The sequence below is a fragment of the Bacteroides stercorirosoris genome (genome assembly GCF_900142015.1).
In the GTDB taxonomy this organism is placed as follows: Bacteria; Bacteroidota; Bacteroidia; order Bacteroidales; family Bacteroidaceae; genus Bacteroides; species Bacteroides stercorirosoris.
Window position 1 is genome coordinate 1 of record NZ_FQZN01000031.1, and the last position, 57,671, is coordinate 57,671.

Below are 57,671 nucleotides of genomic sequence, written 5' to 3' on the forward strand. Positions count from 1 at the left end.
GTCAGTCCTGTATTGATATCAAAATACACCTGTGCCTCAGATTGATTCTTTGTATCATGAGCTTTACCGGCCAGATGAATGATGGCATCAAACTGAGGTAATTGCTGCATGGGAAAAGAAGTTGTTTCAATATCCTTCCAAGAAAAGGTCTTCACCACTCCCTCCTTTTCCGGAGCAACAATATCAAGCCCATAAAGAACATGATGATTATTTAAGGCAACAACAAAATTGGAACCCACAAAACCGTGGATTCCCGTAATTAGAATATTCATGAAAATAATCTATAAAATATACTGATTGGAAATATAACTATTTATAAGGAGATAAACAGGAGAAGACTCGGTCATTCTACTGATAATAACTCTAAATTACATCATTACAAAGTTTTTATATACAACTTTTCTATTTCTTTCCAAATAATATGTTGTTCATAATTTTCCTCCACTAATTTTCTACCGTTTTTCCCGTACTGTAAGCGCAAATCTTTATTGCCATAAAGTGTTTCTATTGCAGTAGCAAAACATCCAGCATCATGTGGTACAAAAATACCAGTCTCCTCCTCTATTATGGAATCAATACATCCTGTAGCCTTGGTAGTAATGACAGGTATTCCCATAGAAGAAGCTTCTAATACAGAAGTAGGGAAGCCTTCTCTATAAGACGGAAGTACAAAAACATCCATCAAAGCATAATAATTTTCGATGATGGAATTTTGAACATATCCGGTAGTAATGATAGCCGGATTTTTCCGTATATCCTCCACGATCGTTTCTGGTAAAGCATCTCTTTCTTCCAACATCCCCACTAACAACAACCTCATATCACTAAATTTCTGTCGCAATAAGGCAAAAGCTTGTACCAATTCTATGATACCCTTATCTCTAACTAATCTCCCAATAAAACCTATTACAAAACATTTCTCCGGTAAACCCAGTTTATCTTTCAAATCTTGCACTGCCTCATTCTGGACATTCTGCCGATCAAACCGACTTATATCTATACCGTTACATGTTCCCTTAGACAACAACACCTGCTTAGAAGCCGGATTTAATTTATCCTCTATGCTCCGCTTACAGACAGACGGGCTTACGCAAACTATCTTTGTTGCCAATTTTGCAGCCAGTCTATCCATTGACATCAAAAGAAAACGTTTGACCCCTTTCGATGTCTCATATACCAAACCGTGACGGAAATAGATACGAATAGGAACTTGCATGATATAGGCAGAAACCATGGCCAATAATGCCCCTTTAGGAGTATGACCGGTAACAATATCAATATGATTTTGATTGATATATTTCATAATTGATACTATAGCCCTTATATCTTTCCCTACTGATATTTTCCGTAAGATATCAACTTCTTTATATTTGAATTGATATTTTTGAGCAAACCCTAATAATTCATCAGAAGGACTGCAAATAACATACTCATTATAACCATTCTGATGAAAATAAAGAAATTGCTTACCTATAAAATAAGGAAGAACAAACGAAATATTTACAACATGCAGTAGATTATTCATCAAATATCAGATATAAATGAAGTTTTCAAACCATATACTTTTTTCAAATGATCAAAATGACAACAGATTTCCTCTAATTGAGAAAGATTTTCACTCATGTTTATACCAAAATTATGAGGATGCCACCACAAATGATAAATATGTCCTTTTTTTGCAGCATCAGTCATAGAGTTTTTGATACGCCTCATTTTCAATTTCTCCAGAAAAAAAAATTTAGAAGAATAAGGGCGTAAGAATCGGCTTCCTGGTACATCTATCAAATCCTTACCTACAGTATTCTCTATAGAGTAAGTATTACTTCCTGATATATTTAAATATGTATCTAAAAAGCGTAACGCACCCATAGGTGAATATCGAAAAACAGTTTTAGTTGGTTTATAGAGAGCAGTATTAATCATACCTCTAAAATGAGTGAATCCATACTTGTGACAAACTTTCAGGTAATCATCATTCACTTGATTACGAGGAAAAATAATAGAAACAAGATTAACACCTTGTTTTTTTGCATTTGTTATTGCCATTCTTACATCATTTTCAAAATCATCAATCGTCTGTCCTTCTTCTAAACAGTAGTAATGCGAATAAGTATGACTTGCAACCTCTACATTAGCCTTCTTTTGCAACATTTCTATTTCTTGATGGGCCAAAAATAGGCGCTCATCCAATTCTCTATTCATATAAGGCAATAATGAACCAAATGAAGCGTAAAGATGGTTCGAATAAGCTGGTATAAGTATATTATTAGTATTATATAACTCCTGCTGAGAAACATGATTCATTGCACCCACATAACCCACTGTACATTTCATATTATATTTTTCTAACAAACAAACAATCTTGTACAAAGCATCCTTTGCAGAAAATAAATTTTGCTTATAATGTTCTATCTGAGACAAGTCCCATCCAGCTAATCCCCATACCAATTCAAAGTCAAGGGATATTAAAAAATGTCCGTTCATTACTATAATTCTTTTATCACTTTGGCAGGAGCACCCACAGCAACAGCCCATGCCGGAACATTGTGAGTAACAACAGAACGAGCACCAATAATTGCCCCCTCACCTATTTCTACACCAGGCATAATAATGCTTCCCATACCTATTTGACAACCACGTCTTAACGTAATAGGCTTATGTATATAGGGTAAATCATAAGAAACATCACCTTTTTTATAGCCAGCCATATCCCTCCGATGACATAATAAGATACAACAATTAGTGATAATCACCTTATCTTCAATTGTTATAAGTTCCGTGTTGCCATAATCTAAAGACACAGAATGACCTATCAAAACGTCTTTTCCTACTTTACATCCCATCCAGCGCCAAAAAGTAGCTCTCAATACTTTTAAATTCAATGGTTCCAACAAAAATGAAGAATAGCAATATTTATAAAGTAGAAGTTTTCTAATCGTCGAAAAAGTATGGCAAATTACCGCTAAAAGCGATATTTTCCCATAACGTTCCTCATCTGCAATAACATGTATTCGTTTTAAAATCTTAAAAGTTAAAGTACTCATATCATACAATATATCATGGTTCATTAATCAAAGCTTTCCATACTTCCAAATTTTTTTCATAAGAAAAATTTAACCTCCAATATTGAAAAGCATTTTCACTATATGATTTCCAACTCAAAATATTAGACAATTTTATAATTGCAGTAATCCACTCACTTTCTGTTCGAGGTAAAAATCCACATTCAAGCGAAATAATTGAATGATTGTAACCCACATCTGAACCAATACATGGCAATCCAATAGAAAGATACTGAATCAATTTAAAACCTCCTTTACCACGAGTAAATTCACTATCTAATAATGGCATTATTCCAATATGAGCTTTTAACATACCCTCGATAGCCCCCTGTCTACTCCAGCAAATATTTTCTATAATTAAATTATCACAATCACATTCAAGTCTTTCATTACAAATAACCTTTAATACTAATTTCCTCTTATCCAAGTCATACAACAAACGAGCAGTCTTATCCAAAACAGGTATAATAGGCTTTAAAAAGCGCATATTCCTTTTTGTTGCCACCCAAATCATAATAACCTGCTCTTGTAAAAGGGAAAGCCTCTTTAGATTTACTTTATCAGTAAACAATCTATACATATCCCCATCAGTAGTAGGGAGAATAATCACTTTATCCTGATAAGATACTGGTAATAGAGATTTCAAATAATCATGAGTAACTAATACACATGAAGCAAGCTCAGCAAAAGCATCAAATGTTCTTTTGGATACCTCCTTATTTGCAACTATATGATCATCAAAATCCCAAACCAATTTTGTATCACGATAAATAATCCCTCTTAGTAAAAGGCGGAAGCTGTATGGCATATATCTTCCTATAAAACTACGATGTAATACCAATACATCAGGAACAACAAGAAAATCAAAAAATAATCCCCAAAGTCTTCGAAAATAAATATAGAGATATGCTAATATCTTTATATAGATAGGCTTATCAGAAACAGGCATCCACTTTCGATACAATTTCTCTCCCATTTGCATCCTATACTTACAATGAAAATTTTTCTCGTCTAATTTATCTAGGTATTGATATATACGATAATAATCAGTAGAATTTCTATCACCCTTTACATATATGGAAACTTTTTTCATTTTGATATATAAAAAATCTATAAAACATCAATATATATGACAAGCATTACACTAGTGCTTTTTTACACATAAGATTATCTGTCTACGAAAGAGGCAATCAACAAAAAACAGAATAACTCAACTATTTTTAGGGCTCACTTTATTATAGAATGGCATTATCACCATAGCAACTATTACAAAATCATATTTGTCAAAGAAAAAAATTGTATCAACAAATCCTCTTATTAATAAAACAAGAAATAACAACGAAATAAAAATATCAAATTTCCAAAACAAACGACACAGGGTCTTACTAAAACAATATAATATCGGCAAAATTAGAAGACCTATATAATAATGTAATCTCAAAAATGAATTATGAGGGTTAAAAGAGTAAGATTTAAACAATAAATTCTGACTATAATCATAACCAATCAAAAATGTTTTAAGATTTAAATGAGAAAAATATGTATTAATCAACTCTTCTCTTTCTGAAGATTCTAAGCCTTCAGCAGCAAATCTTGTCTTAGCAAATAAATTATCATATAAAATAAGTATATCATCAACAAATACTAAAACAAAAGTCAACAATAAAAGCAATATAACGAATAAGAGATATTTACTATTAGCTATTCTATAAATAAGATAAGCGAACAAAAGCAATAACGAACATAATATCCCAGCTCTTCCAACAGCACTTACACTTACTAAAAGCAAACAGATAGAAGGGACTAACGAATATGATTTATTTTGTTTACATTCTAACAAATATATAACAACAACATATACAATTAAATTAATAGATACAAGATTGCGGCTACTATCATTCATATATGCATCTAATGGATAACCTAATATCAATAATAAAAAATAAAATGAAGACAATAAATAAAATCCCAATTTCACATATTTAATTGAAAATGGCTGAGTCAATAAAGTATATGCCAAAACAAATGAAGAGATGATATAAAACACACTAAAAGACACTCTCGCATTTAATAATTGAATAAAGAAAAAAAGGAAAAAAATGCAGATAAAGAAACAAACTTTACCTGCTAATTTATGTGCAATTTCCTTATTCAGGACTATAAATGTAAATGGCAATAAAAAGAGTATAGCTGTAAGTAGAGATTTCACAATATGAGGAACATAGCAAATAGAGACTGCAAGAAATAAGTATAAAACTAAAAAAAAAGAATTACACGTTACTTTCCTAATTTTCATATTTGAATTACTGTATTAAATACTTATTTCGTCAAGAGTGTTAACAAATTTAATATTTGGTAAAAATTGAGAGATACAATCATTAAATACTTTAACCTCCCGATACCTGTTTAGTAAAATATTTTTATCTTTATATAATTCCCACAAATTAAAAACAGGTATATTAAATATTCCAGCCGAAGTATATCCTGCTGTGGAAAAACCAGAAATAACACATGTAGGGCGTAAATATACAACTTGTTCTCCAGACAAATAGTTAGGAACAATATGACAACCATATTTATTTGCTAGTTCCAAAAAATCCAATGATTTCTCACAAGGATGTAATTTAACACATACATTCAAATTAAACGAAGTTAACTTAAACAATAATTGATCATAAAACTCATTATCTTGAACAACGTAATCCTTAAAAAATAAAATCGAGTTAGGAACATATTGACACCCTTCGGAAGATAACAAACCTGATAATTCTGAAATATTCTTGTAATGCTTATTTAATGCATTTGACAACCCTACATTCAATCCCAATTTACATTTATTATCATAGAACAGCACTTGATATTTAATATTTATATCAACGAATACTATCATTAGTTTCTTCAAAAATTGTTTCATGCCCTCCTTTAGCGTTTTACGTTTCAGAGGAAACGTATAAGTTCCCAAGCCCTCATCAATAATAACATAATCTACTGTCAAATTGCCTAGTGGAACTTTCGAAAAAGTCCTAATATTGACAGCCATAGGATTAAAGATAATTATCCTTTTCCTGCTTTTTTTCAAGAAAATGCGCTTAAAAATCGATAAACCATAATCAGAAGCATCTGTAGTAAGTTTATAAACGGTACAATCCTTAATTCTTAAATCAGAGAAATAGTAATCAGGGAACCTATTTACCCCTGTTGGCATTAAAATAATTACACCTTTACTAACATTGTATAAATCCATACAAGAAATCAGATTATCAAAATGCCAAGAGGAATAGATGAATGCTATAAATTGAAAATTACATAATTCCAAAAACTCTTCACTCAAAAAATCTAATGAATACTTTTCTATAATTTGTACCATAATCACATAAAAAAAATATGAATACCTATGTAAGGATATACCTTATTTTATTATAAATCACTTATCAATTGCTTCTAAGGCAACATTATTATTTAATATTTTTTGGGAATATAAATACACGGTTAAAGCAATTAAAGCGTTTACGAATAACGCTATATAAGCAGCATAAACCGCTCCATATTTAGTGAATATTACAGATAGCACAGCATGTATAATAGCTAAAGGAAAAGTGATATACATGAGCTGCTTCGTTTTCTTATAATAAAACAAAATATTAACATAAACTAAATACAAACATTGAAACATAGAAGCTATACATAATGGAAATAAATAAATCCGCGAATCTATATATTGAGGAAAAACAACTGGCAATAAAAAAAGAGCAGCAACATATATCACAATAGTGATAACAAGGTAACACATAGATAAATATACACAATTTCTTTTTATACAAAAGATCTTAGTTTTTTCTTGTGAGGATAACATCTTATAGATATACACAGAATAAGAAGCATTAAAAGCCATTCCTATTATTTGAATAATATTCGAGATATTTACCGCAAAACTAAATAATCCAACAACTGACTGTAACATAAAAGCATTAATCACATAACGATCAAGACCTTGCCTAAGCCAAAAAGATGTGCCATGAGGTAATAATGGGATGCCAAATTTATATGATTCTTTAAAATCTTTTTTTAATGGTAGAATATTGATCAAATAACCTTTTTTTTTCAATACAAATATTGATATTGAAAAGAACACAATACATGTCAACAACTGAGCGTACACCCTTCCATGCCAATCCAAATGATTAACACCTACAAATATCAATGTAAATACTAAATTTGATAAAACATACGAAATAGACAAAATACCATATTTACCTACTTTTTCTTCCAACCTCCATATATCTAATAATAAAGATATCACAACATGTAATAAGCAATATAAAATAGCAAGAAAAAGAAATAAAAAAGATAATCCCATCAACCTTTCACAAGCACCCCTAAAAACAATAAACGTAAATAACAAGAAAAAGAAAATAAAAATTGACGTAATTAAAACAACATTTACCAATCTTCTAATTTTATCTTTTTCCGAGACAAAAAAGTTAACTCCTATAAATCCATTAGTACCTAAACAAATAAAAATAGTCAAGAATGAGATCAATGTAGTAAAAAGGCTCAATGATCCATAAGAATTTGGATTTATATATTTAGCCATTAACATCATTACAATGAAATTTATTCCTGTATTAAGCATGGAATACATGGCGAATAAAACCCCATTCCTCGCATTCCTATTTCTAAATAAAGCAGATAACATAACACAACAATATGTAAAATACTCAATTAAGAGCACACCCTATAACAAGGAAATATCACAGTACTCAATCCGAATTTCATCAAAAATTATTCCAAATTCAACATTAGCTTGCAAACGTTTAAAACATGACATATATCCATATAGATGCTTACATCTTTTAAAAGTCAACATCCCAAAATTCTTTAGTACTATCCTCTTTCATATTATTCAAAATACTTTTTGTAAACAGATAATATTGTTCAGCAGTATCTACTTTATAGTAAGGAGAGTCATTTTCTTTTAATGGAGTACTAACCACCTGATTTATAGCTTTAACAATAGCTTCTATCTTACAAGGAACATCTATCACGCTCTTTCCTCTTACTCGCCCTTTTTGCCGATCACCAATATTGATTGTATAAGTACCCAAACTAGGTGCCTCAATGATACCAGAACTAGAGTTACCTAATAAAGCATAAGAATTCTTCACCAAATAATGATAAGCATCAGGATGCAAATTATCCACATAAGCAGTATTATCATGACTCTTACAATATGCCTTTATTGCATCACGTATGTCATCTGATTTAGTATCTGCATTTGTTCCTATGAAATAGAAATGATACTTTTGAATGAACTGACTAATTGCCGCAAGAAGTATATTTACTTGTTCGAGTGTAGATGTAGAGGTCATTGTTTCCGGATGGAAAAGAACAGTAAATCCCCTTGGAGCAACTTTAATATCATCCATCACATTTGATTCATTTATCTTCAAGCAATTTTCAGCACCTAGCGCCCCAAGGTATGCTACATTATCCGGATTCTCACCTAACTGTATCACTCGCTTACGATACTCTTCGGTACTCGTAATATGATAATGACTCATTTTTGTAATAGAATGACGTATAAATTCATCATAATTACCTAATGTTATTTCGCCTCCATGCAAGTGTAATATTTTCATCTGATGCATAGCGGCTGCAAGTGCTACCGATAACATTTCATATCTATCTCCAAGAATTATGACAATATCATACTTATGATTTTCAAAATAATATCCAAAAGCAGAAAGTGCTTCTGACATAGCTTCTGTCGTTTCGGAAACCCGATTCACCCCTAAGGTTAAAGGAATCTCCACATCAATAGCAAATCCGTCAGCATGAATTATTTCCAGCTCATTTCCATATTTTAAATCTAGAAGAGCTCCTGTCAATAACAATGAAAAACGAATATCTTCATCTCTATCAAGCAAAGAAATATAACTACGTACTATACCATAATCAGCTCGTGAGCCTGTAGCAAATGCAACTTTATAATTTCCCATTTTCTCGTTCCATTAGTAAGATTTTAGCCAACTCATAATCTATTTTATCGTCTATATCAACAGATTCCACTTTATTCATAATATAGGCTATTGCATTGGAACCAAAAAAATGTTTTCTTTTAAGATAGGCATGCGGTTTAGCAATAAATATTGCTCCATTGGGCGAATATTCTTTATAACCTTGACGCCGATAACGAGAGAAATCTGTATCAAAGTATTTTAAACTCATATCTTCATCAATAGGCTTTACCAATACACTTGCAAAATGGCTCTCTGTCATCGATACAAGAAAATCATACCTATCCATGTTATCTTCAAATAACTCAATAGCTTCCGTTATATGTTTGGAGGTCCGCATTGGAGAAGTCGGCTGAAGCAAAACAAAATAATCGATCGATATATTACATCTTTCCATAAAATCAGCTATGACATCATAAGTAGTTGCTTTGTCATTAGACAGTGCCTCTCCCCTCATCATTACTTCTGCTCCGCACTGTTTTGATATATTTGCATAGTGTACAGAATCTGTAGATACAACAACTTTCTCAAAAACTTCTGTTTGGAGTGCAGCTTCTATCGAGTAAGTCAAAAGCGGCTTACCATTAATAGGAATAATATTTTTGTCTTTTAAGCCTTTTGAACCGGAACGTGCAGGAATAATTGCTATTTTCTTCATTGTTTCAAACTTTGTTCTACTATTTTTAAAAGGGTTTCATATCCTTCTTGAGAAAAATGAAGACCATCAATTGTATATCTCATTTTCAAATCTCCAAACTCATCGGAAAATTCTTTAGTATCAATAAGCGAAACCCTTCTTGAAAAAACTTGATCTATTTTATTATTTAAGCCATCTATCCGTTTATTAGGTCTTTCTAAACGGCCATTAGTGTTAACAATCTTGATAAAGTAGATTTTTGCTTTAGGATTTTTCCACTCAATGAAATCGAATATATGCGAAATGCTTTCTATAATAAATTCATCCGAATAAGGACATACAATATCATTGATACCATGCATTACGATAAATATATCTGAATTGCAATTCAGCAAGTCAGGTTTCAAAATATACTTTTCATATTCAACGGAAGATATTCCTCTAATCCCACAATTCCGTATGTTATATCCACCTATTTTATCGCATCCCCATAAATCAATTTGTGAATGACCAACCAAGCAGATTGTATCACTATCATCACATTGCAAAAAGATATTTTCTTTTTCTTTTATTCGCTCAAGTATAGATTTAGTGAGTAACCTCCGACCAATCTTTTTCTTTTTTAAGACTAAAGCTAACTCAAATTTATCTATTGAATCAATAGTAAGCGCTTCTTCATCAGACAGTACATAATATGAAGTCTGCGCATAAGGGGAAGTTCCTATTAGTACAAACGCATTCGAAACAAACGGAAATTTATTTCGAACAAACACACCAAGGCCAATATCAAACGAATTTATATATTGTTGATTTACAGAAAGAAGTACTCCATCTTGAAAATCACAGATAGCATTTATAATTGATTTTTCAGTAAGAAAAATGGCCGTTCCTGAAACCCAAATTGTATTGGTAGTCAAAAACGGTCTTTCACTTACAACCTTTACAGGATATTTTTTTGCAAGCTTTGCTATTTTTGAAGATTTTGTTAAAAGATATATTTCAGAAAAGAGGGTTATAGCACATACTACATCACAAACATATTCAAAACATAATTTACCCCAAAGACCAAGGGTATAGAAATCATAGGATTGTTGATTGTCTGACTGGCAATTTATTATAGCTATAAATTCTTTATCATACTGATTAATTGGCATATACAAATCATTCAATTTCAATCAACTCATCTCCACCAAAATCTCGCACAGCAACAGTACCAACCACATTGTACCACTCCATTGGGCTAATTCCATTTCCCGGCCGTTTACATGTAAGATTATCTTCTGTTAGAATTTCACCTTTTTTGATTGGCTTACGTGCAACGATTGATTTACGAGCAATATTAATATTCCGACGTTCAGATTCTGTCACTTTTTTACCACCTTCACCGGCAATTATTTCAATACGGCGTACATTATGACAAAGTTCCTTAAGCTCCTCAGGAGTTGCAGAAGCCTTATGATCAGGACCGGGAAGATTTTTATCAAGAGTAAAGTGCTTTTCAATCATAACAATGTCTTTCATGCAAGCACCAATAGCCGCCACGTAACCGACAGAGTGGTCAGAAAAGCCTATTTTTATATGAGGAAATTCTTTATGCAATGTATCTATCGCACTAAGATTCACATCTTCATCCGGTGTAGGATATTCTGTATTACAATGTAATATTACAAGATTTTTAGGATCTTCGTATTTACAAATGATATTGACCGCTTTGTGTACTTCTTCCATAGTACACATACCGGTAGAAAGAATAATTTTTTTATCAGCAGCCTTAATCTTCGCTATACGCTCAAGAAATGGCAAATTAGTAACCTCACCTGAAGGTATTTTCCAAACAGCCTGTCCACTTCGTTGTAAAAAGTCAATCGAATCCATATCAAAAGGAGTGGAAAAGACGTCAAGTCCCAGACTTATGGCATAATTACGAAGTACGATAAAATCATTATAGGACAATTCAAGCCTACGGGTCATCTCCAACTGATTTTCATTATTGCCAGTGGTTACTTTTTGATATTCCGCTTTAGGAGCAAATTTTGATATAAGTTCAACAGCTTTGAATGTTTGGAATTTTACAGCATCAACCCCACAGAATTTTGCCTCTTCCACCATCTTCTTTGCCATTTGAGGAGCACCACAATGATTACAACCTATTTCTGCTATTATATATACATGTTCCATATCTTTCTTACGAATTATATTTATGACTTTTCGACTCGATAACTTTTGCCGGGACACCAACAACAGTAGAATGAGGAGAAACATCTTTTACAACAACTGCACCGGAACCCACAAGAGCCCATTCTCCAATAGTTATCTGACCATTGACAACTGTACCAGAACCAATAAAACTACCATCCATACATATCACATCACCATTGAGCGTTGCATTTGTTGATACATTTACATGACTCTGAATATGGCAACCGTGCTCAACAAGTGCACGTGTGTTTATCACACAATTATCACCTACTGCGCTTCCATGGTTTAGAATAGCTAACTTCCCAATAAAGCAACCTTCACCTATGGTAGCATGATGCGAAACTAAAGCTGTTTTATCAATTACATTAATCAAAGAAAGTCCCATTCCCTTTAGTTTATCAAACCATATTTTTCGTTTCGCATTATTACCTATTGCTACAAAATATACATACGTTTCTGGAATTTCCAGACATTCAATAGAATTTCCCAAAACTGGAAACCCCAAATGCTCAACACCTTTCGTTTTAATATCATCAATGTATCCCACCATGCGAAAATTCATGTGATCCACTGAATCTAAAACAGATTTAGCAAAACCACCTGCTCCTATAATTACAAGATTTTTCATTTTTGAATACAATTACTTATAATCACGCCTCATATCTCTCAATTATTTAAAAATTCTCTGATTGACCTTATCAATTGAGGCAACCTATTCAAAAAAGAAACACATATAATTTCAAATTGACTGATCAATATCAAATTCATATACTATTTTGTTTAACCTCGGATGTCGTTTGTCTTTTTCACTCAATAATATTTTATCCATCGGTATCCTCCAATTAATTTCCAAGTCTGGATCATCCCAAGTAATCGCCCCTTCATATTGAGGGGCATAAAAGTTATCGCATTTATATTGAAAGATAACTTCCTCGCTCAATACACTAAAACCATGAGCAAAACCACGAGGAATAAATAATTGACGATGATTTTCCTCTGTTAGTTCTACTGCCACATGATGTCCAAAAGTAGAAGAACCTTTACGAATATCTACAGCAACATCAAGTACAGCGCCTTTCACAACACGCACTAATTTACTTTGGGCAAAAGGCGGTTTCTGAAAATGTAACCCACGGATTACTCCATAGCAAGATTTACTTTCATTATCTTGCACAAACTGTGTATGACATACTTTTTCTTCAAATTCCTTTCGATTAAAAGACTCAAAAAAGTAACCACGGGTATCTTTAAAAACACGAGGTTCAATAATGACTACGCCCTCTATTGAAGTTTCAATTATATTCATTTTATTCCACTGTTACTTCTTCCCACGGATACTGATTCTCCTCAAACCTCTTCAACTCCTCCACAATCTCCGCCTGTTCCAAAGTCAGCTCATTCTTGTTCCAGATATTGATAATCGTATGCGCCTCACGAGCCAAACTCTCATCATAAAACTCACTATAACAATACGTCAGGAGACGAACCTTTAGCAATGAAGGAGAAAGTTTGGGAAGCACTTCCCAGCTACGATCCAAAACATTCTGGATATATTGCTGCTTACAACCATTATCATAAATCGTTGCAGCGAAAGCTACTAACAAGCCAAGGCAGAGTTCAGCCTCCTCCTCAGCTGTAGTTCCGTGAGAGTTGCAAAGTTCGATAGCTCGTTCGTAAACGTCACGGTTCAAACGCGTAAATTGGTCCGCATAAATGGGACTTCCATCAAGCCCGTAGGTTAGAAGATGATGGGCTGAAGAAAATAATGATGAAGAATTAAAATCCATATTATTAATTGTTATATTTCAAAAAGAGAAGAGCTATTTCACTTATGAAAGAAAAATCAGGCTGATTTGTAAAAGAGAAGAGCCGTTTCAAAAGAGAAGACCTTTCGACAAGCTCAGGATGACGGACTCTAACGACAATTAACGGGATATCAATAATTAATACAAATCAATAACTAATATCAATGACTATCAGCAATTAATACTGATTACCAATCAGCGACTATTATCAATCAATAACTATTACAAATCAATAACCATTACCAGCCAATGACTTTTATCAATCAACGGCTATCGGCTCCACAAGAGTAGGTGGAATAAAAGTAGTAGCAACAGCCATGACACCTTCGATATTAACCACCACACGGCGATCATGACGAATACGGACAAACTCACCGATCACACCTTTGAAAACACCATCGGTGATACGAACTTTCTGACCTTTCACCAGGTTCAGCTCGGCTGATTCTATATAAAGAATGGCTTCATCGTGACTGCCTGCCACGAGAATAAAACTGCGCATCTGTGCATCAGGAATAACAACCGGACGACAATACTCACGGTTCATTATGAAACGTATAGGCATCGTGCCCTCAAGCTCATCCTTCAAAACGTCTATGCGCTTGCGCGTAGAATGAACGAAAACAAGATTATGGATGGCAGGAACTAACCTGCGCACACGCTTACCACCTTTCATCACCATTCCATAACACATTGGAATAAAGCTTTCTATGCCCTCCTTATCAAGAATAGACTTCAAAGTCAATTCACGACTATAGGAAACACGGACAGCAAACCAATGGGGAGTTTGAGAGTTGGAAGTTGAAAGTTGAGAGTCAGTACTTTCAGTCATCATATTTTCGCAAAGTCACTTTGCGTCAGGATATTTTCCAGGGACACCGGAGTAGTGAAATACCTACCGGTCAAGTTATGTAATGCGATTATTTTCAATAACTTATTCTGCATTCATCTTATCTCAGAACTTCCTACCATCACGGAAAAAGAAGCAGTGAAACAATTATGTGAAGCTCTTAGAGGCAAAAGCTATAAACGAAGGAATTAAGGAAGATAAATCGTCTTTTAATCGTTCGTTTAATGGACGCCAAGATTTGTAAAAAAAACGCCTCTTCCCGTAGCGTTCATTCGAATAGATATTAATATTATTTTTTAGGATTTAAAAACCTGTACATTAGATATTTACATAAACAAAAAAGAACTTAGAAAAATATTTTTATCGAACATTTTGGTCATTCCAAAAATACCCTTTACCTTTGCACCATTAAACGAACGTTTTTTAAACACCTCCCATTTCCCATCCCCAACAAACTATATATCAAATAATTACATACCCAAAAACAGTCTATCAAGCCAACCTCATCAAAAGCTATAAACGAGTGATTAAGGAAGATAAGGTTCATCCGACAAATACGTAGTTAACGATAAAAGATAAGCTGGTATGCTATTCCTTCGATTACCCCTAACCATTTTTTAATGACTCAACTTTTGCAAGCTCAACTTTCACAATTGACGAGGCAACAAGTCCTTTATCTCACATCTAATTCTCCTATATTTACAACTATAGTCATGCCAAAACAGCTATTTGCATCCCTCAACCCCTATCGACAAGTACCTGTAGGGGCACTTCCAAAAGGGCTACACCATTTGCCCCGGATGGCTACACCCTTTAGTATGTAGGGCTACACCCTTTGTGGCAAAAGGTGTAGCCCTACACAAGCAATGCTTATCATATAGAATAACCAATAATTTTTTTCCAACAGTTATTAATCTATCAACAGTAGAAAAAAAACACTGTAAAGCCACACTGACTATTAGCCGTTTACAAGAAGTTAGGAGTTTGCCGACAGATAGTTAACTTCTTGTCGGCAAACTCCTAACTTCTTGTAAACAGAGTCTTAATACCTTGTAAGCAGAACAAGATTAGTAATACAACAAGACCTCTAAAATCTATTCAAATTCAACAACAAATAACAAAAGAGATATCCAATGCCGAAAAACACGTTCGAAATACTCAAGATTCAGAGCGCTAAAAAAGCGATTAAAGGTATCGCAGTTAGAGAATAGCTTGAAGACTGAGCTTCGGCTATTAAAAAGACCTTTCAAGATTGTTTTTAATTAATAAAAAGACTTTCAATAATTTATTCTTTATAATTCTTTTGTACCTTTGACGCTCATTACTCAAAAACAACTCAACATGATACAATTATTCCATCGAATGATTTCCTCCGCCCTCGGCATTTCCGAGAAGCAAATCGGCCATACGCTCGACCTGCTGGCGGACGGAGCTACTATCCCTTTCATCAGCCGCTACCGTAAAGAAGCCACCGGCGGACTAGATGAAGTGCAAATTGAAGCCATCAAGACACAATACGAGAAGCTGAACGAAACAGCCAAGCGAAAAGAAACCATCATCAACACCATCAACGAACAGGGAAAGATGACCCCCGAACTGCAAAAACGCATTGATGAGATGTGGGACAGCACCGTGCTCGAAGATATCTACCTACCCTATAAGCCCAAACGCCGGACACGTGCCGAAGTAGCCCGGCAGAAAGGGCTGGAACCGCTGGCAACACTGCTGATGCTGCAACGCGAACCCAACCCCGAAAAGCGCGCGGAAGCATACGTGAAAGGAGAAGTGAAAGATGCGGAAGATGCACTGAAAGGCGCCCGCGACATCATTGCCGAACAGGTCAGCGAAGACGAACAGGCACGCAACACCGTGCGTTTCGCTTTCTCCCGGCAAGCCGTCATCACCGCCAAAGTGATGAAAGGCAAAGAGAGTGAAGCCGATAAATACCGGGATTATTTTGAATTCAGCAAACCACTGAATAAATGTACCTCACACCAGCTGCTCGCCATCCGCCGTGCCGAAGCCGAAGGACTATTGAAAGTCAGCATAAGCCCCGACGATGAAGAATGCGTGGAACGGCTGGAACGCCGGTTTGTCCGCAGCAACAATGCTTGTGGCGAACAGGTGGCGGAAGCCGTGCAAGATGCCTACAAACGCTTGCTGAAGTCTTCCATCGAAACCGAATTTGCAGCGCAAAGCAAAGAGCGGGCCGACGAGGAAGCCATCCGCGTATTCGTCCAGAACCTGCGCCAGTTGCTGCTGGCATCTCCCTTAGGGCAGAAACGGGTGATGGGCATCGATCCCGGATTCCGCACAGGTTGCAAGGTAGTGTGCCTGGATGCACAAGGAAATCTGCTCCACAACGAAAATATCTATCCGCACGCTCCGGTATACAAGACAGCGGACGCCATAGCAAAAATTCAGAAAATGGTGGAAGCCTACCAGATAGACGCCATCGCGGTGGGAAACGGAACGGCAAGCCGCGAGACGGAAGAGTTTCTGAAACACCAGACTTTCAGAAAAGAAATTCAGGTATTCGTGGTGAGCGAACAGGGAGCCTCCATCTACTCCGCATCCAAGATAGCCCGTGATGAGTTTCCCGAGTACGACGTCACCGTGCGTGGGGCGGTATCCATTGCCCGCCGGCTGATGGACCCGTTGGCGGAACTGGTGAAGATTGATCCGAAATCCATCGGCGTAGGTCAATACCAGCACGATGTGGATCAGACGAAACTGAAGAAGTCACTGGATCTGACCGTAGAGAGTTGCGTGAACCTGGTCGGCGTGAACCTGAATACGGCAAGCAACCACCTGCTGACCTACATTTCGGGACTGGGTCCGCAACTGGCACAGAATATCGTGAACTACCGTGCCGAAAACGGTGCGTTCACTTCACGCAAGCAACTGATGAAAGTGCCGCGCATGGGAGCCAAAGCTTTTGAGCAATGTGCCGGCTTCCTCCGCATCCCGCAGGCGGAAAATCCCCTGGATAACTCCGCCGTCCACCCCGAAAGCTACTGCATCGTCGAGCAAATGGCAAAAGACCTGGGATGCAGTGTGGCAGAGCTTATCGCCAACAAAGAACTCCGCCTGAAAATCCGGCCGGAGAAGTACATCACTCCCACCGTGGGAATGCCGACGCTGAAAGATATCTTGCAGGAACTGGACAAACCGGGACGTGACCCGCGAGGCCCGATAAAGATTTTCGAGTTCGACAAGAATGTGCGCACCATCAACGACTTGCACGAGGGCATGGAACTGCCCGGCATCGTAGGCAACATCACCAATTTCGGTGCTTTCGTGGATATAGGTATCAAAGAAAACGGGCTGGTGCACCTCTCCCAACTGGCAGACCGGTTCGTTTCAGACCCAAACGAAATTGTTTCTATCCACCAGCACGTCCGTGTCAAAGTACTGAGTGTGGACATAGCCCGGAAGCGGATTGCTTTGAAGCTGATTTCAGAGTAAGCACAATAGCAATACTTATCAATGCGGTGCACAGGATGGAACCTTCGAACCCGAATGCACCGCCATTGATGAGGTTTTCTTCGGGCAGATTCAGGTTCAACAAGGTATTGCCATATTGTTCACCGCTTACTTCCAACCCAAGAATCGGTCCCTGAAACCAATTCCAGAAAAGATGAAGAGCGATAGGAAACCATAAATTACGCGTATAGATGTAGGTAGACCCCATCAGTACTCCGGCCAGTAATATATTCAGAAAAGCCATAAGAGAAAAGTCAGGATTCAGAAAGTGCATCAACGAGAATAAGGCAGACGAAAGGAACAAAGCCACGAAACGATTGACACCCGCACTCAGCAGACGTCCCAAGACGAAGCCCCGAAAAGCGACTTCTTCGCTGACGGCAACCATCAGCATCAGCACCCAGGACATAAGCAAATCATTCAGGTTGAAGTGCACGGACACAATTTTGACTTCACCAAGCCCATATAATATTCCAAACCCGACGGCATAGATGATCAGGGCTACCCATAGTCCCCAAAGAATATCTTTAGCCCGCCCTTTCAGAGACAACCCCAACTCGGCGAACGGACGATGATCCCACCCTTTCAATAAAATAAAAGCCGCCAGCAGGGCACCTCCCGCCAGGCAAGTCCGCGCCAGAACATCATACAAGATTCCACTCTCTTTCAGAGCTGGAAAAATATACAGAAATATCCCCAATATTTCGGTCAACGTAAACATCAAAAGTATATAGACAACAATCTTCGCTATCATAGCCATGCAAGCAACCACCTTCGGCACTTTCAATTCCCCCTCTTCATTCCCATCCATTGATTTCATATCCTTCGCTTTTAATATGTTAATACCCCGGCAAAAATACCTATAAAATTAAAAATAGGAAGCAAATTCCTGTAAAATCCGTATATTTGTCAAAACATATCCGTAACAACCATGAAAATAAGAAAAATACTCGCTACTATAATGCTTGTCACATGCACCTGCACAGTAGTCGCCCAAAATCCAGATACAACGGCAGGCAAGAAAACGTATTTCGTCTCCAAACCCGGAACCTTAGTGTCCATGCTCACCGAAGACGAAGCCAACAGCATCACCCACCTTACACTGACCGGAAAACTCAATGCCATCGACTTCAAGCACTTGCGGGATGAATTCAAGAACTTGCAGGTACTGGACATCTCCAATGCCTCCATCAGCACGTATGCCGGCAAAAGCGGCACTTACCCCGACCGGTTCTATATCTATCCACCCAACTGCGTGCCTGCTTATGCATTCTGCCAGCAGACGAATGACAGCACTTTCACCGGGAAAACCACTCTCCGGAAAGTCATTCTTTCGGAAAAGATCAAGAATATAGAAGATGCAGCGTTCAAGGGTTGTGCCAATCTGAAGATATGCCAGCTGAGAAAGAAAACAGCCCCTAATCTGCTGACAGAGGCTTTGGCGGACAGTATTACAGCCATTTTCGTACCGTTGGGCAGCAGCGATTCTTATCGCGCCAAAAAGCACTGGGATACCTTTGCTGTGATAGAAGGTGAGCCGATGGAAGCCTTTGTGCAGGTAGGTTTAATGGGAAGCCTCGCCAGCGAATTGGTAGAAGCTGGCCTGCAACCCAAAGACGTGAATTTCCTCACTGTGGAAGGGAAACTGGACGCAGCGGATTTCACACTGATACGTGACTATATGCCCAATCTTGTAGCCGTTAACCTGAGCAAATGCAATGCCGTAGCCATTCCCGAATATACGTTTACACAGAAGAAGTACTTGCTTCGCATCCAGCTTCCCCAAGGTCTGAAAAGCATCGGACAACGGGCATTCAGCGGTTGCGGACGGTTGTGCGGCACACTGGAATTGCCTGCCGGGGTGACCGCCATTGAGTATGGCGCATTCATGGGATGTGACAACCTGCGCTATGTGGTGGCCACAGGGAATAAAATTACGACGCTGGGGGATAACCTGTTCGGAGAGGACGGGAGGAATAAGTTGATCTATAAACGAGATTGACATCTATCATATAATCACCTAAAAAACATCGCCTTGCAACAACTGAATATTGCAAGGCGATGTGTCTTTATTGTAAGAACGATATTTAATTTCCGTACATCTTCGCTCTCAGTTCCTTGATATGATCCGAAGTGATATATTCATCATATTCCATCATCTTATCAATGATACCATTCGGCGTCAGTTCAATAATACGATTGGCTACGGTCTGAATAAACTCGTGGTCATGGGAAGAGAACAGGATGTTTCCTCTATAACTCTTGAGGTTATTGTTGAACGCCTGGATGGATTCCAAGTCCAAGTGATTGGTCGGAGTATCCAATATCAGACAGTTGGCATTGCGCAACTGCATACGGGCAATCATACAACGCATCTTCTCACCTCCCGACAGCACACTCGCCTTTTTCAGAACCTCTTCACCGGAGAACAACATACGGCCGAGGAAACTCTTCATGTAAACTTCATTCCCTTCACCGAACTGGCTCAGCCAATCCACCAGGTTCAGGTCGGTATTGAAATATCGGGTGTTGTCCAGCGGCAGGTAAGCAGTAGTGATAGTGACACCCCAGTTGAAAGTTCCTGCATCCGGTTTCATTTCTTCATTGATAATCTCGAACAATGAAGTCATGGCACGCGGATCACGTGAAAGGAATACTACCTTATCCCCTTTTTCCACATTGAAATTGACGCCACGGAAAAGTACCGTACCGTCTTCCAGAGTCTTGGTCAGGCCGGAAACTTCCAGAATCTGATTGCCCGGTTCGCGTTCGGGAGTAAAGATGATGCCCGGATATTTGCGTGAAGAAGGTTTGATTTCCTCTACATTCAGCTTCTCCAACATTTTCTTACGGCTAGTAGTCTGCTTGCTCTTTGCCACATTGGCACTGAAACGGCGGATAAACTCTTCCAACTCTTTTTTCTTCTCTTCGGCCTTTGCCTTCTGGTTCTGCTGCTGACGCAAAGCCAACTGGCTTGACTCATACCAGAAACTATAGTTACCGGCAAAGAGATTGATCTTGCCATAGTCGATATCAACCGTATGCGTACAAACAGAGTCAAGGAAGTGACGGTCGTGGCTCACCACCAGCACCGTATGCTCAAAGTTTGCCAGATAGTCTTCCAACCACATCACGGTTTCCATATCCAGGTCATTGGTAGGCTCATCCAGCAACAGGTTATCCGGATTACCGAAAAGCGCCTGCGCCAACATGACACGTACTTTCTCCTTACCGCTGAGGTCGCCCATCAACAGATAATGCTTATCTTCTTTAATGCCCAGTCCGCTCAACAAAGCGGCAGCGTCACTTTCGGCATTCCAGCCGTCCAGTTCTGCAAATCTTTCTTCCAGCTCGGAAACCTTCAGACCGTCTTCATCCGTGAAATCTTCTTTGGCATAAAGCACTTCGCGCTGCTTCATGATATCCCACAGAACCGTATGCCCCATCATTACGGTATCCATAACCGTGAAAGCATCCCACTTAAAGTGGTCCTGGCTCAATACGGAAAGACGCTCGCCCGGACCTAACATGATAGAACCGGTGGTAGGATCCAGTTCGCCGGATATGGCACGCAGGAAAGTTGATTTCCCGGCACCGTTGGCACCAATAATACCATAACAGTTACCACTTGTAAACTTCAGGTTTACATCATTAAATAATACTCTTTTTCCAAACTGTACGGAAACGTTCGAGACTGTAATCATTGATTTATGAGAAGATTTATGATTTTTAATTTATGATTTATCCATGCTATCCGATAAAATCGGGCACAAAGGTAGTCATAAATCTCCAATTTCCCATCATAAATCAGAAATCATAAATCATAAATCCATAAGTGCGCTGTCAATCTGACATAAAAGTATTACCTTTGCGGCGTTTTCGGCAAAAGCCGCCTGTTTGGCAAAGTTTTTGTTGATACAGCGGTATATTAACTTAAACCCTTGACAGCAATGAAGACAAATCCTTTTTTCAAGAATAACAAGAATAATAAGAATAGAAATATGAACCCGAAAGAAAAAGAAAACATCAACGAAGAAGAGTTAAAATCCGAAGCTACTCAAGAAGAAGCTGCGGAGAATGAAGAAGTTCGCGAAGAAGAAACGCAGGAGGAAGCTACTCTGACAGAGGAAGAAAAGCTTGCCAAGGAACTGGAAGAGGCCAACAAAACGATAGAAGACCAGAAAGACAAGTATCTGCGTCTCTCGGCCGAGTTTGACAACTACCGCAAACGTACGATGAAGGAGAAAGCCGAGCTGATCCTGAACGGCGGTGAAAAAACAATCGGCAGCATTCTGCCTGTGGTAGACGACTTCGAACGCGCCCTGAAAAATATGGAAACTGCCACTGACGTAGCAGCCGTGAAGGAAGGGGTGGAACTGATTTATAACAAGTTCATGTCTGTACTAGCACAGGATGGCGTGAAAGTGATCGAGACCAAAGACAAACCGCTCGACACGGACTATCACGAAGCCATCGCCGTGGTTCCGGCACCCGATAAAGCCTTGAAAGGCAAAATTCTGGATTGCGTACAGACGGGCTACATGCTAAACGACAAAGTAATCCGCCATGCCAAAGTGGTGGTAGGAGAATAACATAATATATATGGAAAAAAGAGATTACTACGAAGTACTGGAAGTCGAAAAGACAGCATCGGTAGAGGAAATAAAGAAAGCTTATCGAAAAAAAGCCATCCAATATCACCCGGACAAAAACCCGGGTGACAAAGTGGCTGAAGAGAAATTCAAGGAAGCGGCAGAAGCATACGACGTACTAAGCAATCCGGACAAGCGTGCCCGTTATGACCAGTTCGGCCATGCCGGAATGAGTGGTGCCGCCGGCAACGGAGGTCCGTTCGGCGGTTTCAGCGGCGGTATGTCCATGGACGATATTTTCTCCATGTTCGGAGATATCTTCGGCGGACGTGGCGGCGGCTTCGGAGGAGGATTCAGCGGTTTCGGAGGAGGCTTTGGCGGAGGAGGCTCGCAACAACAGCGCGCACGCTTCCGCGGCTCGGACCTGCGCGTAAAGGTGAAGCTGAACCTGAAAGAGATTTCTACCGGTGTAGAGAAAAAATTCAAACTGAAAAAATACGTTCCCTGTAATCATTGTCACGGAACAGGCGCTGAGGGTGACGGCGGCGCGGAAACTTGTACGACCTGTAAAGGAAGCGGTACGGTGATCCGCAACCAACAGACCATTCTCGGCACGATGCAGACACGTACCACCTGTCCCACTTGCGGCGGTGAAGGCAAAATCATCAAGAATAAGTGTAAGGAGTGTGCCGGAGAAGGTATCGTTTACGGTGAAGAAGTGGTAAGCGTGAATATCCCTAAAGGCGTAATGGAGGGCATGCAGCTTTCTATGAGTGGTAAGGGAAATGCCGGAAAGCACAATGGTGTGCCGGGCGACCTGCTGATTCTTGTTGAAGAAGAACAGGACAAGGATCTGATACGCGACGAGAACGACTTGATTTACAACCTGCTTCTCAGCTTCCCGACAGCCGCCCTGGGCGGTGCGGTAGAGATACCGACCATCGACGGAAAGGTGAAAGTGAAGATTGAATCGGGAACACAACCGGGTAAAGTGCTCCGCCTGCGCGGAAAAGGCTTGCCGAGTGTGAACGGATACGGTACGGGTGACTTGTTGGTAAACGTCAGCGTATACGTGCCGGAAACCCTGAATAAAGACGAGAAGAAAGCACTCGAAGAAATGGAAACGTCAGACAACTTCAAACCGAATACTTCTATTAAAGAGAAGATATTCAAAAAATTCAAGAGCTTGTTTGATTGAAAAGATTTCGAATTCTAAAAAGCATAGTATAAACAGTGTCAGTTAAAGTTTGTATTCATACTTTAACTGATACGTTTTTTTTATAAATCAAGGAACATTTGGTTTATTAAACAAAAAACGTCAAAACGAACCTCAATCATCTATTCGTACAGATAGTTTTATTATCTTTGCGACCCCTTATTCTATGAGTAGAATAGGTAACCTGATGATAATTGATTAATAGCTGATGAAACTTAAAACAATTCTACTGACTACAGTCGCCACAGGCGCTTTCATGTGCGAGCCCGTCGTGTTGCACGCTGTAAATTCTACGCCCGATTCCATGGGATGGTTCCGAAAGAAAAAGAAAAGCGAACCTAATGACAGTGTTAAATCCAAAAACGAGTACGAAAAACTGACCGGAGACGGTAGCATCATGCACCGAGGTATGTTCAACGTGTACCAGAAAAAGAATGATTATTACTTTGAGGTACCCGCGAACCTGCTGGGCAGAGACATGCTGGTAGTGAACAAACTGCAACGTGTTCCGTCCGAGCTGAATGAGGCCGGAGTGAACCGTGGCACGAACTACGAAAACCAGATGGTGCGTTTTGAGCTGGACAAGGCAACGAACAAGTTGCTGATTCGCCAAAGCCGCCCTCTCCCACTCGCTCCCGCCGGAGATGCCATCAGTCAGTCCGTGCGCGACAATTACATCTCACCGTTGATAGCCGGTTTCAAGATCGAGGCATTCAATAATGACTCCACCAGCATGGTTATCAAAGTGAATGACATCTATGACGGTACGGAGACAAGCATCAACAACGTCTTCACCAATATCAACCTGGGGACTTCCGCCATCAAGAACCTCTCGCGCATTCTCTCAGTCAAGGCATTCGAGAACAACGTGGTGGCCACGTCCGAACTGACCACGAAAGTGACCGAAGGAACCACCACGGTTTATGTGACGGTGGAAGTAAGCTCCTCGCTGATGCTGCTGCCAGAAACGCCCATGACGGGGCGTCTCGATAATGCCCGTGTAGGTTACTTCACCAATCCGCTGCTGAGTTACAGCGACGGACAGCAACGGGTAAGCAAACAGCAATTCATCACCCGTTGGCGTCTGGAACCGAAACCGGAAGACCGCGAACGCTATCTGCGGGGCGAACTAGTGGAACCGGCAAAGCCGATTGTATTCTATATAGAGAACTCCACTCCTTACCGCTGGCGCAAATACATCAAGCAGGGTATCGAAGACTGGCAGGTGGCTTTTGAGCATGCCGGCTTCAAAAATGCGATTATCGCCAAAGACGTCACCGACAGCATGGCGATAGACATGGACGACGTGAATTACTCCGTCCTGACTTATGCTGCCTCAACCAAAGCCAACGCCATGGGACCGTCCATCCTTGACCCGCGCTCCGGAGAAATTCTGGAAGCGGACATCATGTGGTGGCACAATGTGCTGAATATGCTGCAGGAATGGATCACCGTACAGACAGGAACCGTACGCCCGGAAGCCCGGGGAATCAAGCTGTCCGACGAACTGATGGGCGATGCCATGCGGTTTGTGGCTTGTCATGAGGTGGGACACTCATTAGGCCTGCGCCACAACATGATGGGTTCGTGGGCATTCCCCACCGACTCGCTCCGTTCCAAGTCGTTTACCGACCGGATGAACTCTACTTCTTCATCTATCATGGACTATGCCCGCTTCAACTACGTGGCACAGCCGGGTGACGATGTCACCGCACTTTCTCCGCATATCGGACCTTACGACATCTTTGCCATTGAGTACGGCTACCGCTGGTATGGCAAGGAGACTCCGGAAGAAGAGAAGGATTTGCTTTATGACTTCCTGAACCGACATACGGACCGGCTCTACAAATACAGCGAGGCACAGGACGTGCGTGACGCTGTAGACCCTCGCGCACAGAATGAAGATTTGGGAGACGATGCCGTGCGCTCTTCACAGTATGGTATTGCCAACCTGAAACGTATCGTTCCCGAAATCATCAAATGGACGACGACCGGAGAAAAAGGACAGACGTATGAAGAAGCCTCACGACTGTACTACGCCGTTATCAACCAGTGGAACAATTATCTGTATCATGTGCTTGCCAATATAGGCGGCATCTATATAGAAAATACAGTGGTAGGCGACGGACAGAAGACGTATACTTTTGTAGAGAAAGAAAAACAACAGGCTGCGCTGAAATTCCTGCTGGATGAAGTGCTGACTTATCCGAAATGGTTGTTCGACACGGAAGTGGGAGAATATACTTACCTGCTCCGTAATACTCCGCTGGGTGTGGTAGAGAATGCACCGACGCAAGTGCTGAAAAACGCACAGTCTTATATTCTTTGGGATCTCCTGGGCAACAACCGTCTGGTGCGTATGCTCGAAAACGAAGCGGTGAACGGCAAGAAGGCTTTCACGACCGTAGAGCTGATGGACGGCTTGCATCGCAGCATCTTCGCAAGTACTGAACGTGGTGCGTTGCCCGATGTCATGACGCGCGCCTTACAGAAGAACTTTGTGGACGCGCTGATTACGGCTGCCGCCGAAAGTGAAGGTGTGAAGATTAATAAGAAGTTAATGGACAATCATTTTCTGCTGGATAACCAGTTGCCACTGTGTAGCTGCGACGAGCATGCCCACCGTTCATTGGATGCCGACCGCATGGGTGCACGCCGCGAACTGAACTTCTACGGTTCGCAACTGAACCGTATCTCGGATGCCATTTCTGTGAAACGAGGCGAGTTGCTTCGCATCAAAGATTTGCTTCAGAGCCGCCTGGGAACATCGGACGTTGCAACCAAATATCATTATAAAGACATGATTCTCCGTATCAACACGGCATTAGGACTTTAAATTTTGCACCATAGCGCAAAATTTAGCGACAGACGACCTGATTATCAGTGCTATCTGTCATGCTGAGCACAGTCGAAGCATCTCTTACCAGCCTATAGTAAGAAAGAGTAGATCCTTCGGCAAGCTCAGGATGACAGATACTCTTTCAATAACAGGCGGTTAGGATACCTAAGCTGTTAGCAGTTTTCAATATAAGTATTAATTTTATTATTTTAACAGATGAAAAAACGCTTATCTGTCACATTCCTATTACTGATAGGAACCCTTAGTTACGCCCTTGCCGCAAATCGGCAGATAGGGGGTGTAGTAATTTCTTCTGAGGATAAATTGCCTCTCATAGGTGCTTCTGTCTATGTGACGGCTGAGGATCTGAAGAAAAACGGGAACAATCAATCGACTATTGGTGTCATTACGGATATCGACGGTAAATTCTCTATTTCAATTCCGGATGGCATTACCCGGTTTTATTGTAGCTACGTTGGCTATGATGTAGTGGAAATAAAACTCATTCCGGGCAAAAAACAATATGATATCACTCTTCAACCTTCTGCTCATATGCTTGATGCGGTAGTTGTAACGGGATACCAGACTGTGGAACGCCGTAAACTGACGGCTGCCGTGTCAAAAATCGATATCTCGGACCAGATGGTAGGTGCAGCCAAGAGCATAGACCAGGCATTGACCGGACAAATTGCCGGACTTTCCGTAAGCAATATATCCGGTGCCCCGGGCGCTCCTGCTAAAATCCGTATCCGCGGTACCTCTTCGCTGAACGGTACCCAAGACCCTTTGTGGGTATTGGACGGTATTCCATTGGAAGGAACGAACATCCCCAGTATGGAAGTACTGAAAGATATCGATAACGTAGGACAAACCGCCATTGCCGGTCTGAATCCTGCCGATATCGATAATATCACCGTTTTGAAAGATGCTGCCGCAACTGCCATCTATGGTGCCCGCGCAGCTAACGGTGTGATTGTGATTACCACAAAGAAAGGTAAAGTCGGAAAACCGGTTATTAACTTCTCTTCGAAGCTGACATATTCTCCAAAGTTGAATATAGACCGCTTGAATCTATTGAATTCAGAAGAGAAAGTAGGTCTGGAACTTGACTTACTGGAATCCGGCTATCCTTACAGAGAAACCAAAGGTGAGGTATATCGCATTATCTCCGGATTGGGAGAACTACAGAACTTCAAAGACGGAGGTTGGAACGCTTTGTCCTCCAATGCTCAAGGTGCAATCAATAGACTAAAGGCAACTAACACAGACTGGAGTGATATCCTCTTCCGTGATGCATTTACACAGGAGTATAACTTGTCTCTTTCCGGTGGTAGCGAAAAGGCAACTTATTACACTTCTTTCGGATATATGAAGGAAAACGGTAATATTCCCAATGTCTCTGCCGAACGTTTGAATTTAGTGATGAAGACCAGCTATAAGGTGAACAGCATATTGAAAGTCGGTGCTTCCATGTTTGCCAACCGCCGTAAGAACTCTACTTATTTGCCGGATGACCGGGGACTGACGAACCCGATCTATTATTCACGTCTGGCAAATCCTTATTTCACTCCTTATGACGCCAATGGCAACTATAATTACGATGTGGATGTAGAAGATGATACGGATATGGATTTTGGTCTTAACCTCTTCGAAGAACGGAAAAATACGAGTAACGAAACTAGCATTAACGGCCTTTCATCCATCTTCGACGCTGAACTGCGATTTGACGACCGTTTTAAGATTACCACTCAACTCGGTTTGCAACTGGATAAAACTTCTATCGAAAAAATCGCTGAAGAAGAAAGTTATGTGATGCGTACAGAGAAGAAGAATCATCGTAATAATGGCGTAACTTACCTGCCGGAAGGAGGATTCCATAAGGCTAACGAAAACTCACTGTCCCAGCTCACCTGGAAAGCGATGGGAGAATATCGCGATACCTACAATGACATCCATGAATTTGAAGTAATGGTGGGAACAGAAATCCGCAAGACATGGGAGGAAAAGCTGTATAGCGCCGGTTATGGATTTGACCGGAAGACACTGACTACAAAGCCAATTATCTTCCCGGAAGAAAGCCAGGCTTTCAAGTTACACGAGAAAGCTCATGTGGAGAATGCATACGTATCCGCTTTCTCAACCCTGTCTTATTCTTTGCTAAACCGCTATACATTGGGCGGAAGTATCCGTTTTGACGGTTCCGACCTGTTCGGTGTAGACAAGAAATACCGTTATCTGCCATTATATTCAGTCAGTGGTTTGTGGCGTATCTCTCAAGAACCTTTTATGGCAAATGCCAAATGGATAGACAATCTGGTAGTCCGTGCATCCTACGGTTTGCAGGGAAACATTGACAAAAACACCTCTCCTTTCCTGCTGGGTAACTACAGAATTGAAAATATCCTGCCGGGAGGGTCGGAAGATATGATTGACGTTTCCGGTGCACCAAACAAGAAACTGCGTTGGGAGAAAACCCACTCAGTAAACGCCGGATTCGACTTTGCAGTATTGAATCAGGCTATCAATCTGAGCGTAGACTATTACTATCGTAAGGGCGTAGACTTAATTGGAACCCAAATGCTCCCACTGGAAACAGGTTTTGAAATGTTGACCGTCAACTGGGCCAGTATGCAGAACCAGGGTGTTGAGGTTGCCCTTAGCACACGCAATATCCACACCAAGAATTTCATGTGGACCACCAACTTCAACTTCGCATACAACAACAATAAAATACTGAAAGAAGCACTGCGCGAAGATGCCTTGGAACCGGGACGCGAAGGATATCCTGTAGGAGCCTTGTTTGCCCTGAAAACAGCCGGATTGGATGAAGAAGGTTATCCGATGTTTGAGGGTAAAGACGGAAAAGCCGTATCGGCTATGGAATTCTTCAAATTGCAGGAATGGGGATTCGGAGCAACTGACCTGACAGCCCGCGAACGCCGTGAACTTTACACTTATGTAGGTACAGCCGACTGCCCTTATACCGGTGGTTTCAATAATACCTTCACATACAAGGCATTTGAACTGGGTGTCAACTTCAGTTTCGACTTCGGTGGAAAGGTGCGCAGCCAACCCACCTACTCTATCGTTGACTTTGATAAAGGACGTAATACGAACCGCGATATCCTGAACCGATGGACTCCGGAAAACACGGAAACAATCTTTCCTGTTCTGCTGAGCCAGAATGAACGTCTGGACGAATACATGTGGTATTCAAACCAGAATGAAATATACCGTAACCTGGATATCTGGATCAGAGACCTAAACTACGTGCGACTGCAAAACATCCGTTTAGGGTATACATTGCCCGCTAATTTTAGCCGCAAATTGGGTATGACTTCCGCTACAATTGCCATCGAAGGACGTAACTTATTAGTATTCGGTTCAAGTTACAAGAATTATCTTGATCCGGAAACGATGTCCAACGCGTATGCAACCCCGGCTCCGAAGTCTGTTACCCTAAGCCTGAACCTGAATTTTTAATTTTATAGAGAGTTAAAACAATGAGAAAGATATATATAATGTTATTGATGAGCAGCGTAGTATTACTGACTGCTTGTGATATGCTTGACATTCAACCTACGGGAAAGGTGATCCCCCAGACTTTAGCTGAGTACAGAGCGCTGATTGCCACAGCTTATAAGACCGTTCCCGATGCCAGAGGACTCGCCTGTTTTCGTTCGGATGAACTGTATGTGAAAGACGATAGTTGGGAACAGGATCGTTACGGAAAAATCGAGTGTTGGGATGACTTCAGCGCACCGGGACAAACCACTGCTTTTGAGTGGAAGAACTTCTATAGCATCATGTTCACTGTCAACTATACCATAGAAGAGCGGGAATCCATCAACGAAGGGAGCGAAGAGGACATCGACCAATTGATTGGTGAATGTTATCTGCTCCGTGCTTACATGCATTTTCTGTTGGTAAATCTTTACGGTCAGCCCTATACCCGTCCGGGAGCATTAGAGACGACAGCCGTGCCGCTTAAGCTGAATAGCGATATCAATGAAATCCTGAAGAAGAATACTGTTGCACAAATTTATGAAGCGGTTATTGCAGATATCAACGAGGCTGAAAAACTGATTAATAAAGAATCTTGGGAACAGAAATTTTCTTATCGTTTCACAACCTTATCTGTAAAAGCCCTCCGTGCCCGTGTATATTTATATATGGGACAATGGGACAATGCATATCAGGCAGCCGAAGCGATACTTGCTGAAAAGAATACATTGGAAGATTTCAATGCAGAAACTTATACCCTGCCCAACAACTATCAGTCTGTAGAAAATATTACTGCCTTAGAACGCGGTATGTCTTCTAACTACACACAGGCTGCTGTTCTATCAGAAGCTTTAGCTTCTTTATACAAAGAAGGCGATTTACGTCTGGACGCTTATTTTAAAGCTGCCGACAAGAATGGTTATCGCTTCAGCCAAAAGAGCGGAAAAGATGATTTCCGTTGTTCTTTCCGGGTGGGAGAAATGTACCTGAATTCGGCAGAAGCAGCCGCACAATCGGATAAATTGCCCCAAGCACGCACCCGATTGCTGGAGTTAATGCAGAAGCGCTATACGCCGGAAGCATATACAGTAAAAGCAACTGCCGTGAACGCAATGACCCAAGAAGCCCTGATACAGGAGATTCTGGATGAACGTGCGCGTGAATTAGCTTTTGAAGGACATCGCTGGTTCGACTTACGCCGTACCACCCGCCCTCATATTGAAAAAGTGCTCAAGGGAGGAACCTATGTATTGGAACAGGATGATTCGCGTTATACAATTCAAATTCCAAGAGAAGCGATAGCTGCTAATCCGGAGTTGTCAAACTGATAAAAAATTGGCGGAATATTTATTCCATCAATTACCATCACACCATTATTTCTATTTAAACAGCTAATAATAAACAATTTTAGTAGTGTAAGTGAATGAGAGTAATCTCTTCACTTACACTACTAAAAAGTTAACATCATCTACTTGCCGCTCATAGTTTATAAAATACTAATATTTTATCCCCTAATGATGGTATGGCAGTAAATCAGGCATAATCATCTACTGAAAAAGAAGCCGGACAACTATTATCCGGAACTACCCTATATTATAAGAAACAACTCTTCGCTTTCATCCAATCGTCCTGCACAAACATAAGGTTATCTTGCATTTTAGTATTCAATAATACTTCTTCTTAGTTAATTAAGAAATTTACCGCACTATTTTAAGGTATAATTCAACAGACCGCCATTAATCAAGTAATTCTAATTAAAATCTAATGATTTAATTAACCTATATAGGTATAGAAAAAGGAAAAGATGAGTTATATTCCCAGAATAGAACCCTATTTATTATAACATACTCGATAATAGAGTGTATTTATTCAAATATAGCAAATAAAATATCGACATTTAATAAAAATATTAATTATATAGTTGCTAATTTAATAAATATACATATATTTGTGCCATAGAATAAAATAATACTAAGAAAACCCAAAAAGAAAAATATGAAAAAGAACAATCGAAGAGATTTTCTGAAGAAGTCAATTTTAGCAAGTACCTCCTTGCTTTTAGCTCCATCTCTACTGAATGCTTCTTCCGGCAAGTCAGAAGAAAACCTTGCATGGCCGAACGTCTCACAAGATAAGTTGATTACTCCCGGAAATAACGGCTTGAAGATTACCGGAACTTTCTTAGATGAAATCTCACATGACATCCCCCACCAGAACTGGGGATGGAAAGAATGGGAGAAGGATTTCCAGCATATGAAACGTATCGGCATCGATACGGTTATCATGATTCGTTCCGGCTACCGAAAGTTCATCACTTATCCTTCTGAATACCTGTTGAAGAAAGGATGCTATATGCCATCCGTCGACCTACTGGAGATGTTTCTCACTCTAGCGGGCAAATATGGCATGAAGTTCTATTTCGGTCTCTACGATTCCGGCCGTTATTGGGATACCGGCGATTTGAGCTGGGAGATTGAGGATAACAAGTACGTCATCGACGAAGTATGGCGTCGGTATGGCGAACGTTATCCGAGCTTCGGTGGATGGTATATCAGCGGTGAGATTAGCAGAGCCACAAAAGGCGCCATTGACGCTTTTCATGCTATGGGCAAACAGTGCAAGGACGTTTCCAACGGATTGCCCACTTTTATCTCCCCTTGGATTGACGGGAAAAAGGCAGTCATGGCAAGCGGAGACAAGCTGACCAAGGCTGATGCAGTATCCGTAGAAGAACATGAAAAGGAATGGAACGAAATCTTCGATGGTATTCATGATGTGGTAGACGCCTGCGCCTTTCAGGACGGGCACATCGACTATGATGAACTGGATGCTTTCTTCTCGGTGAACAAAAAGTTGGCCGACAAATACGGTATGCAGTGTTGGACCAATGCGGAGAGTTTCGACCGTGATATGCCGATAAAATTCCTGCCTATCAAGTTCGACAAACTTCGCATGAAACTGGAAGCCGCCAAACGCGCCGGATATGACAAAGCCATTACGTTTGAGTTTTCTCACTTCATGAGCCCCCAGTCAGCCTATCTGCAAGCTGGCCATTTGTACGACAGATACAGGGAATATTTCGACATTCAATGATTTAATCGACCTAAAATTATAAGTTATGAACTTTAAACAGTTAGCTGAACAGTACAAAGAAGAATTGCTGGACAGTGTTCTTCCATTTTGGTTAGAGCACTCACAAGACCTTGAGTATGGCGGTTACTATACTTGTCTGAAACGTGATGGAGAAGTGTTCGACACAGACAAATTCATTTGGCTGCAAGGACGCGAAGTCTGGATGTTCTCCATGCTCTACAACCAAGTAGAGAAACGCAAAGAATGGTTAGACTGCGCCGTGCAAGGAGGTGAGTTTCTGAAGAAGTACGGACACGACGGGAATTATAACTGGTACTTTTCTCTGGACCGCCAGGGAAATCCTTTAGTGGAGCCTTACAACATTTTCTCCTACACGTTTGCCACGATGGCCTTCGGACAGCTGAGCATTGCTACCGGAAATCAGGAATATGCCGATATCGCCAAGAAAACTTTCGACCTGGTATTGTCAAAGGTGAATAACCCCAAAGGAAAATGGAACAAACTTCATCCCGGTACGCGCAACCTCAAGGGATTTGCACTGCCGATGATTCTCTGCAATCTGGCCGTTGAAATCGAATCTCTGTTAGATAAAGAGTATTTGAAGAAGACTATGGATATCTGTATCCATGAAGTGATGGAGGTATTTCTCCGCCCGGAATTGGGAGGCATCATTGTGGAGAATGTGAACGATGATAATAGTCTGGTAGACTGCTTCGAAGGTAGGCAGGTGACACCCGGTCATGCCATTGAGGCCATGTGGTTTATCATGGATCTGGGCAAGCGGATCAACCGTCCCGAACTGATAGAGCAAGCCAAGGACACCGCCCTGAAGATGCTGGAATACGGATGGGACCATGAATTCGGCGGCATCTACTACTTCATGGACCGCAACGGTAATCCTCCCCAGCAATTAGAGTGGGATCAGAAACTCTGGTGGGTGCATATCGAAACATTAATATCTATGATAAAAGGCTATCAGCTGACGGGCGACAAGAAATGCCTGGAGTGGTTTGAGAAGGTTCACGACTATACATGGACGCATTTCAAAGATACTGAAAATCCTGAATGGTACGGCTACCTGAACCGCCGCGGCGAAGTATTGCTTTCGCTGAAAGGGGGCAAATGGAAAGGCTGTTTCCACGTGCCCAGAGGCTTATACCAATGCTGGAAAGTATTGGAACAACTACAATGAAAAACTTTGTTTACCAACTTTAATTACAAACTAAAAACTAAGAGTATGAAAAAAGAGAGTTATGCAACAAAAAACACTCTACGAATGAAAGTCTTTGCACTTGCATTCTTTACACTGTTGCTATGCTCCATGAACAGTTATGCGCAAAGCATAACCGTCACCGGAGTTGTTTCGGACGCTACAGGCGAGTCCTTACCGGGCGTTAGTGTAGCCGTAAAAGGTACAACCAATGGCACTATTACAGACCTTGACGGAAAATATTCGCTGGATGTAAAAAAGAATGCCACACTCGTGTTTTCTTACATCGGTATGAAGACACAGGAGCTGAACGTTGCCGGTCGGAAAACAGTAAACGTAGTTCTGAAAGATGATACAGAACTTTTGGACGAGGTTATAGTGGTAGGTTATGGTACGCAGAAAAAATCATCACTGACCAGTGCTGTTTCGGCAATAAAGGGTGATGAACTCTTAAAAGCACCTTCCACCAATGTTTCTCAGTTATTAGGTGGCCGCCTGCCGGGCATTTCTTCTTTGCAGGAATCGGGTGAGCCGGGGTTGGACCAGGCATCATTGAAAATTCGCGGTTCGGTGTATAGTGTGGCCTACATTGTAGACGGTTTCCCGGTCAGCAATATCAACGACCTGGACCCGAATGACATTGAAAGCGTGTCTGTACTGAAAGACGGAGCCTCAGCCGCCGTATATGGTTTGCAAGGTGCAGGCGGTGTTATCATCATTACCACTAAGAAGGGTACGGTCGGAAAAACACAGGTGACTTACGACGCTTCTTTCGGTGTATCGATGAATGCCAACTTTCCGCAGTTCATGAACGGTCCGCAATATGCTTATTACTACAACATGGCGCAAATGATGGACCAACTTGCCAGTGGCGCTATTTCGGACCGCAACGAATATGTACCTTACTTCACTCAAGATAACATAAAAGCCATGCAAAATGGTGACCCCACAGACGGTTGGGATAATGTGGACTATATCGACAAGGTATTCGGCAACGGTTTCAATCAGAAGCATAGTGTAACGGTACAAGGCGGCAACGAGAAGATGCGTTACTTTACTTCCATAGGTTATTTGAATCAGGAAGGTAACATCGATAATTTCAATTATCGCCGCTACAACTTACGCACAAATATCGAAAGCGACTTCGCCAAAAACTTCCACTTCAAGTTAGGAGTATCGGGAGTGGTAGGTCGGCGTCACACACCCGGATTTGCTTCCGGCGGCGGTGATAATGGCTATTCGGAAGTAGGATTCTTGTCCATCGCCCGCCAAACCATCCAAATGCATCCTTATTTGCCGGAGAAGTACAACGATTTATATAGTGCCGCCATTCAAAAGAATACAGGCCTGCCCAACAGTCCGCTCGCTGCCATTTACGAGTCCGGCTATAAGAATACCCGCAGTTTCGACGCTACAACCAACTTCGAATTGAGTTATGACGTACCCTGGGTGAAAGGTTTGAAACTGAAAGCGGATGGTTCCTATACCTATTCAACTTCACACAATAAGAACCTGAATACGCTTTACTCAACAATGGGTTACAGTAGCGGCAGTTGGAAGAAGTATGCCGATCCCCGCGGTACATCAAACGGTACTGAACTGGGTGAAGGACAGACTACCTATGAGCAATTGGTAGGTCAAGGGAGCATCAATTATGCCAACAAATTCGGTTTGCACAACATCGAAGCAATGGCTTTGGTCGAAGCTCGCGATAATAAGAGCAATGCACTCTCCGCTTACGGCAAAGATTTGCCTTTCGAATCATTGCCCGAATTGGACTATGCACAACCCTCTCAAAGTCCGATTGCCGGCAAGAGTGGCGCTTCGCGCAGCGCAGGCTATGTATTCCGTTTAAAATATGATTATGACAGCAAGTATATGGCTGAATTTACCGGCCGTTACGACGGTTCTTACAAGTTTTTCGGCATGAGCGGAAAACGTTGGGGCTTCTTCCCATCCGCATCTCTGGGCTGGAGAATGTCAAAGGAAAAATTCATGGAAAACCTGAGTTTCATTGACGATTTGAAGATTCGTGGTTCCGTAGGATTATTGGGCAACGACGGTGTATCGGAATATATGTTTCTCAGTACCTACTCGCAATGGGGCAATAAAGTCATTTATCCCAGCGCCAATGGCAACACTATAGGTACGGGTATTTATACTTCGGCCGTAGCCAATCCTTATTTGCATTGGGAAAAGACGCTGTCGTGGAACGCAGGTTTCGACGCCACTTTGTGGAAGGGATTATTGGGCATTGAGTTGGATGCTTTCTACAATTACACGTATGACGTACTTGGCACACAAGGAGGCGGCAAGCCTTCTTCTATGGGTGGATATTATTCCACTTGGGCCAACAATAATTCACTCGACAGCAAAGGTGTAGATATTCTGATATCCCACCGCAACAGATTCCAGGTAGCCGGCAAGGCGTTCAACTATTCAGTCAGTGCCAACATGACCTACTCCAAGACGCGTTGGCTGGTTTATCAGGATGACCCCAACACAATGGAGTGGCAGAAAGTAGTAGGAACTACTTATGGTACTATTTCGGGGTGGTTGGCCGACGGTCTGTTCCGTTCAGAAGAAGAAATTGACAACTCTGCCTGGTATGGCACCCGGCCGTGCGTAGGCGACATCAAATATGTGGACTTAAATGGTGACGGCAAGATTGACAGCCAAGACCGTGGCGCTTTCGGCCGCTCCAATCGTCCGGAACTTACATACGGATTGAACCTGAGCTGCTCGTGGAATGGCTTCGACTTCAATGCACAGTTCACGGGAGGCGCATTGTTCGATGTATCACTGACCGGTACCTATTACAACGGCTACGACGACAACACCATCTGGACACAGACTTTCAAGGAAAACGCCAACTCACCGCTCTTCCTCGTACAGAACGCTTATAGCATCGACAATCCGAACGGCACATTCCCACGCATCACTTTGGGAGCTACCGGACATGGCGGAGACAATGGAATGAGTTCTTCTTTTTGGTGGAAAGACGGTAAGTACATCCGGCTGAAATCTGCCCAGATTGGCTACACCCTTCCCAAAAGTTGGATGCACAAGATTAATATCGAAAACTTGAGAATCTTTGTTGAAGGCTCCAATCTGTTTACTATTGACGGACTTCCCGAAGGTATCGACCCGGAATCTCCGGGCGTGAATAATGGTTACTATCCACAGCAGCGCACAATCATGGGCGGACTTACATTAACATTCTAAAAAACGATTATTATGAAGAAAATTATAGCAGGATTATTCCTTATGGGAGCAAGTCTCGGCTTTACCTCCTGTAACGACTTTCTGGACATGACTCCAACGAACAGCGTGTCGGATAAAGGCGTATGGACTTCTGTGACAACAGCTGAATATGCCGTGAACTATATATATAGTTATGTATATGACGTAGCGGTGGCTCAATGTGTCGCAGGCATGACAGAGTCATTGACCGACCAGATGAAATACGGTTCGTACAATTACAACTCACTTTGCTTCATTCCCAGTGAAATAGCTTACGGCGGAAGCACACTGACCGCCAATTATGTAGACGTATATCTGGGTTACTGGGGCAGCTGGTACACGGCTATCCGCCGCACCAACGAAGGCATATACTCATTGCATAAATACGGAACATTGAGTCAGGAAGACGCTACCCGCCTGGAAGCGGAAATGCGTTTTGTGCGCGGTTATCTCTATTTCGATTTGATGAAGCGCTACAAAGAAGTGATTATTTATGATGAAGACATAACCGCCATCACTGAAAACAAAGCACTCAGCACCGAAGAGGAAGGCTGGAACTTTATTGAAGCCGACCTGAAGTATGCAGCCTCCAACTTACCCAAAAAGGAGAACGCCAACGGACGTGCCAATTGCGGTATGGCCTATGCTTTCCTAACTCGAGCCATGCTTTATGCCGAACGTTGGGATGTAGTGAAAAGTGCCGCTGAGGAGGTTGAAAAGCTGGGCTATGCGCTGGAAGGCAATTATGCCGATGCCTGCATGAAAGACATCAAAGACGGCAACAAAGAAGCTATTTTGCAGTATGCATTCGATATAGCCGCAGACGTCACTCATTCATTTGATTATTATTATACTCCAGGTGGTGACTACACCATGAACGGACAGTCGGGCGGTGGTTATGGAACGCCTACTCAGGAAATGGTTGAGGCCTACGAATATGCAGATGGCAGCGGATTTCCCGACTGGTCGGCATGGCATGCGGAAGGGGTTACCCAGACGCCTCCTTATGAAGATTTGGAACCTCGTTTCCAAGCAACCATCCTTTATAACGGCGCCGCATGGAAAGGGCGTACCATCGAACCCTATATAGGCGGCAACGATGGCTTCTGTATATGGAATAAGGAACAAGAACATAAAGGACGCACCACTACCGGCTATTACCTGCGCAAGTTAGTAGACGAAACTCACGATGTAATTGCGGTGACGGACAGCAAACAACCCAACACGATTATCCGGTATGGAGAAGTGCTGTTGAACAAGGCGGAAGCGTGCTATCGCCTGAACGACGCCGCAGGAGCCAATGCCGCCATCAAGGCCATTCGCGACCGTGTCCATCTGCCTTATTCCAATAAAAGCGGTGACAAACTGTGGGCGGCTATCCGTCAGGAACGCAAGGTGGAACTTGCCTATGAAGGCTTGTGGTATTGGGATTTACGCCGCTGGAAAGATGCAGCCAAGCAATATCCCGAAGGATTGAACGGCTATCAGGTGCACGGCTTGAAAATAGAGAAACAGGCCAACGGAGATTTCACCTACACGTATGTTTCGGTAGATGACAAGGACCGTACATTCCCCGAAAAGATGTATCGCTTCCCACTACCCAGCAATGAATTGAGCAGTAATGCACTGGTGACTCAATATCCCGAATGGAAATAACACTTTAAAAGAGTATCGATTATGAAAAAGATATATTCAATATTATTAGGAGCGGTAGCAGTACTATCTGCATGCCATGAGCCCGAATATGTGTCTCCCACAGCTGAGCGACAAGGGCTGACCAGCCTGACGGCAATCTTCACTTCCGGACCATTCATCAATCAGCCAATGGCAAAGCTGTCGGTAACGGACGAAGCAACAGACCGTTATGTCATTCAAGTACCCTGGTTTTATCCCACAACCTCAGATGATGAAACCACACCTTATATGAACAAGGTGCGTATGCAGGCTGAACTACAGGAGAATTGTTTCATCGAACCGGCTTTGACAATTCTCGACTTGACCCAAGAAAATTATTTCACTTACACCAATGCGCAAGGCGCAAAGCGGAAAATCTGCATCACGGGAGAAAGAGTGAAATCCAATGCGTGTGAATTACTGGCTTTTTCACTGCAAGAACCTGCCATTGCCGGCATCGTTGACAAAGCGAACAAAAAGATTTCCTTGATTTCCGCCGATGATTTGTCCGCATGCCTTGGAGAAGCAGAGATATCGGCTCACGCCACCATCTCACCCGATCCGAGTATCACTCCACTGAATTACAACGAGCCGATTGAATTTACGGTAACGGCTCACAACGGTGTGGACAAGGCTGTCTATACAGTCAAGAAGGAAGTGCCCGCCAAGATTCCTTCCGGATTCAACAAGGAGAGTGTGGAACAGTTGTTCAATTTCGATCCTGTGGCTACACTGGGGATGCCGAACTATACTACTTCCATAGCTCCGTCCATGGCTGCCATTAACAGTCATCTGATTGTTTGCTTGGGAGACGGATCAGCACCGGTTTACCTGAATCGCATTACAGGAGTGAAGATGGGTAACATCAATCTGGGCAGCGCTACCGCAGGAAGCATCACCAGTGATGAAGCCAACCACATGCTCATTGTGAATCATGCAGAACCGGGCACTGCGGTCAACATCTATAAGACCTCCTCGGTAACTGAAGCTCCGGTATTGTTCCATTCGTTCACGAATGATGCAGGATTGCCTATGGGCACCAAGATGAAAGTGATCGGTAATATTGATGAAGACGCTATCATCACAATCTCCAATGAGGGAATAGACGGCGTTACGGCAAGTAGTAAGTTTACAAGCATATTGGTCAGAAGTGGAGCTGTCGCTTCAGTACAAGTGATGGATATTTCGGCCACAGGTATAGCTTGGGGAAGTGCCCCGGTCAATGTAGCCACAGTGGTAGCCGCTTCCACCGATCCGACGGATGGCTGTTTCGAATCGAAGTATGACCCCAGCGATTTCTGCTGGATTAAGGCAGACGGAACCATCGGCGCCCAGTTGCCTTCCGACTTGACAGGCTGGGGACTGAACCCGAACTGTCTGGATTCCAAGCGGTTCAACAACGTGAATTATGTAGCCCTATTTGTTGTCAGCCACTTCCCGCATTGGGGTATGGGACCGCAACTCTATTTGTACAATGTAAATGACAAGACGCAATTGACCGGTAGCGATGTAGCTTCCGCCCCTTGCCTGGTATTGGCCAACCAAAACATTGGATGGTACCAGCAAGCTGATGCCGGCGTTGCATCAGGCGATGTTCTGATTGCTCCTACAGCAGACGGCTTTAAATTCTACTTGTACTATTATGACCATAACAGTGGCGTGATTGGCGCTTATGCTGCCGACTGTATCGCCCAATAATCATTCATAATAAGTGGGTGTGTCGAAAGTACCACGCTGACTTTTGATACACCCCCTTTTCAAAAAAAGGAATCATGAATAAGAACACATTATTAATATCCGTCTTCTCTTTTTGCCTCTTCTGCGGATGTGGCGATGACAATGACGGAATCCCGGAGTGGCCGTGGACAGACCCGACAGAAGAACCTACTCCTCCACCGGAAGAACCGGTTGAAGCGAATCCCACTATTGTTGCAGCCGGATGGACCAATGTAAACGCCGCCTTTGGCAGTCTCCCGGAATATATCAATGTTTATAAGTCTCCGGAGCAGTTACAAGGGAAAAAGGCGGTTGCCTACATCGCCGTTGCCGATATGGCAAAGGGTGGAAAGTTTGAGGTTTTGGGCGACATCGCTTATTGCGATGATAAAAGTATCGCCAACTACGGTGCAGAAACGGTGAATACTCCGGATCAGTTCTATACTACAAGTAAAGCGCCTATCATTATCAATGGCGGACTATTCTTCTATGCCGCAAAATCAGACGATTCGGCTTTCTACGTTTCCCAAAATCTGGTAGCGCGTAGTGGTGAAATTCTGGCTGTCAATCAAACCTATTGGGTAGAAGACTGGAGCAGCGACCCATTGGTGATGTGGTATCCCACCATCGGCACTTTCTGTCAAACAGAAGACGGAACTTGCAAAACGACATGGACCTACTCCACAGGCACAAAACATTATTGCTATTCGGTTCCGGCAGACAATGCCTTGAACAAGGAACCGTTGGAAGTTCCCTCAGCCACCTTCCCCGGAGTTGCTGAAGAATTTAAGGCAGTGAATGCGATAGGCGGTGCAGGAGTATTGTTGAGCAACGGTGAAATCAAAAACACCTGGGCACAAGAACTGTTGGACGTAGCGGCCGATAGCAACCAACCACGCACAGCCATTGCCTACTCAACCGATAAGAAACTGATGTTTTTTGTTTGCGAAGGCCGTGAAAGGACCGAAGGTGTAGCAGGGCTGACGACCGATGAAGTTGCCAATGTACTAAAGTCCTTGGGCTGCACGGAAGCCTTAAATCTTGATGGAGGCGGTTCCAGCTGTATGCTCGTGAACGGAAAAGAAACGATTAAGCCAAGTGGTGGAGAACAACGCGCTGTGCTCACCGGCGTTCGGATGTACTAAGTTACTTCAGTTTCACCAATTAAAAAGGTAGCTTACATAAGGACATAAAAGGAGATACCCCAAATGGTAACTCCATTTACATGCCGAGGTAAAGCTCGTTACATACCGAGGTAAAGTCCGTTACATGCCGAAGTAAAGGTCGTTACAATAGGAGGTAAAGGTCGTTACACCCAGCGGTAAACGCTTTTACATCATGGAGTAAAAGTCTGGTAAATGCATAGCATTGATAATCAGAACACTAATAACAAATTAGAATCAACAGTAATGAAAAGTTTTTTTAGAAATATCACATTCGTTTGTTGCCTGTTGGGGATGACAGCCTGCGGTGATGACAATGATAAAATTCACGAATGGCCATGGGGCAATGAAGAAGAGCCGGCACCCGATCCGGAGGTCACGGTCAAGCCCCGCTATGTATGGATAGACGCCGCCGGAAACTTTGAGCAATACGCCAACAGCCAGGACAACATCAAAGCTGATTTGGCAAAGGTGAAGGAAGCCGGATTTACAGATGTGATAGTCGATGTACGTCCTACGACGGGAGATGTGCTTTTTAAGTCAACAGCGGCAGATGCCCTGACTAAAATCGATGTATGGAGCAGCACCGGATATATTTGGGCTGAACGCACTGCCACATGGGACTATCTGCAAACTTTCATTGACGAAGGCCACAAACTGGGCTTGAAAGTAAATGCTTCCATCAATACCTTTGTAGGTGGTTATCTTTGCCCCTATGGTCTGGGTTCTATCGGTATGCTTTACAAAGACAGTTCGAAGAAGAAGTGGGCCACAGTGCTCAACACCGCAAACGGGTTGGTCAACTCGATGGATCTGCAGAACGACGAAAAAGATTATGGCGCCAAGTTTCTGAACCCTGCCAACAATCAGGTACAGGAATTTATACTCCAGATATTATCAGACCTGGCTAAATATGATTTGGACGGCATCGTCCTCGACCGTTGCCGCTATGATGATTACCAACTGATGAGCGACTTCTCTGATGAGAGCCGCACCCAATTCGAAGTGTTTGTCGGAGAAAGTGTGGCGAATTACCCTGCCGATATCTTGCCTGCCGGTGCCAAAGAAGGTACTTATACCACAAAATGGTACAAGCGATGGCTGGCTTTCCGTGCAAAAACCATACATGATTTCATGGTGAAGGCACGCAATAAGGTGAAATCCGTAAATAAGGACATCCGCTTTGGCGCCTATGTCGGTGCATGGTATTCCAGCTATTACTGTTCCGGCGTGAATTGGGCAAGTCCCAAATACGACCCTTCGATCAATAATCCCGGTTGGGCTTCTACCGATTACAAGGATTATGGCTATGCCGATCATTTGGACTTCATCTTTCTTGGCGCCTATGCCGCTGCCGACAAGATATATGGTTCGGGAGAGTGGACCATGGAAGGATTCTGCAAACAGGGACGCAACCTGCTGCAAGGCGATGTTCCCTTTGCGGGAGGTCCCGACATAGGCAATAGTTCCGGCTGGACGGATGGCGGCCAGTCAGCAAAGATTCCCAATGCCATTGATGCCTGCATCAACAACAGTGACGGCTTCTTTGTATTCGACATCTGCCATATCCGGATGTACAACTATTGGCAGGCATTCAAGACAGGCATTGACGCCTACCTGAAGTCCGTAGAAAAGAAATAATCCCTTATGATTTTTATTAACTTACCCCCTCGGAAAAGCTATCTTGAAGCGAATCAATAACTGACGGATAGCTTTTCTTTATAAAGACCAAATAAGAATGAAAAAGTTTTTTTTGCTGCAATTATTGTTGTTGTCAGGCCTCTGTCTGAAAGCCCAGACAATTCCTATAAAAGACTTGCAAGGAAGAGTGACTTGTGGAAACAAAGGCGTGCAAGGAGTCATCGTGACGGATGGCACGGACTGCGTGCAGACCGATGCCCAAGGCATTTATCACCTTGAGGCGAAACGTAATGTACGGTTCGTGTATCTCACTACGCCGGCAGGCTACCTCGTCCCCTGCCAAGAAAAGACCATTCCACTGTTCTTCCAACAAGTAGACCCTACCCAACCGAAAAAAGAATATAACTTTGAATTAGTGAAGAATCCGGAAAATGACATCAGTCATCTCTTCACTGTACAAGCTGACGCACAAGTCACTTCCGAGAAAGACGTAAAGGAATATGGAAAATATCTGAAAGACATGAATTCCTATCTTGCCGCTTACCGTGGCAAACGGGACCTATTCAGCATCGACTGCGGTGACATTGTGGGCGACTCTCCCCAATTGTTCCCATCTTATATCCAGACTGTGAGTTCACTGGACCTCCCCGTTTTCCGTGCCATCGGCAACCATGACATGACCTATGGCGGACGTACGTTCGAATACTCCTACCATACGTTCGAACAATATTTTGGTCCCGTTTACTATTCTTTCAATAAAGGCAAGGCGCATTACATTGTGCTGAATAACTGCTTTTACGTGAACCGTGATTATCAATATATAGGCTACATCGATGAACGCACTTTCACTTGGTTAGAGCAAGACTTGGCATTTGTGCCGAAAGGTAGTCCCGTCTTTGTGGTGGTCCACATCCCTACTAGCCTCACCCCCAAGCTGAAATGGAATACCTTGCTGCAAGATGAAACCAGCAATGCTTCCGGACTGTATGACTTACTGAAAGGCTATAACGCCCACATCATTTCCGGACATACTCACTTCAACTTGAACATCTGCTTCAACGACAGCCTGATGGAGCATAATACGGCAGCCGTTTGCGGCATTTGGTGGAAAGCGGACATCTGCATGGACGGCACTCCTTCCGGTTACGGCGTTTATGAAGTAAACGGTACGGACGTAAAGTGGTTCTATAAAAGTGCAGGCCATTCCGCGGACTATCAGTTCCGTGTTTACCCCGCAGGCTCTGACGAGGAATACCCATCGGACATTATTGCCAATGTATGGAATTGGGATGACTTGTGGAAAGTGGAATGGTATGAAAATGGCAAACGTATGGGCGAAATGACTCATTACACAGGATATGATCCGGAAGCAAAAGCCATCTGTGCAGACAAAAAACGGGTGGAGTACGACTGGATCAGTCCCATCCAAACGGAACACATCTTCCGCGCCACCCCGAAAAATGCAAAGGCACATATCGAAGTCAGAGTGACCGACCGCTTCGGACGTATATATAAACAATCCTTAAAACAAGAATAACCATGAGAAAAGTAATGAAACAACTGATACTTGCCGCCCTCTGTCTGACAAGCGGCCTGCTCGCATCTTGCGGACAGAAACAACCGACCCATAAGGCCGTAAACGCCAAACCCGCCTTGATGTGGTTTGATGCGGAAGCCAATTTTGCCCGTTTTAGCCACAAAGACTCTATCGACTTTTACCTGAAGAAAATCAAGTCACTTGGATTCACACATGCCGTGGTGGATGTGCGCCCCATCACCGGCGAAGTGCTGTTCGCAAGCCAATACGCTCCCCGCATGGAAGAGTGGAAAGGTGCCCGACGCGGAGATTTCGATTATCTGGGTTACTTCATAGAGCAAGGACACAAACTCGGACTGGAAATCCACGCTTCACTCAACATTTTCTGTGCGGGACACAACTACTTCGACCGTGGCATGGTGTACAGCGGACATCCGGAATGGGCCTCCGTGGTCTATAATCCCGAACGCGGGCTAATCCCCATTACCGAAGAGAAAGATAAATATGGCGCCATGATCAATCCGTTGAATGAAGAATATCGTGAACACATCCTGAACGTACTGAAGGAACTGGTAGGCAAATATCCCGCACTGGACGGGCTGATGCTGGACCGCGTGCGTTACGATGGCATCAGTGCTGACTTCTCCGACCTATCCCGTCGAGAGTTCGAAAAGTATATCCATGCAAAGGTGGAGCGTTTCCCCGAAGACATTTTAAGTTGGAGAAAGGAAGCCGGCAAGCGTCCCGTACCCGAATATGGCAAGTGGGCAAAGAAATGGTTTGAGTGGCGCACCAAGAACATCACCGATTTCATGGCATTGATGCGCAAGGAGGTGAAGGCTGTGAACCCGAAAATATCTTTCGGTACGTACACAGGCGCATGGTATCCGTCGTACTTTGAAGTAGGCGTGAACTTTGCCAGCCGCGAATATGACCCCAGCCGGGATTTTGACTGGGCCACACCGGAGTACATGAACTATGGATATGCCGAACTGATTGACTTATATGCCACCGGTAATTATTATACCGACATCACCATCGAAGAATATAAGAAGAACTACAACGTCATCTGGAATGAGACGGACAGCCAGGCACAACAAGGCACTTGGTATTGCGTGGAAGGTTCATGTCAGCACTTACGCCGGATATTGAAGGAAAATCAGTTCATGGGCGGTATCCTGGTAGACCAGTTCTATGACCATCCGGAAAAGCTGACCGCTACCATTGCCGAGAATCTGAAAGATGCGGACGGACTGATGGTATTCGACATCGTTCACATTATCACCAAGAACTTATGGAAAGAGGTAGAAGCCGGCATGAAACAAGGAGGCAACCTGCCACAAGAGGATCAATAGGTTATCAATATAAAATCAGTTAGTAGAATGAACAGTTTCAACAATCAGCCCAAATCATCAATGCGTAGAGCCTCATCGCTCGACGCATTGCGTGGTTATGCCATTCTGACGATGGTACTTTCCGCTACTATCGTCTATGGCATATTACCCGCATGGATGTATCACATGCAGGAGCCTCCTCCCGCTCATGTCTTCCAGCCAGAACTGTCCGGACTCACTTGGGTGGACTTAGTGTTTCCCTTTTTTCTTTTCGCCATGGGAGCGGCATTCCCTTTCTCCATACGCAAACGCTTTGAAAAGGGAGAAAGCCGTTGGAAGCTGGTTTATGAAGCCCTGAAACGAGGGGTACAATTGACTTTCTTCGCCATTTTCATCCAGCATTTTTATCCTTATATGCTGAGCAATCCACAGGATGAGTCGGCATGGCTGTTAGCCATAGCTTGCTTTGCGATACTTTTTCCCATGTTTATGCGAATCCCGCTGCCGCTGCCGGGATGGGCTCATACCACCATCAAACTGGCAGCCTATGGGATAGCGGTGGGGATGATGGCATTCACCGATTATGCAGCCGAAGAACATTTCAGCCTCTTCACCAGCAATATCATTATCTTATTGTTGGCTAACATGGCTATATTCGGCTCTATCATTTATTTGTTTACGATGCGCAACTGGCTGGCGCGGATTGCACTACTTGCAGCGTTGGCAGGCATAGTGCTCAGTGCGCAAACCGAGGGTTCGTGGGTACAGACACTTTACACATACTCGCCACTGCCGTGGATGTATCGTTTTGAATATCTGCGTTATCTCTTCATTGTATTACCAGGAAGCATGGCCGGTGATCTTTTGTTGAAATGGATGAACCATTCTGCTAAGAGTTCTGATATAGATAAAGAAGTAGAAACTCCCCGCCGGGTGGCTTACGGAGTGCTGGCTATTTCGGTCTCCATTATATTCATTTGTCTAATAGGGCTTTATAACCGTTGGTCGTTCTTGACATTCGCTTTGTCGGCACTGTTGTTGATAATCGGCTGGTGGCTAGTGCGTAAGCGGCAAGGCAGCGGTGTGCTGTGGCGCGAACTGTTTCTGTTGGGAGCGGCATTACTGCTTGTCGGTCTCTGTTTTGAGCCCTTCCAGGGGGGCATCAAAAAGGATGGTCCTACATTCGGTTATCTCTTTGTCACAGCCGGACTGGGGTGCATGGCACTCATAGCCTTTCATGTGATATGCGACTATTTGCATTGTCGGCGAGGTACTTCCTTCCTCGTGATGTCCGGTCAAAATCCCATGATTGCATACGTAGCATGCGACTTGCTCATCTATCCCCTATTCAATCTGCTCGGAATCACAAAATGGTTCGGTGTATTCCACCTCAATTCATGGATGGGCTTTCTGCAAGGCATATTACTGACTGCGCTTGCTCTGTTGGTGACTATGTTCTTTACAAAAATCAAGTGCTTCTGGAGGACTTGATTTCTACAAGGAAAGTTATCTTTGTGCATTTGTAATTAGTTGCATACCTACAAAATAGAATGTATTAAAGTAAAAAAAACAGTAGAATCATGAAGAAACATTATTTAATATGGCTCGTATCCATAGCGATTTTATGCTGTACGCCGGAAGCGAAAAGTGCAGAAAAAGCTATAAAAGCCAATGACACAGCTGTAAGGTATACAGGACGCACCCAAATACAACCTGATGGTTCGGTCACTTTTGATTGGGTTGGGACTTACCTGGAAACCCGGTTTACAGGCGGTGCGCTTTCCTTAAAGATAACAGAGACGGGAACGAGTTATTACAATGTCTTTGTAGATGGCACACTGCACCGGGTGGTAAAGGTTTGCGGCACTGATACACTGATAAACTTTGTTTCGGGCGTAAACCGGAAGATGCACAGCCTCCGCATACAGAAGCGTACGGAAGGAGAGTTTGGCAATACAACCATCCATCAATTCTTGTTGGCCTCTTCGGGGGATTTGCAGGAAGAGCCTAAAGTGCGTACACGCCACATTGAGTTCATCGGTAACTCTTTGACGTGTGGATATGGTGCCGAAGGTAAGAACCGTGACGAGCCGTTCAGACTGGAAACAGAGAACTGCAACCTCTCCTTCTCCACCATCACAGCCCGTTACTTTGATGCAGATTACAGCCTGCTGGCTCATTCGGGAAAAGGCGCTGTACGCAACTATGGAGACTCGGTACGCGTATCAGCCGTCACCATGAAAAACAAAATGCTTCAGACTTTCGACGAAGGCTCTACCCAACAATGGAACTTCACCGATTATCATCCCGACTTGGTTGTCATCAATTTGGGAACCAATGACTTTTCTCTTGAACCCCAGCCTTATAAAAGTGAATTTATTGAGTCGTATACACAGATGCTGAAACAGTTGCGCCAACACTACGGCAATATACCGATTCTTTGCATCTATTGTTGTACCGTCCCTGCACCGGTCTATTCTTTCTATGAAGCCGCCGTGGATGCAATGAACGATCCGAACATATTTCTATTGAAGATGAAAAATGACTTGCTTAATGACACTACCGATTTGGGTGCAGTCTGGCATCCTAATTACAACGGTCATCGCAAGATGGCAATGAATATCATTCCTTATATTTCGACCATCATGGGATGGGAGCTTTCGAGAAAAACTATTGAATGAAAACTCCTCTATTTAAATACTACATTATGAAAAACTTATTGATTCCCATCATCGCATGTATATTGACAGCATGCAGCAACGAGCAACAAGTTTCTTATTCAGTGATCCCTTTGCCGCAAGAAATCAGTCTGAACCAAAACCAGCCGTTCCGACTGAATGACAAAGTTGTTGTGGTCTATCCTGAAAATAATTCTTTATTAGAACGCAATGCGAGATTCTTGTCCGAATACGTCAGTCATTCCACCGGCTATACATTAAAACTGAAAACTCTGTCTCACCAAGAAAAGGATATAGAGAATACCATCATCCTGGCATTAAATCCGGAAATAGACAACAAAGAAGGATATATTATTTCAGTTACTCCCAAGAATATCCGAATAGAAGGGCAAACAGAAAACGGTGTATTTTACGGCATCCAGACCTTACGGAAGTCCATTCCTGCAATAACCCGTGAAGGCGTAATCCTAATGCCTGCCGGTACGGTGAAAGACGAACCGCACTTTGGATATCGTGCCATGCACTTCGACGTAGCCCGCCACTTCTTCCCCATCGAATTTGTCAAGAAATACATCGATTTATTGGCGTTACACAACATGAATACTCTCCATTGGCATTTGACTGACGACCAAGGCTGGCGCATCGAGATCAAAAAGTATCCCAAACTGACGGAAGTAGGTTCCATGCGCAATCGCACCGTTGCGGGCTATGCCGGAAGTGGGAAATACGACCAGACGAGTCATGGCGGTTATTACACACAGGAGCAACTGAAAGATATAGTAGAATATGCCAAAGAACGTTACATCAACATAATCCCGGAAGTGGACCTTCCAGGACACATGTTGGCAGCCTTAGCTGCCTATCCGGAACTCGGATGTACAGGCGGACCTTACGAAGTATGTCCTGACTGGGGTGTTTTTGAAGATGTATTGTGTGTTGGCAATGAGCAAACAATGCTATTCTTGGAAGACGTGATGACGGAATTGATAAATATCTTCCCTTCCCAGTATATCCATATCGGTGGAGATGAAACGCCTCGTACACGTTGGGAGAAATGCCCTAAATGTCAGGCACGCATCAAAGCCGAAGGTCTGAAAGCTGATAAGGAACATAGTGCAGAAGACCGCTTGCAGAGTTATTGCATGAAGCGCATTGAGAACTTTCTGAACGCTAAAGGCAGGCAGATTATCGGATGGGATGAGATTCTGGAAGGCGACATAGCTCAGAATGCTACGGTCATGTCCTGGCGAGGCTCAGCCGGAGGCATCAAAGCTGCACAAATGGGACACAATGTCATCATGGCTCCCAATACTCACTGCTACTTTGACTTTTATCAGACTGATGATACAAAGGAGGAACCACTGTCCATCGGGGGCTACCTACCGGTAGAAAAAGTCTATAGCCTGAATCCTACCGAATCGCTCACTGAAGAGCAAGCCGAACACATATTGGGTGTACAAGCCAATCTCTGGACTGAATATATCCTGACCACCGATCAGGTGGAATATATGATACTGCCCCGTATGGCCGCTCTATCAGAAGTGCAGTGGACACAACCGGAAAAGAAGGACTACAGAAGTTTCACGACGCGCGTCATCAACCTACTTGCTATGTATCAGAGAGATGGACTGAATTACGCAAAACACCTTTTTGACATCAAAGCGGATTTCAAGGCAGACACGGCAAAGAAAGCTATGATTATCACCCTGTCGACTATAGATAATGCACCCATCTACTACACTCTGGACGGAAACGAACCTACCACAGCATCACAAAAGTATGCAGGTCCTATTCCCATCCATTCTTCTATAGATTTCCGCGCGATAGCTATCCGTCAAGGAAGCGAAGGGAAAATGGTAACAAAGCAAATCTCTTTTAGCAAAGCTACATTGGCTCCCATTGTGCTAACGACTACGCAACCGGCTCCTAATTATACATTCGGAGGAGCAACCACCTTGGTAGATGGTATAGCAGGCAATGAAAACTTTTCCACTGGTGCCTGGTTGGGCTTCCTGGGAAAAGACGTGACAGCTATCATCGACTTAGGACAGCCGATGGATATTAAGCAATTAGATGTGAATGCCATGACTTATATGGATGCCTGGATTATGGGAATTATCCGATTGGATATTTCCGTATCTGATGACAGCAAGGAATTTGTAGAAGTGGCAAGCAAAGAATTCATATCAGAAACAGACATCAAAAAAAGAAATATCGAGAAATACTCTGTTACCTTTAAGCCGGTGAGTGCCCGTTATGTGAAGATGGTTGCCCAAGGTAGTGCAGCCTTGCCCAAAGGGCACGTTGGCGAAGGGAAAATGCCATATCTGTTTATGGACGAAATCCAGATTGAATAAAAAAAGTATACTATGACGAGGAATTATCATAACTTTATGGTTTTCTTTCTTCTCCTATTTTGTTCGGGAGAAAGTGCGGCACACAACGGTTCGCCGGTGAAACCTATCACAGGAACATGGATAAATCTGGCTTATCAGGATGTGCGCAACCAATATACCAATCCCCCATACATTGACAACACCGACCCGTACTTATGGGAGGCAAAAGTGGAAGAACTGGCGCAGATGGGTATGGAGTATCTGGTATTCATGGCTGTGGCCAATGAGGAAAAGTCTTTTTATCCATCCAAACTAATGCAATGGGCTTTTCCTGCGAACCGAAAAAGCCCGGTAGATGCCATTATGGATGCAGCCGCCAAGCGGAATATGAAGGTATTTATGAGTACAGGTTGGGCTAAAGACCAGGACGATAATCTGCGTGATCCCGCAATCAAACAACGGCAATTGGAGATGATAAAGGAACTTGCCGGTTTATACGGCAAACATCCGGCTCTGTATGGATGGTATCTGCCGGTAGAAGACTGTCTGTGTCCGTTATTGTCGGATCATGCAGTGACAGCCGTCAATGCTCTGACAGAGCAAATCCATACTTTGACTCCCGGTAAGAAGATATTGATTTCCCCCTACGGTATCTTCAACTCCGATTTTGCCAATCCTGAATATGAGAAGCAGTTAGCTAAATTGAAGGTCGATATTATTGCTTATCAAGATGAAGTGGGCTGTGTACGCGAGAGATTTCCTTTAGTCCGTTTAAAAGAGAATTGGAAGAAATTACGCACCATACACGATGCACTGCATATTGCAATGTGGGCAAATTGTGAAACTTTTACTTGGGAAAAGGCTGCAAACGACCGTACTTCAGCCTTGATTCCTGCAGCATACTCCCGCCTGCTTTCCCAGCAGGCAGCCGCATCAGTAGCCGGAGTAGAACAAATCATTTCTTTCATGTTCTGTGGTATCATCGAAAGTCCAGAATCTCCCTATCAATTAGGACAACCGATGTGGTCTAACTATACTTATAGAGATTATATGGCATGGAAAAAGGGAAACCGATACTGGAAACTGTTAGAGGCTTCCTTCCTGAACAGATTGGCTAATACTACAAACTTTGCGAAAGTTTCAGGCGCAGGAGCATCATCTCCATTACTATTAGACGGCGCAGTGGGTGAAGAAAATATGGCAGATGCCCATTGGACAGTATTTAAGAAAGGATTTCATGAACTAATTATTGATTTACAGAAAGAAACGGCCGTACATGATATTCTATTGCGTATGCTGAACTATCGCTCCGCTGATATTGGACTTCCGACAAAAATTCATTTATCAACATCACAAGACGGGAACACCTATCATCTATTGTCTACAAAAGAGATTTCCCCCTTTCCTAATAGTAATCATGACGCTTGGATTGAGGGAGTTTTTTGGGAAAAGTTGAATATTAAAAAGCGTTTTCTGAAAATCACCTTCGATGCAAGTAGCCAAGTTTATATAGACGAGATATTTATTAATCCATCAGTTGTTCAATAACTTTTCTCTTCGTATCTAAAAATAGTAAACAATGCGTGTAGTGCTCCACACGCATTGTTTACTATTTTTACGATTTCATCCAATAACGCTCAATTTCTTCTAAGGACTTTCCGGTAGTCTCAGGAACTAGTTTCCAAACAATTAACATATATGGTACACACATTACTGCAAATAAAATAAATGTTCCTGCAGGTGTAAGATTCTGGAGCATCCAAGGAGTTAACTGTCCAATCAGATAAGTGCCAATCCATAATGAGAATCCTGCTATAGACATAGCCAATCCACGTACACGAGTCGGGTACATTTCGGAAAGCAAAACAAATACAACAGCACATATTGACACAGCACAACAGAAAACATAGAAAAGGAAAAATATCAATAGGAAGATACTGGAAATTCCCCAAAATTCACCACAGATAAAGTAAAAAGCAATCAGTATCAAGGAAACAACCATGCCGGATACACCGTAATAGACTAACTTCTTACGGCCTACCTTGTCAATAATCGCAAGAGCCAGAACAGTAGTCAGCATATTCACCAGTCCCACCAGCACCTGATAGAACAAAGAATCGCCTCCAGACAAACCAGCATTCTCAAAAATAGAAGGACCATAATACAACACGGCATTAACTCCCATAAACTGCCCCAACATGGCAATACATACGCCTATAATAATAGCTTTCCTGATACCGGGTTGCAGCAAGAGTCTCCATTCTGATTTAGACTCGGAAGATATCACTGACTTAGTTTCAGCCAATTGGAACAAAGACTCCTCTGGGGAAACATAGATTCTTTCAAGAATATCAGTAGCCTTTTTTTCTCTTCCCTTCAATATCAGCCAGCGAGGACTCTCCGGTATGAAAAAAATTATAATGAAAAACAAAATTGCAGGCAATGTCTCCATACCCAACATTCCTCTCCATACCTCCGTCACAAATACTAAATTCCACCATCCAGCGGCAACTCCGGAATGGCTTGAAGAGTAATCTAAGAGCTGGTAATTAACAAGATAAGCGCCTAAAAAACCTATTGTAACCGCTAACTGATATAAGGAAACCAAACGTCCACGGTACTGCGCCACAGCTACTTCTGAAATATAAAGCGGAGAAATGATAGAAACGACTCCTATACCCACGCCACCTATAATACGATAAACGACCAGCTGGTTAAAATCCACACACAAGGCACAGCCAATAGCAGATGTGGAAAACAAAATAGCTGAAAGAATCATAGTAGATTTCCGTCCAAACTTATCACTCAAAATACCGGCAAAAAGTACTCCGATGATAGAGCCGATCAAAGCACATCCTACATACCATCCTTGCTGTAGAGCATCCAACCGAAACAGTTCCGTTACCTGAGAAATGGTACCGGAAATAACAGCTGTGTCATATCCGAACAGAAAACCACCCAAAGCCGCTACTACTGAAAGGAAAAACAAATAACCTAAATTAATTGTAGACTTCATTCTATTCTATATTAATAAACATACTATTTTTATGAGACACGGCAAATATAGATATATTTATTAAATAAACAATATATAATAATTATTTTTATTTTCAAAATAACAAATTCCTTATCACTTAATTAAATATGGATATATTATACGCTAATATAAAGGGAAAAATGAAAGATATACAAAGAGATAGAAAAACAGCAAAGGGAATTAACAACACTCAAAAAAATAACTTAGTACATAACTATCGGTTTATCTCTCCGTTTAGTAGCGAACTATCATTAATTTTTTTCTCCTATTGGGAAAAAATATTTCTCTAATAGGAAAAATAAAAAGCCATATATACTAAGTTATTTTTTAAGCGTTACTTGACGAGAATAGCACAATAATTTTTCAATCAATCTAAAATAAAATACGATATCCCATTTTTTATATAAAGGTTGATATTAATAAATTTATTAAGTATATTTGCAAGAAATAATGAAATAAGCAAAGATACATGTATCAGCAATTCCTAAAAGAAATAGAAATGGGGTCTAAAAATGCCCTCATTAAAAAGAGAATTATTACCTATTATATATATAATGGTAGTTCTACAATCCCCGATCTATCAAAAGAGTTGGATTTAAGTATCCCCACAGTTACAAAACTAATTAGTGAAATGTTTGATGAAGGTTATATCAATGATTACGGGAAGTTGGAGACAAGCGGAGGACGCCATCCACATTTATATGGGTTAAATCCTCAATCCGGTTACTTTATTGGAGTAGATATAAAAAAATTCTCCATCAATATCGGATTAATCAACTTCAAAGGAGATATGGTGGAGCTCAAAATGGATATCCCATATAATTTCGAAAACTCCTTAGAAGGAATGAACGAACTTTGCAACCTAATTCTCGGTTTCATTAAGAAGCTTGCAATCGATACAGAAAAGATATTGAATATCAATGTCAATGTATCAGGCCGGGTAAATCCTGAATCCGGATATAGTTTCAGCCAATTCAATTTTGAGGAACGGCCGCTCGCAGATGTATTAAGCGAAAGGCTTGGCTATCCTGTAACTATCGATAATGACACCCGCGCCATGACTTATGGAGAGTATATGCAGGGATGTGTAAAAGGAGAAAAAGATATTATTTTTGTAAATGTCAGTTGGGGATTAGGTATCGGAATTATTATCGACGGGAAAATCTATACGGGAAAATCAGGCTTCTCAGGAGAATTCGGACATGTAAATGCTTTCGAGAATGAGATTATTTGCCATTGCGGTAAAAAAGGCTGTCTGGAAACAGAAGCGTCGGGTTCTGCACTACACCGCACGTTATTAGAACGTATCAAAACGGGAGAAAACTCCATCCTTTCCAGTCGGGCGACAATGGCAACTCCCCTTACCTTAGATGAGATTATAGCAGCCGTCAACAAAGAAGACCTGCTCTGTATTGAAATCGTAGAAGAAATAGGGCAGAAACTGGGCAAACAAATTGCAGGACTCATAAACATCTTTAATCCCGAATTGGTCATCATTGGAGGAACGCTTTCTCTAACCGGAGATTATATTACCCAACCCATAAAAACAGCAGTACGAAAATATTCGCTGAATCTTGTTAACAAGGACTCGGCAATTACCACCTCTAAATTAAAAGATAAAGCTGGTATTGTAGGCGCATGTATGTTGGCAAGAAGCCGAATGTTTGAAGGTACTAATTAGACCTCCAACATTCGTTTCATATATACAGCCGCACCTTCCAAGTCTGAAGGTGCAGGCGCCCACAGCGCAATATCTTCAGGCGGAAGTGGCCGGTAAGGACCGGATTTTATTTCAAAAATAACAGTCCCCGGCTCCAAAGCAATAATACTGTGCCAAGTACCGGAAGGAATTTCCAATCCGTAAATTCCAGCAGAGGGATTCAGGCTAACCTTCTCCGTTACATTACCCAAATCATCATAAAAGAATGCCAACAGGCTTCCACGTAACACGACATAAGTTTCTTCCTTATCCGTATGACGATGAGGCGGAAGATAAGTCCCCGGCTCCAATGCATTAAGCAGGCGATGGATAGGTGCATCCAATGATTCATGAAAATTATAATTCATGCGTAGGCGAGGATTTCCCTGCGCCTCACGAGTCACGCTATCCAGCAGTTCTTCTGAAATCAACTTCATCACTATTTCAACAATTGAGCAAATTTACCAGGAAGATTTGCCTTATCCGATACTATAGAAAGTTCTTTACCGTCAGCATTCACTAAGAAAGCCGCTTTTTGAGAAGCTACAACAGAAGCCATTTCTTTCAAATCTCCTTCTACAAAAACACAACCGGAGAAAAAAGGAACAATGATTTCCTTTGTTTTCCCATTCCAGTTTACATAAATTGTCTGCATAGGACAATAGGTCTTATATCCGGCAACAGCCAAATGCCGCATCAATTTACGTTCTAATCTTGGTGCTGTGTACAAAACATACCAGCTACGCGAATTTTCATCCATCATCATATCGTTGTTTGCTTTTTCCATCCTTTTAATAAATCTTTCACGAACAAAATCCAACCTACACTACCCACACCAGCCAGGAAAACAAAGCCAATAAGAATCATCGGCTTGCTTGGCTTAGACGGACGCAAAGGAACCGTTGCAGGTTGCACGACAGTATAGACCGGAGTAATCTCCTGCACCTTAGCCTTTGCCATCTGCAATTGCTGGGCAACTTGGGTATATACATTATATGCCAAATTCATCTCATTCTGCAAACGCTCTTGTTCGGCGCGGTAACTTAACAAAATAATATTTTGATTGGCATCTACAAAAGATGCATATTTTCCTTGAGCTTCCG

42 protein-coding genes and 1 pseudogene (1 of these 43 running past the window's edge) are annotated in these 57,671 nt (G+C 42.2%); 21 read left to right on the forward strand and 22 right to left on the reverse strand.

Annotation, left to right across the window (positions count from 1 at the left end; all coding sequences use genetic code 11):
• The 16 genes from BUC01_RS19380 to BUC01_RS19455 all read right to left on the reverse strand — a co-directional run.
• Positions 1-272: NAD-dependent epimerase/dehydratase family protein (locus BUC01_RS19380; protein ID WP_139261894.1), on the reverse strand; the 272-nt coding region annotated here is incomplete at its 3' end.
• A gap of 104 nt (positions 273-376) precedes the next feature.
• Positions 377-1,525, reverse strand: a complete 1,149-nt coding sequence (locus BUC01_RS19385; protein ID WP_025835234.1) for a glycosyltransferase family 4 protein — start codon at positions 1,523-1,525, stop codon at positions 377-379.
• A complete protein-coding gene (locus BUC01_RS19390; RefSeq protein ID WP_073314562.1) occupies positions 1,525-2,484 on the reverse strand; it encodes a polysaccharide deacetylase family protein in 960 nt (319 codons plus the stop codon). The genes BUC01_RS19385 and BUC01_RS19390 overlap by 1 nt, the downstream gene beginning before the upstream one ends.
• A gap of 2 nt (positions 2,485-2,486) precedes the next feature.
• Positions 2,487-3,044: an acyltransferase gene (locus BUC01_RS19395; RefSeq protein WP_034524722.1), complete on the reverse strand. Its 558-nt coding sequence runs from the start codon at positions 3,042-3,044 to the stop codon at positions 2,487-2,489.
• A gap of 13 nt (positions 3,045-3,057) precedes the next feature.
• Positions 3,058-4,155, reverse strand: a complete 1,098-nt coding sequence (locus BUC01_RS19400) for a glycosyltransferase (RefSeq protein WP_139261895.1) — start codon at positions 4,153-4,155, stop codon at positions 3,058-3,060.
• Positions 4,156-4,272: 117 nt separating this feature from the next.
• Positions 4,273-5,358, reverse strand: coding sequence for a hypothetical protein (locus BUC01_RS19405; protein ID WP_073314567.1), 1,086 nt, complete (start codon positions 5,356-5,358; stop codon positions 4,273-4,275).
• A 15-nt stretch (positions 5,359-5,373) separates the two neighbouring features.
• Positions 5,374-6,429: a polysialyltransferase family glycosyltransferase gene (locus BUC01_RS19410; protein WP_139261896.1), complete on the reverse strand. Its 1,056-nt coding sequence runs from the start codon at positions 6,427-6,429 to the stop codon at positions 5,374-5,376.
• A 57-nt stretch (positions 6,430-6,486) separates the two neighbouring features.
• The gene (locus BUC01_RS19415; RefSeq protein WP_025835221.1) at positions 6,487-7,758 is read right to left on the reverse strand and encodes an oligosaccharide flippase family protein; all 1,272 of its coding nucleotides are present in this window, start codon (positions 7,756-7,758) and stop codon (positions 6,487-6,489) included.
• A gap of 157 nt (positions 7,759-7,915) precedes the next feature.
• Positions 7,916-9,061, reverse strand: a complete 1,146-nt coding sequence (gene neuC / locus BUC01_RS19420; RefSeq protein ID WP_025835219.1) for a UDP-N-acetylglucosamine 2-epimerase — start codon at positions 9,059-9,061, stop codon at positions 7,916-7,918.
• Positions 9,048-9,737: an acylneuraminate cytidylyltransferase family protein gene (locus tag BUC01_RS19425; RefSeq protein ID WP_025835217.1), complete on the reverse strand. Its 690-nt coding sequence runs from the start codon at positions 9,735-9,737 to the stop codon at positions 9,048-9,050. Before BUC01_RS19425 ends, neuC begins: the two co-directional genes overlap by 14 nt.
• The gene (locus BUC01_RS19430; RefSeq protein ID WP_025835215.1) at positions 9,734-10,870 is read right to left on the reverse strand and encodes a GDSL-type esterase/lipase family protein; all 1,137 of its coding nucleotides are present in this window, start codon (positions 10,868-10,870) and stop codon (positions 9,734-9,736) included. Before BUC01_RS19430 ends, BUC01_RS19425 begins: the two co-directional genes overlap by 4 nt.
• Positions 10,871-10,877: 7 nt before the next feature.
• Positions 10,878-11,894 carry an N-acetylneuraminate synthase gene (gene neuB, locus BUC01_RS19435; RefSeq protein WP_025835214.1) on the reverse strand — a complete coding sequence of 339 codons (1,017 nt, stop codon included), beginning with the start codon at positions 11,892-11,894 and terminating at the stop codon, positions 10,878-10,880.
• 7 nt (positions 11,895-11,901) lie between these two features.
• Entirely contained in the window at positions 11,902-12,543 is a 642-nt protein-coding gene (locus BUC01_RS19440) for an acetyltransferase (RefSeq protein ID WP_025835211.1), read from the reverse strand.
• A gap of 111 nt (positions 12,544-12,654) precedes the next feature.
• Entirely contained in the window at positions 12,655-13,221 is a 567-nt protein-coding gene (gene rfbC, locus BUC01_RS19445; protein WP_025835209.1) for a dTDP-4-dehydrorhamnose 3,5-epimerase, read from the reverse strand.
• A gap of 1 nt (position 13,222) precedes the next feature.
• Positions 13,223-13,702 (reverse strand): UpxZ family transcription anti-terminator antagonist, encoded by a 480-nt coding sequence (locus BUC01_RS19450; protein WP_025835207.1) that lies wholly within the window; start codon positions 13,700-13,702, stop codon positions 13,223-13,225.
• Between the two features lie 277 nt (positions 13,703-13,979).
• Positions 13,980-14,552, reverse strand: a complete 573-nt coding sequence (locus BUC01_RS19455) for a UpxY family transcription antiterminator (RefSeq protein ID WP_025835205.1) — start codon at positions 14,550-14,552, stop codon at positions 13,980-13,982.
• 1,359 nt (positions 14,553-15,911) lie between these two features.
• On the opposite strand from BUC01_RS19455, the gene BUC01_RS19460 reads away from it, so the two are divergent.
• Positions 15,912-18,038 (forward strand): Tex family protein, encoded by a 2,127-nt coding sequence (locus tag BUC01_RS19460; protein ID WP_073314569.1) that lies wholly within the window; start codon positions 15,912-15,914, stop codon positions 18,036-18,038.
• Here the strand turns inward: BUC01_RS19460 and BUC01_RS19465 are convergent.
• A complete protein-coding gene (locus BUC01_RS19465; protein WP_025833988.1) occupies positions 17,977-18,876 on the reverse strand; it encodes a CPBP family intramembrane glutamic endopeptidase in 900 nt (299 codons plus the stop codon). The two genes, BUC01_RS19460 and BUC01_RS19465, sit on opposite strands and share 62 nt — an antisense overlap.
• 141 nt (positions 18,877-19,017) lie before the next feature.
• Here BUC01_RS19465 and BUC01_RS19470 point away from each other — a divergent pair, with 141 nt between their 5' ends.
• Positions 19,018-20,058 (forward strand): leucine-rich repeat protein, encoded by a 1,041-nt coding sequence (locus BUC01_RS19470; protein WP_051568844.1) that lies wholly within the window; start codon positions 19,018-19,020, stop codon positions 20,056-20,058.
• 85 nt (positions 20,059-20,143) lie between these two features.
• Here BUC01_RS19470 and BUC01_RS19475 read toward each other — a convergent pair whose 3' ends face one another.
• A complete protein-coding gene (locus BUC01_RS19475) occupies positions 20,144-21,760 on the reverse strand; it encodes an ABC-F family ATP-binding cassette domain-containing protein (protein ID WP_073314571.1) in 1,617 nt (538 codons plus the stop codon).
• 246 nt (positions 21,761-22,006) lie between these two features.
• Here BUC01_RS19475 and BUC01_RS19480 point away from each other — a divergent pair, with 246 nt between their 5' ends.
• The 18 genes and pseudogenes from BUC01_RS19480 (at position 22,007) to BUC01_RS19565 (ending at position 53,380) form a co-directional block, all read left to right on the forward strand.
• On the forward strand, positions 22,007-22,648 hold the full coding sequence (locus tag BUC01_RS19480) for a nucleotide exchange factor GrpE (protein WP_025833984.1): 642 nt from the start codon (positions 22,007-22,009) through the stop codon (positions 22,646-22,648).
• A 10-nt stretch (positions 22,649-22,658) separates the two neighbouring features.
• On the forward strand, positions 22,659-23,846 hold the full coding sequence (dnaJ, locus tag BUC01_RS19485) for a molecular chaperone DnaJ (protein ID WP_025833982.1): 1,188 nt from the start codon (positions 22,659-22,661) through the stop codon (positions 23,844-23,846).
• A gap of 226 nt (positions 23,847-24,072) precedes the next feature.
• Positions 24,073-26,700 carry a zinc-dependent metalloprotease gene (locus BUC01_RS19490; RefSeq protein ID WP_073314573.1) on the forward strand — a complete coding sequence of 876 codons (2,628 nt, stop codon included), beginning with the start codon at positions 24,073-24,075 and terminating at the stop codon, positions 26,698-26,700.
• A gap of 219 nt (positions 26,701-26,919) precedes the next feature.
• Positions 26,920-30,186 carry a SusC/RagA family TonB-linked outer membrane protein gene (locus BUC01_RS19495; RefSeq protein ID WP_025833980.1) on the forward strand — a complete coding sequence of 1,089 codons (3,267 nt, stop codon included), beginning with the start codon at positions 26,920-26,922 and terminating at the stop codon, positions 30,184-30,186.
• A gap of 20 nt (positions 30,187-30,206) precedes the next feature.
• Entirely contained in the window at positions 30,207-31,535 is a 1,329-nt protein-coding gene (locus tag BUC01_RS19500; RefSeq protein ID WP_073314575.1) for a RagB/SusD family nutrient uptake outer membrane protein, read from the forward strand.
• Positions 31,536-32,202: 667 nt separating this feature from the next.
• Complete coding sequence (locus tag BUC01_RS19505; protein WP_073314577.1) at positions 32,203-33,300, forward strand: DUF4434 domain-containing protein; 1,098 nt, start codon at positions 32,203-32,205, stop codon at positions 33,298-33,300.
• Between the two features lie 25 nt (positions 33,301-33,325).
• Positions 33,326-34,492: a n-acyl-d-glucosamine 2-epimerase gene (locus BUC01_RS19510; protein ID WP_025833978.1), complete on the forward strand. Its 1,167-nt coding sequence runs from the start codon at positions 33,326-33,328 to the stop codon at positions 34,490-34,492.
• Positions 34,493-34,537: 45 nt separating this feature from the next.
• Positions 34,538-37,735 (forward strand): SusC/RagA family TonB-linked outer membrane protein, encoded by a 3,198-nt coding sequence (locus BUC01_RS19515; protein WP_073314579.1) that lies wholly within the window; start codon positions 34,538-34,540, stop codon positions 37,733-37,735.
• Between the two features lie 12 nt (positions 37,736-37,747).
• The gene (locus BUC01_RS19520) at positions 37,748-39,409 is read left to right on the forward strand and encodes a RagB/SusD family nutrient uptake outer membrane protein (RefSeq protein ID WP_025833976.1); all 1,662 of its coding nucleotides are present in this window, start codon (positions 37,748-37,750) and stop codon (positions 39,407-39,409) included.
• A gap of 21 nt (positions 39,410-39,430) precedes the next feature.
• Positions 39,431-41,125 (forward strand): DUF5018 domain-containing protein, encoded by a 1,695-nt coding sequence (locus tag BUC01_RS19525; protein ID WP_073314581.1) that lies wholly within the window; start codon positions 39,431-39,433, stop codon positions 41,123-41,125.
• 74 nt (positions 41,126-41,199) lie between these two features.
• Positions 41,200-42,288, forward strand: a complete 1,089-nt coding sequence (locus BUC01_RS19530; protein ID WP_034524606.1) for a phosphodiester glycosidase family protein — start codon at positions 41,200-41,202, stop codon at positions 42,286-42,288.
• A gap of 264 nt (positions 42,289-42,552) precedes the next feature.
• The gene (locus tag BUC01_RS19535) at positions 42,553-43,947 is read left to right on the forward strand and encodes an alpha amylase family protein (RefSeq protein WP_025833973.1); all 1,395 of its coding nucleotides are present in this window, start codon (positions 42,553-42,555) and stop codon (positions 43,945-43,947) included.
• A 97-nt stretch (positions 43,948-44,044) separates the two neighbouring features.
• The gene (locus BUC01_RS19540; protein ID WP_025833971.1) at positions 44,045-45,484 is read left to right on the forward strand and encodes a calcineurin-like phosphoesterase C-terminal domain-containing protein; all 1,440 of its coding nucleotides are present in this window, start codon (positions 44,045-44,047) and stop codon (positions 45,482-45,484) included.
• A gap of 104 nt (positions 45,485-45,588) precedes the next feature.
• A pseudogene (locus BUC01_RS19545) lies at positions 45,589-46,839 on the forward strand (alpha amylase family protein); the annotation flags it as partial.
• A 27-nt stretch (positions 46,840-46,866) separates the two neighbouring features.
• Positions 46,867-48,309: a DUF5009 domain-containing protein gene (locus BUC01_RS19550; protein WP_083595478.1), complete on the forward strand. Its 1,443-nt coding sequence runs from the start codon at positions 46,867-46,869 to the stop codon at positions 48,307-48,309.
• An 89-nt stretch (positions 48,310-48,398) separates the two neighbouring features.
• Positions 48,399-49,499 (forward strand): SGNH/GDSL hydrolase family protein, encoded by a 1,101-nt coding sequence (locus tag BUC01_RS19555; RefSeq protein ID WP_025833968.1) that lies wholly within the window; start codon positions 48,399-48,401, stop codon positions 49,497-49,499.
• 26 nt (positions 49,500-49,525) lie between these two features.
• A complete protein-coding gene (locus BUC01_RS19560; protein WP_073314591.1) occupies positions 49,526-51,853 on the forward strand; it encodes a glycoside hydrolase family 20 protein in 2,328 nt (775 codons plus the stop codon).
• A gap of 12 nt (positions 51,854-51,865) precedes the next feature.
• Positions 51,866-53,380, forward strand: a complete 1,515-nt coding sequence (locus BUC01_RS19565) for a DUF4434 domain-containing protein (protein WP_081795837.1) — start codon at positions 51,866-51,868, stop codon at positions 53,378-53,380.
• 67 nt (positions 53,381-53,447) lie between these two features.
• On the opposite strand, the gene BUC01_RS19570 is transcribed toward BUC01_RS19565, so the two are convergent.
• Positions 53,448-54,848: a sugar porter family MFS transporter gene (locus BUC01_RS19570; RefSeq protein ID WP_034524605.1), complete on the reverse strand. Its 1,401-nt coding sequence runs from the start codon at positions 54,846-54,848 to the stop codon at positions 53,448-53,450.
• A gap of 490 nt (positions 54,849-55,338) precedes the next feature.
• Between BUC01_RS19570 and BUC01_RS19580 the strand changes: the two genes are divergently transcribed.
• Positions 55,339-56,550, forward strand: a complete 1,212-nt coding sequence (locus tag BUC01_RS19580; protein ID WP_025835858.1) for an ROK family transcriptional regulator — start codon at positions 55,339-55,341, stop codon at positions 56,548-56,550.
• Here the strand turns inward: BUC01_RS19580 and BUC01_RS19585 are convergent.
• The 3 genes in view from BUC01_RS19585 to BUC01_RS19595 are tightly spaced (at most 2 nt apart) and all read right to left on the reverse strand, a layout consistent with a single transcriptional unit that may run on beyond the window.
• Positions 56,547-57,005 carry a WbuC family cupin fold metalloprotein gene (locus BUC01_RS19585; protein WP_025835859.1) on the reverse strand — a complete coding sequence of 153 codons (459 nt, stop codon included), beginning with the start codon at positions 57,003-57,005 and terminating at the stop codon, positions 56,547-56,549. The two genes, BUC01_RS19580 and BUC01_RS19585, sit on opposite strands and share 4 nt — an antisense overlap.
• Before the next feature lie 2 nt (positions 57,006-57,007).
• A complete protein-coding gene (locus BUC01_RS19590) occupies positions 57,008-57,355 on the reverse strand; it encodes a UpxY family transcription antiterminator (protein WP_025835860.1) in 348 nt (115 codons plus the stop codon).
• Positions 57,331-57,671: the final stretch of a Wzz/FepE/Etk N-terminal domain-containing protein gene (locus BUC01_RS19595; RefSeq protein WP_025835861.1), read on the reverse strand. 769 nt of this gene lie beyond the right edge of the window; 341 of the gene's 1,110 nt are visible here — the last part of the coding sequence; the start codon falls outside the window, past its right edge; the stop codon is at positions 57,331-57,333. Before BUC01_RS19595 ends, BUC01_RS19590 begins: the two co-directional genes overlap by 25 nt.

What these genes read in the sequence shown, in the direction of transcription:
- BUC01_RS19385 (WP_025835234.1), bottom strand. Translation starts at nt 1,525, where the DNA reads ATGAATAATCTACTGCATGTTGTAAATATTTCGTTTGTTCTTCCTTAT.
- BUC01_RS19390 (WP_073314562.1), bottom strand. Translation starts at nt 2,484, where the DNA reads ATGAACGGACATTTTTTAATATCCCTTGACTTTGAATTGGTATGGGGA.
- BUC01_RS19395 (WP_034524722.1), bottom strand. Translation starts at nt 3,044, where the DNA reads ATGAGTACTTTAACTTTTAAGATTTTAAAACGAATACATGTTATTGCA.
- BUC01_RS19400 (WP_139261895.1), bottom strand. Translation starts at nt 4,155, where the DNA reads ATGAAAAAAGTTTCCATATATGTAAAGGGTGATAGAAATTCTACTGAT.
- BUC01_RS19405 (WP_073314567.1), bottom strand. Translation starts at nt 5,358, where the DNA reads ATGAAAATTAGGAAAGTAACGTGTAATTCTTTTTTTTTAGTTTTATAC.
- BUC01_RS19410 (WP_139261896.1), bottom strand. Translation starts at nt 6,429, where the DNA reads ATGGTACAAATTATAGAAAAGTATTCATTAGATTTTTTGAGTGAAGAG.
- BUC01_RS19415 (WP_025835221.1), bottom strand. Translation starts at nt 7,758, where the DNA reads ATGTTATCTGCTTTATTTAGAAATAGGAATGCGAGGAATGGGGTTTTA.
- neuC (WP_025835219.1), bottom strand. Translation starts at nt 9,061, where the DNA reads ATGGGAAATTATAAAGTTGCATTTGCTACAGGCTCACGAGCTGATTAT.
- BUC01_RS19425 (WP_025835217.1), bottom strand. Translation starts at nt 9,737, where the DNA reads ATGAAGAAAATAGCAATTATTCCTGCACGTTCCGGTTCAAAAGGCTTA.
- BUC01_RS19430 (WP_025835215.1), bottom strand. Translation starts at nt 10,870, where the DNA reads ATGCCAATTAATCAGTATGATAAAGAATTTATAGCTATAATAAATTGC.
- neuB (WP_025835214.1), bottom strand. Translation starts at nt 11,894, where the DNA reads ATGGAACATGTATATATAATAGCAGAAATAGGTTGTAATCATTGTGGT.
- BUC01_RS19440 (WP_025835211.1), bottom strand. Translation starts at nt 12,543, where the DNA reads ATGAAAAATCTTGTAATTATAGGAGCAGGTGGTTTTGCTAAATCTGTT.
- rfbC (WP_025835209.1), bottom strand. Translation starts at nt 13,221, where the DNA reads ATGAATATAATTGAAACTTCAATAGAGGGCGTAGTCATTATTGAACCT.
- BUC01_RS19450 (WP_025835207.1), bottom strand. Translation starts at nt 13,702, where the DNA reads ATGGATTTTAATTCTTCATCATTATTTTCTTCAGCCCATCATCTTCTA.
- BUC01_RS19455 (WP_025835205.1), bottom strand. Translation starts at nt 14,552, where the DNA reads ATGACTGAAAGTACTGACTCTCAACTTTCAACTTCCAACTCTCAAACT.
- BUC01_RS19460 (WP_073314569.1), top strand. Translation starts at nt 15,912, where the DNA reads ATGATACAATTATTCCATCGAATGATTTCCTCCGCCCTCGGCATTTCC.
- BUC01_RS19465 (WP_025833988.1), bottom strand. Translation starts at nt 18,876, where the DNA reads ATGAAATCAATGGATGGGAATGAAGAGGGGGAATTGAAAGTGCCGAAG.
- BUC01_RS19470 (WP_051568844.1), top strand. Translation starts at nt 19,018, where the DNA reads ATGCTTGTCACATGCACCTGCACAGTAGTCGCCCAAAATCCAGATACA.
- BUC01_RS19475 (WP_073314571.1), bottom strand. Translation starts at nt 21,760, where the DNA reads ATGATTACAGTCTCGAACGTTTCCGTACAGTTTGGAAAAAGAGTATTA.
- BUC01_RS19480 (WP_025833984.1), top strand. Translation starts at nt 22,007, where the DNA reads ATGAAGACAAATCCTTTTTTCAAGAATAACAAGAATAATAAGAATAGA.
- dnaJ (WP_025833982.1), top strand. Translation starts at nt 22,659, where the DNA reads ATGGAAAAAAGAGATTACTACGAAGTACTGGAAGTCGAAAAGACAGCA.
- BUC01_RS19490 (WP_073314573.1), top strand. Translation starts at nt 24,073, where the DNA reads ATGAAACTTAAAACAATTCTACTGACTACAGTCGCCACAGGCGCTTTC.
- BUC01_RS19495 (WP_025833980.1), top strand. Translation starts at nt 26,920, where the DNA reads ATGAAAAAACGCTTATCTGTCACATTCCTATTACTGATAGGAACCCTT.
- BUC01_RS19500 (WP_073314575.1), top strand. Translation starts at nt 30,207, where the DNA reads ATGAGAAAGATATATATAATGTTATTGATGAGCAGCGTAGTATTACTG.
- BUC01_RS19505 (WP_073314577.1), top strand. Translation starts at nt 32,203, where the DNA reads ATGAAAAAGAACAATCGAAGAGATTTTCTGAAGAAGTCAATTTTAGCA.
- BUC01_RS19510 (WP_025833978.1), top strand. Translation starts at nt 33,326, where the DNA reads ATGAACTTTAAACAGTTAGCTGAACAGTACAAAGAAGAATTGCTGGAC.
- BUC01_RS19515 (WP_073314579.1), top strand. Translation starts at nt 34,538, where the DNA reads ATGAAAAAAGAGAGTTATGCAACAAAAAACACTCTACGAATGAAAGTC.
- BUC01_RS19520 (WP_025833976.1), top strand. Translation starts at nt 37,748, where the DNA reads ATGAAGAAAATTATAGCAGGATTATTCCTTATGGGAGCAAGTCTCGGC.
- BUC01_RS19525 (WP_073314581.1), top strand. Translation starts at nt 39,431, where the DNA reads ATGAAAAAGATATATTCAATATTATTAGGAGCGGTAGCAGTACTATCT.
- BUC01_RS19530 (WP_034524606.1), top strand. Translation starts at nt 41,200, where the DNA reads ATGAATAAGAACACATTATTAATATCCGTCTTCTCTTTTTGCCTCTTC.
- BUC01_RS19535 (WP_025833973.1), top strand. Translation starts at nt 42,553, where the DNA reads ATGAAAAGTTTTTTTAGAAATATCACATTCGTTTGTTGCCTGTTGGGG.
- BUC01_RS19540 (WP_025833971.1), top strand. Translation starts at nt 44,045, where the DNA reads ATGAAAAAGTTTTTTTTGCTGCAATTATTGTTGTTGTCAGGCCTCTGT.
- BUC01_RS19550 (WP_083595478.1), top strand. Translation starts at nt 46,867, where the DNA reads ATGAACAGTTTCAACAATCAGCCCAAATCATCAATGCGTAGAGCCTCA.
- BUC01_RS19555 (WP_025833968.1), top strand. Translation starts at nt 48,399, where the DNA reads ATGAAGAAACATTATTTAATATGGCTCGTATCCATAGCGATTTTATGC.
- BUC01_RS19560 (WP_073314591.1), top strand. Translation starts at nt 49,526, where the DNA reads ATGAAAAACTTATTGATTCCCATCATCGCATGTATATTGACAGCATGC.
- BUC01_RS19565 (WP_081795837.1), top strand. Translation starts at nt 51,866, where the DNA reads ATGACGAGGAATTATCATAACTTTATGGTTTTCTTTCTTCTCCTATTT.
- BUC01_RS19570 (WP_034524605.1), bottom strand. Translation starts at nt 54,848, where the DNA reads ATGAAGTCTACAATTAATTTAGGTTATTTGTTTTTCCTTTCAGTAGTA.
- BUC01_RS19580 (WP_025835858.1), top strand. Translation starts at nt 55,339, where the DNA reads ATGTATCAGCAATTCCTAAAAGAAATAGAAATGGGGTCTAAAAATGCC.
- BUC01_RS19585 (WP_025835859.1), bottom strand. Translation starts at nt 57,005, where the DNA reads ATGAAGTTGATTTCAGAAGAACTGCTGGATAGCGTGACTCGTGAGGCG.
- BUC01_RS19590 (WP_025835860.1), bottom strand. Translation starts at nt 57,355, where the DNA reads ATGGAAAAAGCAAACAACGATATGATGATGGATGAAAATTCGCGTAGC.